The 53,498-nt window shown below is 67.9% G+C and carries 53 protein-coding genes and 1 tRNA gene (2 of these 54 running past the window's edge); 20 read left to right on the top strand and 34 right to left on the bottom strand.

All coding sequences use genetic code 11. The features are described 5' to 3' along the window. The 4 genes from ACS5PK_RS17965 to ACS5PK_RS17950 all read left to right on the top strand — a co-directional run. Positions 1-792 carry the 3' portion of a S1/P1 nuclease gene (locus ACS5PK_RS17965; protein WP_439441630.1) on the top strand. The gene continues 285 nt to the left of window position 1, outside the view, so only the last 792 of its 1,077 coding nucleotides appear in the window; its start codon lies beyond the left edge, outside the window; it ends in the stop codon at positions 790-792. A gap of 97 nt (positions 793-889) precedes the next feature. Further along, on the top strand, positions 890-3,463 hold the full coding sequence (locus ACS5PK_RS17960; protein ID WP_439441629.1) for a PAS domain S-box protein: 2,574 nt from the start codon (positions 890-892) through the stop codon (positions 3,461-3,463). Positions 3,464-3,589: 126 nt separating this feature from the next. Beyond that, positions 3,590-4,036 carry a hypothetical protein gene (locus ACS5PK_RS17955; protein WP_439441628.1) on the top strand — a complete coding sequence of 149 codons (447 nt, stop codon included), beginning with the start codon at positions 3,590-3,592 and terminating at the stop codon, positions 4,034-4,036. After that, positions 4,033-4,938, top strand: a complete 906-nt coding sequence (locus ACS5PK_RS17950; protein ID WP_439441627.1) for a DUF2145 domain-containing protein — start codon at positions 4,033-4,035, stop codon at positions 4,936-4,938. The genes ACS5PK_RS17955 and ACS5PK_RS17950 overlap by 4 nt, the downstream gene beginning before the upstream one ends. On the opposite strand, the gene ACS5PK_RS17945 is transcribed toward ACS5PK_RS17950, so the two are convergent. Beyond that, entirely contained in the window at positions 4,935-5,408 is a 474-nt protein-coding gene (locus tag ACS5PK_RS17945) for a hypothetical protein (RefSeq protein ID WP_439441626.1), read from the bottom strand. The genes ACS5PK_RS17950 and ACS5PK_RS17945 overlap by 4 nt on opposite strands. Before the next feature lie 21 nt (positions 5,409-5,429). On the opposite strand from ACS5PK_RS17945, the gene ACS5PK_RS17940 reads away from it, so the two are divergent. Next, positions 5,430-5,579 (top strand): DUF3149 domain-containing protein, encoded by a 150-nt coding sequence (locus tag ACS5PK_RS17940; protein WP_439441625.1) that lies wholly within the window; start codon positions 5,430-5,432, stop codon positions 5,577-5,579. 21 nt (positions 5,580-5,600) lie between these two features. Here ACS5PK_RS17940 and ACS5PK_RS17935 read toward each other — a convergent pair whose 3' ends face one another. From ACS5PK_RS17935 to ACS5PK_RS17885, 11 genes are all read right to left on the bottom strand, one after another. After that, positions 5,601-6,086: a group I truncated hemoglobin gene (locus tag ACS5PK_RS17935; protein WP_439441624.1), complete on the bottom strand. Its 486-nt coding sequence runs from the start codon at positions 6,084-6,086 to the stop codon at positions 5,601-5,603. Between the two features lie 63 nt (positions 6,087-6,149). Beyond that, complete coding sequence (locus ACS5PK_RS17930) at positions 6,150-7,088, bottom strand: DUF3034 family protein (protein ID WP_439441623.1); 939 nt, start codon at positions 7,086-7,088, stop codon at positions 6,150-6,152. Between the two features lie 37 nt (positions 7,089-7,125). Further along, entirely contained in the window at positions 7,126-7,575 is a 450-nt protein-coding gene (locus ACS5PK_RS17925) for a lactoylglutathione lyase (protein WP_439441622.1), read from the bottom strand. Between the two features lie 317 nt (positions 7,576-7,892). Continuing rightward, a complete protein-coding gene (locus tag ACS5PK_RS17920) occupies positions 7,893-9,173 on the bottom strand; it encodes an MFS transporter (RefSeq protein ID WP_439441621.1) in 1,281 nt (426 codons plus the stop codon). A gap of 10 nt (positions 9,174-9,183) precedes the next feature. Continuing rightward, positions 9,184-10,476 (bottom strand): ATP-grasp domain-containing protein, encoded by a 1,293-nt coding sequence (locus ACS5PK_RS17915; RefSeq protein WP_439441620.1) that lies wholly within the window; start codon positions 10,474-10,476, stop codon positions 9,184-9,186. Positions 10,477-10,544: 68 nt separating this feature from the next. Next, on the bottom strand, positions 10,545-11,177 hold the full coding sequence (locus tag ACS5PK_RS17910; RefSeq protein ID WP_439441619.1) for a CDP-alcohol phosphatidyltransferase family protein: 633 nt from the start codon (positions 11,175-11,177) through the stop codon (positions 10,545-10,547). Beyond that, a complete protein-coding gene (locus ACS5PK_RS17905; RefSeq protein ID WP_439441618.1) occupies positions 11,174-12,403 on the bottom strand; it encodes a pyridoxal phosphate-dependent aminotransferase in 1,230 nt (409 codons plus the stop codon). The genes ACS5PK_RS17910 and ACS5PK_RS17905 overlap by 4 nt, the downstream gene beginning before the upstream one ends. A 46-nt stretch (positions 12,404-12,449) precedes the next feature. Beyond that, positions 12,450-13,166, bottom strand: a complete 717-nt coding sequence (locus ACS5PK_RS17900; RefSeq protein WP_439441617.1) for an NTP transferase domain-containing protein — start codon at positions 13,164-13,166, stop codon at positions 12,450-12,452. 95 nt (positions 13,167-13,261) lie between these two features. Then, positions 13,262-14,620, bottom strand: a complete 1,359-nt coding sequence (locus ACS5PK_RS17895; RefSeq protein ID WP_439441616.1) for a hypothetical protein — start codon at positions 14,618-14,620, stop codon at positions 13,262-13,264. Positions 14,621-15,506: 886 nt separating this feature from the next. Then, a complete protein-coding gene (locus ACS5PK_RS17890; protein ID WP_439441615.1) occupies positions 15,507-16,712 on the bottom strand; it encodes an acyltransferase family protein in 1,206 nt (401 codons plus the stop codon). Positions 16,713-16,889: 177 nt separating this feature from the next. After that, positions 16,890-17,147 (bottom strand): hypothetical protein, encoded by a 258-nt coding sequence (locus ACS5PK_RS17885; protein ID WP_439441614.1) that lies wholly within the window; start codon positions 17,145-17,147, stop codon positions 16,890-16,892. Between the two features lie 199 nt (positions 17,148-17,346). On the opposite strand from ACS5PK_RS17885, the gene ACS5PK_RS17880 reads away from it, so the two are divergent. After that, on the top strand, positions 17,347-19,308 hold the full coding sequence (locus ACS5PK_RS17880; protein ID WP_439441613.1) for an SPFH domain-containing protein: 1,962 nt from the start codon (positions 17,347-17,349) through the stop codon (positions 19,306-19,308). On the opposite strand, the gene ACS5PK_RS17875 is transcribed toward ACS5PK_RS17880, so the two are convergent. Both ACS5PK_RS17875 and ACS5PK_RS17870 read right to left on the bottom strand, forming a co-directional pair. Next, positions 19,293-20,033 carry a LytR/AlgR family response regulator transcription factor gene (locus tag ACS5PK_RS17875; RefSeq protein ID WP_439441612.1) on the bottom strand — a complete coding sequence of 247 codons (741 nt, stop codon included), beginning with the start codon at positions 20,031-20,033 and terminating at the stop codon, positions 19,293-19,295. The two genes, ACS5PK_RS17880 and ACS5PK_RS17875, sit on opposite strands and share 16 nt — an antisense overlap. After that, a complete protein-coding gene (locus ACS5PK_RS17870) occupies positions 20,030-21,109 on the bottom strand; it encodes a sensor histidine kinase (RefSeq protein WP_439441611.1) in 1,080 nt (359 codons plus the stop codon). Before ACS5PK_RS17870 ends, ACS5PK_RS17875 begins: the two co-directional genes overlap by 4 nt. A gap of 130 nt (positions 21,110-21,239) precedes the next feature. Here ACS5PK_RS17870 and ACS5PK_RS17865 point away from each other — a divergent pair, with 130 nt between their 5' ends. After that, positions 21,240-22,238, top strand: a complete 999-nt coding sequence (locus ACS5PK_RS17865) for a 2-dehydropantoate 2-reductase (protein WP_439441610.1) — start codon at positions 21,240-21,242, stop codon at positions 22,236-22,238. Positions 22,239-22,241: 3 nt separating this feature from the next. Here ACS5PK_RS17865 and ACS5PK_RS17860 read toward each other — a convergent pair whose 3' ends face one another. The 13 genes from ACS5PK_RS17860 to ACS5PK_RS17800 form a co-directional block, all read right to left on the bottom strand. Continuing rightward, a complete protein-coding gene (locus ACS5PK_RS17860; RefSeq protein WP_439441609.1) occupies positions 22,242-22,598 on the bottom strand; it encodes a DUF192 domain-containing protein in 357 nt (118 codons plus the stop codon). After that, on the bottom strand, positions 22,599-23,465 hold the full coding sequence (locus tag ACS5PK_RS17855) for a type II secretion system F family protein (RefSeq protein WP_439441608.1): 867 nt from the start codon (positions 23,463-23,465) through the stop codon (positions 22,599-22,601). A 3-nt stretch (positions 23,466-23,468) separates the two neighbouring features. Then, the gene (locus ACS5PK_RS17850; protein ID WP_439441607.1) at positions 23,469-24,311 is read right to left on the bottom strand and encodes a type II secretion system F family protein; all 843 of its coding nucleotides are present in this window, start codon (positions 24,309-24,311) and stop codon (positions 23,469-23,471) included. Then, entirely contained in the window at positions 24,308-26,053 is a 1,746-nt protein-coding gene (locus ACS5PK_RS17845; protein WP_439441606.1) for an ATPase, T2SS/T4P/T4SS family, read from the bottom strand. The genes ACS5PK_RS17850 and ACS5PK_RS17845 overlap by 4 nt, the downstream gene beginning before the upstream one ends. Then, positions 26,053-27,573, bottom strand: a complete 1,521-nt coding sequence (locus ACS5PK_RS17840; protein WP_439441605.1) for a type II and III secretion system protein family protein — start codon at positions 27,571-27,573, stop codon at positions 26,053-26,055. The genes ACS5PK_RS17845 and ACS5PK_RS17840 overlap by 1 nt, the downstream gene beginning before the upstream one ends. Before the next feature lie 8 nt (positions 27,574-27,581). Continuing rightward, positions 27,582-28,466 (bottom strand): Flp pilus assembly protein CpaB, encoded by an 885-nt coding sequence (gene cpaB / locus ACS5PK_RS17835; protein WP_439441604.1) that lies wholly within the window; start codon positions 28,464-28,466, stop codon positions 27,582-27,584. 2 nt (positions 28,467-28,468) lie between these two features. Then, positions 28,469-28,660, bottom strand: a complete 192-nt coding sequence (locus ACS5PK_RS17830; RefSeq protein WP_439441603.1) for a hypothetical protein — start codon at positions 28,658-28,660, stop codon at positions 28,469-28,471. Next, a complete protein-coding gene (locus ACS5PK_RS17825) occupies positions 28,657-29,358 on the bottom strand; it encodes a hypothetical protein (protein ID WP_439441602.1) in 702 nt (233 codons plus the stop codon). Before ACS5PK_RS17825 ends, ACS5PK_RS17830 begins: the two co-directional genes overlap by 4 nt. Continuing rightward, positions 29,355-30,143: a TadE/TadG family type IV pilus assembly protein gene (locus tag ACS5PK_RS17820; RefSeq protein WP_439441601.1), complete on the bottom strand. Its 789-nt coding sequence runs from the start codon at positions 30,141-30,143 to the stop codon at positions 29,355-29,357. The genes ACS5PK_RS17825 and ACS5PK_RS17820 overlap by 4 nt, the downstream gene beginning before the upstream one ends. Beyond that, positions 30,140-31,012 carry a hypothetical protein gene (locus ACS5PK_RS17815; RefSeq protein ID WP_439441600.1) on the bottom strand — a complete coding sequence of 291 codons (873 nt, stop codon included), beginning with the start codon at positions 31,010-31,012 and terminating at the stop codon, positions 30,140-30,142. The genes ACS5PK_RS17820 and ACS5PK_RS17815 overlap by 4 nt, the downstream gene beginning before the upstream one ends. Beyond that, positions 31,009-32,496, bottom strand: a complete 1,488-nt coding sequence (locus ACS5PK_RS17810; protein WP_439441599.1) for a pilus assembly protein TadG-related protein — start codon at positions 32,494-32,496, stop codon at positions 31,009-31,011. Before ACS5PK_RS17810 ends, ACS5PK_RS17815 begins: the two co-directional genes overlap by 4 nt. Positions 32,497-32,556: 60 nt before the next feature. Further along, the gene (locus ACS5PK_RS17805; protein ID WP_439441598.1) at positions 32,557-33,402 is read right to left on the bottom strand and encodes an OmpA family protein; all 846 of its coding nucleotides are present in this window, start codon (positions 33,400-33,402) and stop codon (positions 32,557-32,559) included. 122 nt (positions 33,403-33,524) lie between these two features. After that, a complete protein-coding gene (locus ACS5PK_RS17800; protein WP_439441597.1) occupies positions 33,525-33,821 on the bottom strand; it encodes a Flp family type IVb pilin in 297 nt (98 codons plus the stop codon). 378 nt (positions 33,822-34,199) lie between these two features. Between ACS5PK_RS17800 and ACS5PK_RS17795 the strand changes: the two genes are divergently transcribed. The 4 genes from ACS5PK_RS17795 to ACS5PK_RS17780 all read left to right on the top strand — a co-directional run bounded on the left by ACS5PK_RS17795 (position 34,200) and on the right by ACS5PK_RS17780 (position 37,423). After that, positions 34,200-34,907: a TadE family protein gene (locus ACS5PK_RS17795; RefSeq protein WP_439441596.1), complete on the top strand. Its 708-nt coding sequence runs from the start codon at positions 34,200-34,202 to the stop codon at positions 34,905-34,907. A gap of 33 nt (positions 34,908-34,940) precedes the next feature. Next, positions 34,941-35,309 carry a hypothetical protein gene (locus ACS5PK_RS17790; protein WP_439441595.1) on the top strand — a complete coding sequence of 123 codons (369 nt, stop codon included), beginning with the start codon at positions 34,941-34,943 and terminating at the stop codon, positions 35,307-35,309. After that, positions 35,290-35,727: a hypothetical protein gene (locus ACS5PK_RS17785; RefSeq protein WP_439441594.1), complete on the top strand. Its 438-nt coding sequence runs from the start codon at positions 35,290-35,292 to the stop codon at positions 35,725-35,727. Before ACS5PK_RS17790 ends, ACS5PK_RS17785 begins: the two co-directional genes overlap by 20 nt. Positions 35,728-36,205: 478 nt before the next feature. Continuing rightward, a complete protein-coding gene (locus ACS5PK_RS17780) occupies positions 36,206-37,423 on the top strand; it encodes a M24 family metallopeptidase (RefSeq protein ID WP_439441593.1) in 1,218 nt (405 codons plus the stop codon). Between the two features lie 7 nt (positions 37,424-37,430). Here the strand turns inward: ACS5PK_RS17780 and ACS5PK_RS17775 are convergent, their stop codons facing one another. The 3 genes from ACS5PK_RS17775 to ACS5PK_RS17765 form a co-directional block, all read right to left on the bottom strand. Further along, positions 37,431-37,601, bottom strand: coding sequence for a hypothetical protein (locus ACS5PK_RS17775; RefSeq protein WP_439441592.1), 171 nt, complete (start codon positions 37,599-37,601; stop codon positions 37,431-37,433). A gap of 40 nt (positions 37,602-37,641) precedes the next feature. Next, a complete protein-coding gene (locus ACS5PK_RS17770; RefSeq protein WP_439441591.1) occupies positions 37,642-37,779 on the bottom strand; it encodes a hypothetical protein in 138 nt (45 codons plus the stop codon). Positions 37,780-37,858: 79 nt separating this feature from the next. Beyond that, complete coding sequence (locus ACS5PK_RS17765) at positions 37,859-38,350, bottom strand: Lrp/AsnC family transcriptional regulator (RefSeq protein ID WP_439441590.1); 492 nt, start codon at positions 38,348-38,350, stop codon at positions 37,859-37,861. A 158-nt stretch (positions 38,351-38,508) separates the two neighbouring features. Here ACS5PK_RS17765 and ACS5PK_RS17760 point away from each other — a divergent pair, with 158 nt between their 5' ends. From ACS5PK_RS17760 to ACS5PK_RS17740, 5 genes are all read left to right on the top strand, one after another. Continuing rightward, positions 38,509-39,600: a saccharopine dehydrogenase C-terminal domain-containing protein gene (locus ACS5PK_RS17760; RefSeq protein ID WP_439441589.1), complete on the top strand. Its 1,092-nt coding sequence runs from the start codon at positions 38,509-38,511 to the stop codon at positions 39,598-39,600. Positions 39,601-39,864: 264 nt separating this feature from the next. Then, a complete protein-coding gene (amaB, locus tag ACS5PK_RS17755; protein ID WP_439441588.1) occupies positions 39,865-41,376 on the top strand; it encodes an L-piperidine-6-carboxylate dehydrogenase in 1,512 nt (503 codons plus the stop codon). 274 nt (positions 41,377-41,650) lie between these two features. After that, positions 41,651-42,670: a DUF1338 domain-containing protein gene (locus tag ACS5PK_RS17750; protein ID WP_439441670.1), complete on the top strand. Its 1,020-nt coding sequence runs from the start codon at positions 41,651-41,653 to the stop codon at positions 42,668-42,670. Continuing rightward, the gene (locus tag ACS5PK_RS17745; RefSeq protein WP_439441587.1) at positions 42,664-44,070 is read left to right on the top strand and encodes an FAD-binding oxidoreductase; all 1,407 of its coding nucleotides are present in this window, start codon (positions 42,664-42,666) and stop codon (positions 44,068-44,070) included. The genes ACS5PK_RS17750 and ACS5PK_RS17745 overlap by 7 nt, the downstream gene beginning before the upstream one ends. A gap of 118 nt (positions 44,071-44,188) precedes the next feature. Further along, positions 44,189-44,273, top strand: a tRNA-Leu gene (locus tag ACS5PK_RS17740). A gap of 201 nt (positions 44,274-44,474) precedes the next feature. Here the strand turns inward: ACS5PK_RS17740 and ACS5PK_RS17735 are convergent. Then, a complete protein-coding gene (locus ACS5PK_RS17735) occupies positions 44,475-46,598 on the bottom strand; it encodes a putative bifunctional diguanylate cyclase/phosphodiesterase (RefSeq protein WP_439441586.1) in 2,124 nt (707 codons plus the stop codon). A gap of 329 nt (positions 46,599-46,927) precedes the next feature. Between ACS5PK_RS17735 and ACS5PK_RS17730 the strand changes: the two genes are divergently transcribed. The 3 genes from ACS5PK_RS17730 to ACS5PK_RS17720 are packed head-to-tail and all read left to right on the top strand — an operon-like array spanning position 46,928 to position 50,031. Continuing rightward, positions 46,928-48,112 carry an efflux RND transporter periplasmic adaptor subunit gene (locus ACS5PK_RS17730; protein WP_439441585.1) on the top strand — a complete coding sequence of 395 codons (1,185 nt, stop codon included), beginning with the start codon at positions 46,928-46,930 and terminating at the stop codon, positions 48,110-48,112. Between the two features lies 1 nt (position 48,113). Next, the gene (locus ACS5PK_RS17725) at positions 48,114-49,346 is read left to right on the top strand and encodes an ABC transporter permease (protein WP_439441584.1); all 1,233 of its coding nucleotides are present in this window, start codon (positions 48,114-48,116) and stop codon (positions 49,344-49,346) included. Next, positions 49,339-50,031: an ABC transporter ATP-binding protein gene (locus tag ACS5PK_RS17720; protein WP_439441583.1), complete on the top strand. Its 693-nt coding sequence runs from the start codon at positions 49,339-49,341 to the stop codon at positions 50,029-50,031. The genes ACS5PK_RS17725 and ACS5PK_RS17720 overlap by 8 nt, the downstream gene beginning before the upstream one ends. On the opposite strand, the gene ACS5PK_RS17715 is transcribed toward ACS5PK_RS17720, so the two are convergent. Beyond that, positions 50,032-50,232, bottom strand: coding sequence for a hypothetical protein (locus ACS5PK_RS17715; protein ID WP_439441582.1), 201 nt, complete (start codon positions 50,230-50,232; stop codon positions 50,032-50,034). A gap of 271 nt (positions 50,233-50,503) precedes the next feature. Between ACS5PK_RS17715 and ACS5PK_RS17710 the strand changes: the two genes are divergently transcribed. Then, positions 50,504-52,525, top strand: coding sequence for a M13 family metallopeptidase (locus tag ACS5PK_RS17710; RefSeq protein ID WP_439441581.1), 2,022 nt, complete (start codon positions 50,504-50,506; stop codon positions 52,523-52,525). Between the two features lie 155 nt (positions 52,526-52,680). Here ACS5PK_RS17710 and ACS5PK_RS17705 read toward each other — a convergent pair whose 3' ends face one another. Beyond that, positions 52,681-52,902: a hypothetical protein gene (locus ACS5PK_RS17705; RefSeq protein WP_439441580.1), complete on the bottom strand. Its 222-nt coding sequence runs from the start codon at positions 52,900-52,902 to the stop codon at positions 52,681-52,683. Between the two features lie 119 nt (positions 52,903-53,021). Then, positions 53,022-53,498, bottom strand: the 3' portion of a protein-coding gene (locus ACS5PK_RS17700; RefSeq protein ID WP_439441579.1) for an alpha/beta fold hydrolase. The gene runs 345 nt beyond the window's last position; 477 of the gene's 822 nt are visible here — the last part of the coding sequence; its start codon lies beyond the right edge, outside the window; the stop codon is at positions 53,022-53,024.

Here is a 53,498-nt window from a genome sequence, read left to right as displayed (position 1 = left end):
TACCCCGAGTGCGCGCCGTTCGAGAACAAGCCGGAGGAAGAGGCCCTCATGCGCGACTACGTGAAGCGCAACAACGAGGCCTGCGGACCCCAGCCCGGCGATGAGAGCTGCCACAAGCAGTACCACTACACCAACCCGGCCCTGGAGCGCGGTCGCTACAAGGCAGGCTCCGTGGGCACCAGCGATCACGACATCGTCGCCGCCCTGGACGCCGCCCGCCTGCGCCTGGCCGGCAGCACCGTGCCGGGGCCCTTCGCCCTCCAGACCGAGCGCGAGGCCCTGGCCCTGCTGGTCCATGACCTGGGCGATGTGCACCAGCCCCTGCACGTGGGCTCGGTCTACCTGGACGAGAAAGGGCAGCGACGGGATCCTGATGTCCAGGGTGATGATCCGCAGGCCCGCACCATTGGCGGCAATGCCCTGGCCGTGATGGGCCCCAACGGGCCGGCGGGCAATCTCCATGCCTACTGGGACAACGCGCCGGGCAAGCTCAACCCAGAGCAGTTGGCGGCCCTGCCGGCTGCAGCCCGCCAGGTGCCGGCCATGGCCTCGCCCCCCGCCTTGTGGCCTGCCCAATGGGCCAGCGAAACCATGAACGAAGCCGAGGCAGCCTACGCCGGCCTGCGGTTCGGTGAGCGCCAGTCCAGCCTGCGCGGCTCGCGCTGGGTCGTGACCCTGCCGGCGGACTACGAGGCGCGCAGCCAAGTGCTGGTCCGCCAGCAACTGGCGCGCGCCGGTGCCCGTCTGGCCCAGCTGCTGCAGACGATCTGGCCCGAGGCCGCCAAGCCCTGACGCGGCCGCTCCGGCCGTGAACCGTGCACGCCCCTTGGCCGCGGGGGAGGGGCGGGAGCACTTTCAAGTCCGCCGTGGCATGACCGATGATCGGACCATGATGCCTGCCCCCCTTCGAGCGGACGAGGACCGCGCCCTGGCCGCCCTGCGGGCCCTGCAGGTGCTGGACAGCCCGCCCGAGCCGGAGTTCGACGCCCTGGTCCGCACGGCCTCCCTGGTCTGCGGAGTGCCGGTGTCGCTGATCAGCCTGGTGGATGAACGGCGCCAATGGTTCAAGGCACAGGTCGGCCTGCCCGGCACGAGCGAAGCCCCCCGCGAGATGGCCTTTTGCGCCCATGCCGTGCTGGGCGATGCGGTCTTCGAGGTGCCCGACGCCCGCCTGGATTCGCGCTTCGCCGAGAACCCGCTGGTGCTGGCCTCCCCCCACATCCGCTTCTATGCCGGTGCCCCGCTGAAGCTCAGCGGCGGCGAGCAGGTGGGTACGCTGTGCGTGATCGACCGCGAGCCGCGGCAGCTGGATGCGAGACAGCGAGAGATCCTGCAGCAGCTCGCGCTGGCGGCCAGCCAGATGCTGGAAGGGCGTCGCGCCCTGCGCATCGAGCGCCATGCCCTGGCCGAGGCGGCCCGTGCGGCAGCCCTGTTGCAGCACAGCGCCGATGCCATCCTGAGCATCGACGGGCAAGGCATCATCCGGCGGGCCAACGCCGCAGCCGAACGGCTCTTCGGCGCGGCCCCGCTGCAGTTGCTGGGGCGCCCGCATGCGGCCCTGGTGCCCGAATCCTTGCGGGCCCGCGAGCACAACAATCGCCAGGCGCTGGATGCCGGCGAGGCCCTGAGCCACGAGAGCGAACGGCTGCGCCTGGACGGGCAGCGTCTGCTGGTGTCCGTCACCCTGGTGGCCGAGACCCGCCTGGCCGGCGAGGAGTCCGGCGTCACCGAGTTCATCCGCGACATCACCGCGCGCGAGGAGGCGGCCCAGGCCCTGGCGCTCAGCGCCGAGCGCTTCCGCAGCCTCAGCGATTGCGTGCCGGTGGGCGTCTTCCAGGTGGACCGCGGCGGGCAGTCGGGCTACACCAACGAGCAGTGGCGCCAGATCTACCAGATCGCTCCGTCCCAGGTGAGCCATGAGACCTGGCTGTCGCGCGTCCACCCGGAGGACCGCGAGCGGGTGCGCCTGGCCTCGCAGCGCAGCCAGGGGGGCAAAGTGCCTTTTGACGAGACCTATCGCGTGGTCTGGCCCGGCGGGGAGGTCCGCCATGTGCGCAGCCGTGCCCAGGAGCTTCAAAGCCTGCGAGGCGATCCCCTGGGCTTCGTGGGCATGGTGGAGGACATCACCGAGCGGCGGGCCTTCGAGGCTCAGCTGGTGCAGACCCGCGATCAGGCGCGGGCTGCCGCGCAGGAGGCGCTGGAGAACGCCCGCCTGCTGCGCAACATCGCCGATGCCGTGCCCGGCCTGGTCGCCTACTGGCGCCGCGACCTCAGCTGCCGCTTCGCCAGCCGCTCCTTCGAGGACTGGTACGGCCGCAGCCGCGAAGACATGCTGCAGCTGAGCATGCCCGAGGTCCTGGGGGCCGAGGCTTTCGAACGCTCCAAGCCCTACATCGAGGGCGTGCTTGCGGGCCAGACTCAGACCTTCGAACGCAGCATACGCCGGCCCGACGGCCGCCTGGGTCACACCCTGGTCCACTACGTGCCTGACACCGACGCCCGCGGCGAGGTGCGTGGCATCTTCGCGGTGGGCAGCGACGTCAGCACCCTCAAGACTGCGCAGCGCGAGCTTCAGCTGGCGGCCTCGGTGTTCAGTGCCACGGTGGATGCCGTCATGGTGACGGACGCCCAGGGCCTCATCCTCTCGGTCAATCCGGCCTTCACCGCGATCACCGGTTTCGAGTCCGCCGACGTGCTGGGGCGCTCTGCCGACGTGCTGGGACGGGACGATCCCGTGCTGGAGTCGCAGGCCCGTGAGGCCGTGCGCGCCCAGGGCCACTGGCAGGGCGAGTTGTGGCGGCGCCGCAAGAGCGGCGAGGCCTTTCTGCAGTGGCTGGACCTGAGCCTGATCCCGGACGAGGCCAGCTCAGGGGCTGAGGAGCGCCTGCTGCACGTGTTCAGCGACGGCACGGAGCGTCGCCGCCGTGACGAGCGCCTGCAGCACCTGGCCTTCCACGACGCGCTGACCGGCCTGGCCAACCGCAGCCTGCTGACGGAGCGTCTGAGCCGGCTGTTGGGGCAGACCCACCGTGAACGCCGCGAGCTGGCCCTCATGTACATGGACCTGGACGGCTTCAAGGCCGTCAACGACAGCGTGGGCCATGCCCAGGGCGATGCCCTGCTGCGCCAGGTCGCCGCGCGCATGAGTACCCTGGTGCGGGACACCGACACCCTGGCCCGCCTGGGCGGCGACGAATTCGTGCTGCTGCTGGACCAGGCGGCCGGACCGCAGGAGCTGGAACAGGTGGCGGGCCGCCTCATTGAGTCGGTGAGCCAGCCCCTGGTGCTGGCGGGGCAGAGCGTGGTGGTGGGCGTGTCTGTGGGCATCGCCCGCTTTCCACAGCATGGCCGCACGGTCGAGAGCCTGATGCGGGCGGCCGACCTGGCCATGTATGCCGCCAAGGCGGCGGGGCGCAACCGCTGGCAGTTCGCCAGCGAGGAGACCCCGCTCGAAGCATCCTGAACCGGCAGGCGCTATGCTGGCCGCAGCATGTCGCACCAGCGGCCCCCGCCCCCGCCCGCTGCCCGGCGCAGCGTCGGGCTGGGGCCTCGGCGACGCCGTACACATTTCTCATCTCTGACCATGTCCATGTCGCGCCAACTCCTTGCCGTCCTGACCCTGGCCTGCCTGTCCGCCCAAGCGCCCCTGGCCTGGGCGGACAGCAGCTCGGTGTCCTCGGCCTCCGGCAGCGCCTCGCAGTCGCTGGGCAGCGTGTCCGACTCCATCCAGGGCTCCAGCAACAGCTCCACCGGACGCCGCGTGGCCGCGGGCGAGTACCGGGTGGTCGAGATCGCGGCCCAGGAAGACCGCCCAGATCTGGAGCGCCTGCAGCTGGAAGGCGAGGGCGGCCGCTTCACCCTGCTTCTGCCTGCCGCGGTGCGCGAGCGCGCGATGCTGAGCCGGGGGGATCTCATTGCGGTGAGCCGTCCCGCCTACGGCCTGGCCTTCGCTCGTGTGGGGGCTGACCAGCCCTTCTTCCTGGCCTTGGACGAGGGCTGGCGCCACGAGTTCCAGCGCCGTGCCGTGATGCTGTGAGCCGGGCCAGGCGTGGCCTGCTGGGCTTGCTGACGCTGGTGGTGGCGCTGTTGCTGCCGCTGGCGAGCCAGGCCGGCACGCAGCTGCTGTGCAGCCGCGAGCGCGAGGCCAGCGTGGCCGAGCAGGCACGGGCCCTGCGCTTCAGTGCTGTCCTGCGCGAGCTGATGGAGGCTGGTGGGCAAGACCTGGCCCTGGTCGCGCGCGACGGCCTGGACCTGCGCCGCTGGGGGCAGCGCTACTCGCATGCCGGTCTGGCCTTGCGCGACAACCCGGCCGGCCCCTGGGCCGTGCGCCAGCTCTATTTCGACTGCGACAGCGGTCGCCCGCGCCTGTTCGACCAGGGACTGGCCGCCTTCGTGCGGGGCAGTCAGCGACCCGAGCAGGGCTTCGTGGCCGTCCTGCTGCTACCGCCCGAGGCCAGCGAGACGCTGCGTGCCCTGGCCCTGGACAATGGCCGCGCCCTGGGGCTGGTGAATCCGGCCTACAGTGCCAATGCCTATGTATTTGGCCTTCGCTTCCAGAACTGCAACCAGTGGCTGGCCGAGCTGCTGGCCGCAGCCTGGGGTGAGGCGCAGGACCGGGCCCAGGCCCAGGCCTGGCTGCGCGAGCAGGGCTATGGCGGTACGGTGCTGCAGCTTCCCGGGCGGCCTTGGCTGTGGCTGGCGGCTTTCAGCCCCTGGCTGCACCTGGCCGAGCATCCGGAGGAGGACCTCGCGGCGGCCCGGCTGCGCATCAGCCTGCCCCAGGGCTTGATGGACTGGCTGCAGCAGCGCTTCCCCGCTGCACGCCGGGTCGATGTCTGTGAGGCGCCCGAGGGACTGATCCAGCGAGAGGGAGGCTTCGACCCGCAGGCCGCCTGCGTGCTGCAGCCCGGGGACCGTCTGCGGGCGACCGGGGACTAGCGCGGCCGTCGCAGCATCCGCAGCTTCCAGCCCTCCCGCTCGTCCTCGTCCGGCGTCATCAGGGCGTCACCCGCCCGGCGCGGGCCGACACGGCCGTTGACCTCGATGCTGACGATGATGCGGCACAGATGGCTGCGCCCCGAGTGGAACTCGCAACGCACGGCTTCCAGCTCGACGATGCGCACCAGGTACTGGCGCGCCTTCTTCGCACCCAGCTCCTCGATGATCTCGGCGTTGTTCGCCTCCACGTGGCGGCGGTAGGCCCGGCTGACCTCGGACAGGCTGGGGACGGGCACCGGGCGCCGCTCCCAGGGCTCGGCCAGCGTCGGCGCTGCCGAGGCTGCCAGCAGGAGCGCGACCAGCGGCTTGAGCCAGCGCAGAGTCGCCCCCACCACCTTGCCGCCGGGCGCCGCTGGTTTGCGCCAGGGCAAGGACAGGCCGGCTAGGCGAGCCTTCAATGAGGGTTCCATCAACGACTTCCGGATTCCGCCATGAAAGCATTCGAGCTGCTGTTCACCAGCGACGTGGGCCTGATGAGCCTGACCGTGCTGACCATCACCCTGGGCATGGGCGCTTTCTACCTGCGCTACTTCCTCAAGCACATGAAGGACGACAGCGCCGCCGCCCAACGCTCGCATTGAGACGCCTGTCACGCCCGCCCCTCAGCGGGTGACGATGTCCCGGTGCATGGGAGCCAGCAGGGCCAGCAGACGCCCCTGCGTGGCAAAGGGCACGCCGGCCGCATCCAGCGCGTCCTGCAGGTCCTCGACCAGGGCGTTGAAGTGGGCCTGGCTCAGGCCCATGGCTTCATGGGCATTCTTCATGGTTTCGCCCTCGTAGCGGCAAGGGCCGCCCGTCACCGCGCACAGCTGATCCACCAGCTGGGTGTGCAGGAACTTGAGGTTGGTGTCCTTGAAGAAGTCCTTGATGCGCGGGTCCTGCGTGGCTCGCTGCAGCAGGCCGTCGACCACGGCCTCCAGTCCAGGCCTGGCGCCTAGCTGCGTGTAGAGCTTGTCGTCGGCACGGGCGGGCTGGGCCCAGGCCTGCGCGGCCATCAGTGTGCCGACCCATGTGCAGAGCAGTGCGCTGATCAGTGCCCGCCAGGGGCTGCGCGAGCGGGACCGGGCGAGCGAGGCAGGGGCGTTCATCGGCAGCTTCCTTGGTGAGGTCTGTGCAGCGGCTGGCATGGCGTCGGTGCTTCGGCGGATCATTCAGTAGGCCAGTTGCGCCGAGACATAGAGCCCGGTCTGCCTGCGCGGCACGATGCCGGGCACGACGGCCCCCAGGTCCACGTAGGCGGCGGTCAGCGAGAACTGCTTGCTCGGCGTCCAGGCGATGAACAGATCTTTCCAGTCCTGCTCGGCCAAGCCCTGGCCCAGGGCGGAGGGATTGAGCTTGTCCGGCTTGGCTCGGTACTCGACACCCACGGCCAGCCGGCGATTGATGAGATAGGCCATGGACAGTTCCGGCCGCAGGCTGAAGCGGCTGCTTGCCTCCCCGCCAAAGCCCAGCAGTCCGTTCTGGTTGGCCCGCGTGGCCCGCAGCGTCAGGTTCAGCAAGGTGCTCTGGCGCAGCAGCAGCTTGGTGGCGCTGAGGTAGAGCTCGGTGTCGTTCGCCCGCGCGCCCAGGCTGGCCAGTGTGGGGGCGAGGCCCCCTGCGTGACTGCGCTTGTGCTCGAGGCCCAGGCTCAGCTGGGGCATCCAGCGGTCGCTGTCGAGGATGGCATCGCCGGCCAGGCGCCATTTGGCTCCGAAGATGTCCTGCTTCAGATGCAGCCCCGGCAGACCCAGGGCCGTGCCGGCAGGACCGGTGCTGAAGTCCTGGCGCGCGATGGAAAGCTCGAAGCGGTCATGCAGGCCAAGCGCGGCGCCATAGGCCGTCAGCCCGTAGTCCTGCGTATGGACCCGCGTGAGGAAGGCCGTGGCGCCGATCTCGCCGGGGCTGGCATAGCTGCCGATCAGGGCCCAGGGGGTCAGGCCGCCGCCGGCCGCACCATCGATGCTGCTGACACCCCCCGTGAGCAGCAGCTTGCCCTGCGCCCACGCCGAGCCGGCTGGCGCCAGGGCAGCCATCATGACCAGCAGGAGGGCGGGCCCGGCCGCCAGGGCGGTGGAAGCGATGGAAGACGGGCGGTGGGTAAGGGCCGGCATGACGCTCCTTCGACGCTGCTGCGCCGGCCCCGGTGCATCACCAGCTGCCGGTGTTGGGCATGGATGCCCAGGGCTCCGCGGGAGCCAGGGCGGGTCCATTCTGCAGCAACTCGATGGAGATGTTGTCGGGCGAGCGCACGAAGGCCATGCGTCCATCCCTGGGTGGGCGGGAAATCGTCACGCCATGCTCGGCCAGTCGCTGGCAGGCGGCGTAGATGTCGTCCACGGCAAAGGCCAGATGTCCGAAATTGCGGCCACCGGTGTAGGTCTCGGCCGTGCCATCGGGAGCAGGCCAGTTGTAGGTCAGCTCGACCTGGGGCTGAAAGGGGCCGTCGGCGTTACCGGGGGCGGCCAGGTAGACCAGGGTAAAGCGGCCGGCCTCGTGCTCGGTGCGGCGCACCTCGCGAAGGCCCAGGGCATCGCGGTAGAACTTCAGGGACTGGTCCAGGTCGTTGACGCGGACCATGGTGTGCAGGTAAGTGAGCATGTGTGGTTTCCTGGGGGCTGGTGCAAGACAGGCCGGGGCGCGGCGATGTTCGGGCGGGCCGTTGCCGCGAGAGGCGAAGGGCCTCAGGCCTGGGCGCGATTGTCCCGCGGACCCAGGCCGGCCGCTCGGGGCAGGGCATGCTCAATCCACCGACTGCGGTGCACCCGCAGCGGGCGCTGGCTTGGCTTTCGGATCCGCGGGGCTGGACCGCTTGCGCTCACAGGGCGACCCGTTCGCTGCACCGCCATCGCCGACGCGGGGCTGAGTGCAGGCTTCTTGCGCGCACCGGGCCCCTGCACCGGGGGGCAGCCCCGGGGTCATGCCCCGGATTCAGCCCCAGGTTCAGCCCCAGGTTCACAGGCCTGCTGCCGGGGCGAACGAAGCATCGCCAGCAGCAGGATGCACAGGCCGGCCGCGGCCGCCAGCCCTATCGTTGCCCGCGTACCCAGTCCCTGCGCCAGCAGGCCGCCGGCCAGTGCGGCAGGCGGCATGACGCCCCAGGTCATGAAGCGGAAGCCAGCGGTCACTCGGCCGAGCAGCTGCTGCGGGGTCAGGGTCTGGCGTTGGCTGATGATGCAGACCACGCCCACCGATGAGCCCGCCGCGGAGACCAGCAGCAAGGCCCCCATGGCCCCGACCGCCGCAGCGCCCTTGCCGTGTACCAGCGTCAGTGCCAGGGAGCCCAGGCCATAGACCATCGCGCCGAGGAAGATCGCCCGCTTCGCACCTGCTCGCGCGGCGACCTCCCCTGCCACCAGCGAGCCCAGCATCCCGCCCAGGCCCTGGGCTGCGAGCACCAGGCCGATGTCGGCGGGCGAGAAGCCCAGGGTCTGGCTCATATGCACCAGCACCTGCGGGGTGGCGCCGCTGGCCAGCGCATTCCACACCATGCCGGTCAAGACCAAGGACCTGAGCTCGGGGCGGCCCAGCAAGGCCTTCATGCCGGCCCGGATGGCCGCAAAGCCGCCGCCCTTGCCGGGCTCCTGCGCCCCGGGGGCCAGCGGCGGCAGGGTGGCCAGCACGCCCGCTCCGCAGAGGAAGAGCATGCCATTGCAGGCGAGCGCACCGGCCAGCGTCCCGAACTTGAGAAGAAGGCCCGCCGCGGCCGGGCCGATCATCTCCGCTGCGCCAGCGATGGCAGCCAGGGTGCCGTTACCTCGGGCGATGCGCGAGGGCGGCAGGAGTGCCGGCACGAAGGTCCAGTACGCGACCTCGAAATAGACATTGGCCGAACCGATGAGGAACATGGCGACGGCAAAAGTCATGATGCCGAGCCCGTTCAGCTGCTCGGCGGCCAGCACGCCTGCAATGAGCGCTGCACGTGCCAGGTTGCAAACGAGCAGGATGCGCCGACGCTCCCAGCGGTCGGCCGCCAGTCCGGCGACCAGGCTGAAGAAGATGAAGGGCAGCCGGTCGCAGGCGGTGAGCATCCCCACCTGCAGCGGTGTGGCGTGCAGCGCCGTGACGGCGATCAGCGGCAGCAGCACCAGGGAGAGTGCCGATCCCAGCTGGGTCGCCACGTCGCCCACGCAGAAGCGCAGGAAGCCGCCCCGGATCGAGGCCTCGTCAGCGGCTGCGGTGGAGGGGGCCTCCGACATGCCGCCGCCCTCAGCCGAAGTACTTGGCGGTCTCGAAGCCGATGAGGGGGTCGATCTCACCCAGGAAACGATGGGCCTTGAGCGCCACTGCCTGCGGATCGCTGTCCTGGATGATGACGTGGCCCATGATGCTGAGATTGCCCTCGTAGCGCATCACCTCGCGGCCGGCTGCGATGTTGAGGGTGTTGAAGCCGATGTCGTACGCGGCCAGCAGCTTGTCCAAGGACTCCCTGGTGAAGTCCGTGCGCACCACGCCACCATGGCGTGCCGCCACGGCCAGCGTGATGGCCGCACCGCTGAAGCCGGTGTCGTCCAGGGTGACGGGCTCGCCCAGGTGCAGCCGGATGAGGTGCTCGAAGGGGTCCTTGTCGGTCAGCATCCGGTACATGATGGGCGAGACGCTCCCCATCATCCGGGCATTGATCTCCACGAGCACGGGGCCCTCGGGGGTCATCAGCAGCTCCACGTGGTAAAGGCCCACGCGTATGCCCACGGCATCGAACACCTGCTGCAGATAGCTGCTCATCTGCTCACAGGCGGCGCGTGGCAGGCCGGACGGCATCACGGCCGCGAGTTCCAGCAGGTCGTAGTAGTGGGCCCGGTAGCGCGAGGTCGTTGCGTAGGCCATCAGCCGGCCCTCCCTCACGATGACCTCGGCGGACTGCAAGGTACCGACCACGTACTCCTCGACGATGTACTCATGCGCGACCACGCGGTCTATGTCCGAGGAGCGCGCGCGGCTGTCGTGGAGTTCCCGCACATAGGCCTCGTAGTCCGCTTGCGTCTTGCAGATGGCCGAGTACTGCTTGGCAAAGCCGCGAATCGGCTTGACGACGAAGGGCAGGCGCACGGAGCGCGGGCCTTCAGGCAGTTCGTCCTCGCGGAGCACCTCGAACTTCGGCGACCGCAATCCCGCAGCCTGCAGCCGGGCGCGCAGGCGGTCCTTGAAGACGGCGTTGCCCAAGGCCTCGGGGCTCGGGTACAGGGTGCCAAAGTGGGCCGAGGCCACGGCGGCAGGCATGATGCCGGTTTCAGTGGTGCTGATGATGGCATCGATGGGGGCTGTCGCGGCCAGGCCTTCGAGCGCCGGGATCAGATGCTCCGCTTCAAAGGTGCGGACCAGGAGCTCGTGGTCCACGTGATGCATATGGGCTGCCAGCTTGGCCGGGTCCTTGAGCATCAGGTCGATGAAGCTGGTCGCATGGGTGGGACGGACCAGCGTGACCTGGTGTCCCAGGCGCTTGGCCGTCTGGAAGGCCAGCAGACCGGTGGAAGTGCTGTCGATGAAGACGATGTGTGCCATGGAGATCTTTCGATGAAGGGGGCCGTGGAGCGGCCTGTGGGTCTGGTCGGCTGGCGCCGGCCGGACTGTCAAGGCGCCAGCACGATCCGGCAGAGCGCGAGAGTGGCCGCGTAGACGCCGCACAGCCCCGCCACGCAAGCGGCTGTCCCGGGCAGGCGCAGGGGAATGCAGGCCACCTGCAGGAGGGCCAGCACTGCCACCAAGGCCAGCAGGACAGGCACGCCGAAGGCGCCGGCCTGTGACAGCAGGATCAGATTCACGATGGCGAATCCGGCATAGGTGGTGGGGAGGCCGAGGTAGTTGCGGCCGCCACCATCCGTAGACACATTGAAATGGGCCAGGCGCACGGCCCCGAACAGCACCAAGGCCGCGCCGACGCCTGTGGAGGCCAGGCCGGGGGCCAGGGTCATCAGCATGACGGCCGGCACCACGTCGAAGTTCAGCAGGTCGGCCAGCGTGTCGAACTGAAGGCCGAATTGCCGGCGTGCACGGTGATCGGCGAAGAAGCGGCGCGCCAGCCAGCCATCCAGATGGTCAAGAATCGCGGCCAGGAAGACGAGGGCGACGCTCTGGTCGACATGCCGGGCAAAGGCCTCGTGCAGGGCCAGGATCCCGACGACCACATTGATCCCCGTGACCGCATTGGCCCCGTCAAGGTAGCGTCCCAGGAGGAACAGCTCGCGACGCGTGGTCTTGCTCATTGGTGGCTCCCTGGCTGGGCGAGTCGGCGCAGCGCTTCGTCGAAGCTGGTGTCGTCGGAGCACAGCACCATGCGCAAATGGTTGGCCACTTGATCGCCATACACGATCCCGGGCACGGTGGCGAGCCGGACGGCATGCAATAGGTGGTGGGCCACGCGCTCACCGACGGTGGCGCCGGGCGTGCCGGGCGCGCAGCGGGTCTGCAGGCCCGACACGTCCGGGAACAGGAACATTCCTCCCATGGGCATGCGGTTCCAGTGGAAGCCCGCCTCCGTCGTCAGCACTTCCATGGCCCGTCGGACGCGCTCGGCGATGCGGGCCCGCTGGCTGTCCAGCCAGCCATCCAGGGCGCTGTACTCCAGGACTCTCGCGGCAATCTGCTCGTACTGCCTGTTGACGCCCAGCAGCAGGTAGTCGTGGGCCTTGCAGGCCTGCTCGATCACTGCCGGCCGGCCGATCAGCCAGCCGATGCGCAGCCCCGGCATGCCGAACTTCTTGGAGAAGCTGTTCACCAGCAGCGTCCGCTCCCCCAGGGGATCGAAGGCTCGCGCGGGGAAATGCCGGCGCCCATAGGCCATGGAGTCATAGACCTCGTCGTGTATGAGCCAGGCATTGGCGCCGGCCACGGCATCCAGCAGCAGCGGCCACTCGGCGCTGTCAAGCACGTAGCCGGTCGGATTCTCGGGCGAGTTGATGACCAGGGCGCGTGCGCCCGCCAGTGACTTGCGCAGGCCGCTGTCGGCCTCAGCCAGGCTGCGGTACTCCTGCTCGGCGGGCGGGCGGCTGAAGCGAATGGGGCGGCGGCCCAGCGTGCGCAGTGCGCGGTCGTAGAGCATGTAGGACGGGTCGGAGACCGCGACTCCGTCGCCCGGAGTGGTGCAGGCCAGGAGCGCCAGTGACAGCGCCTCGACGCCGCCATGGGTCACCAGAATCTCACGCTCGGGGTCGATTTCCAGGCCATCACGCCGCCGGTACCAGTCGGCGATGGCCACCCGCAGGCGCAGCGCCCCGCGGGTGGTTTCATAGGATTTGACTGAGGCAAGAAAGGCTGCGAGCGACAGGTCTTCCTCGGCAATGGATGGGAGCAGGCCCTCGGGCGGGCCAAAGGCCGGTTCGCCGATGCTGAGGTTGACCACGGACGGATCGGCCTTGGCTGCCTGGGAAATCCCCTTGGATGCATAGGGGCCCATCTCCACCAGTGAGGCGTTGAGCGGAGGGCTCGTCATCTGGACTGCGGCGCTTGAGTGATGCATGGCATGCCCCGGTTGGCGATCAGGCGGTCACGATGGCGTCAGCCAGGCGTGCGGCGCGCTCGAGGTCGGGGGCGCGGTCAACTTCAACCCAGGGCAGCCCCGCGGCATCGACACAGGCGGTCTCGAAGCGATCGAAGGCGCGCTGGAACACCTGGTACAGCTGCATCGGGCCCGTGTGGTCGAGCTGCTTCAGCTCGCTCACGACCCAGGCACGCGCGGCGTCTCCCAGCTTCATGAAGCACAGCAGCTCGCCGAGGTCCCCGGGCATGCGCTCCAGACACCCGTGCTCGGCGAAGCGCAGGCGAACGGGCCTGCCCTCGTGGCCTTCCACCATGGTGTCTACGCAGGGGCTTGAACAGCTCGAATCCAGCGCGACGCAGATCTCTGCCGGACTTTGGGCCACCCGCCGCAGCACGGAGGGTGGCACCAGCAGATCGCCTTCGAAGTAGACGACTGGTCCGTGCTGGGCTGACAAGCCCAGCACGGCGCTCCGGTCCAGGTTGTGGCTGGCGTAGTTCGGGTTGTAGACCAGGTCCACCCGCTGGCGCCCCAGGCGCTGCAGCAGGAGTCGGGCCAGCTCCGGGGCCCCATGTCCGAGCACAAAGGACCCATCGCCCAATCCGGCGGCCTCCAGCAGATCCAGCTGGTAGTCGAGCATGCGGCGCTTGCCGACCGGCAGTGTGGCTTTGTGGCTGACTTCAGTCAGCGGTGAAAGACGGCTGCTGACACCAGCCATGAGGCATACAAGACGCATAGAGGGCTCTGGCCTTGAAGTGAATAGTGGATGGGATGGGGGCAAGGGAAGACGGAAGGCCGGCGGTGACCGAGGGTTCAGCAGGCCGCCCGCTGAAGCGCCGCGCACCAGCTGGCGCCTTGCGCGTGATTGACCACGACGGGGCCGCCGCTGAACCAGTCCTCGCGCAGGAAGGTGCCTGTGTAGAGGCCATCGAACACCAAAGGCCCCATGCAGATCATTCGGCGGCCCTCGCCTGCCCAGTGCGGCAAGTTGTAGGTCCACAGTCGCTCGATCAGGGTCTGGACGACCCAGGATTCGCGGCTGGCGAGGGCGGACTCCAGCGCCTGGCGCCAGGACTGCTCATCCAGCTTGCGGCCGAAGACGACGCCATTGCCGCACAAGCCAAGGCCTGGCTTGAGCACCAGCGACGCTCGCTCCTCGAGACACTGCGCCAGGATCTCTGGGCGCAGCACCTGGGTGCGCGGGACGTGCGCAGCGATCAATGCCCGCTCATCCGCGCTGAAGCTCGTGGCGTGCCGTGGGTCGGTGAGCAGAGCGAGATTGGCCTTGTTGTCATACAGGGCACATGAGGGTGGGGCGCTGATCAGGTCAATCAGTCCCCGCTCTTCGGCGTCGACCAGGCCGTCGATGAGGGCGGGGTCATGCGAGTGCATCAGTTGCTCCGCATACACATGATCGGAGTACACAAGGTCGATACGCCGGCCCTTGGCAAACACGCCCTCCGAGCGAATCACGACATCCCCGGGCTTGCCGGTGATGACGTCGAAGCCCGCACGCTGCGCCGTCGCGATGAAGTCCGGCCGCGCCCAGTTGTCATCCGGATCCTCCTTGGGGTCTGCGATCAGCTCCAGCATCACCCGATGACCCGGCACCCCCACTGTGGCGGCGCTCGCCATGAGCTTGGCAAAATGCGCCGCCATGTCCGGGGCTTCGACCTGGATGCCGTCGGCCTGCAGGCGCTGGCCCAGGGCGTCATTGCGGAATTCGGCCAGGTAGCGATCGCAGATGCCCAGGCCGCCGAGCGAGGGAGTGACGTTCATTTCGACGAGCTGAAAGCCGTCGTGGGTGAGCAAGGCGTCGGGTCTGGCAAACAGACGGGCCCTTTCCAGCAGCCGGGGCTTGCAGTACCGCGACAGCGCTGCCACGCGCTCCTCCGGCAGGCCCTGTGCGGCCAGCAGCTGGGTGGCGTCGCCATCGAACAGGCGATCCGGCAGTGAGTAGACGATCTTCAGCAGGGTGGCGCAGCGCTGTCCGATCTCGTCCACGATGCCGGGCCGGAACAGCGGGGGCGGGAAGGAGGCGCGCCACTCGGCCGGATGCAGGGCCTTCAGCCGCTCATCGAAACGCTGGGCACTCAGGAGGGGCGAACTGCCAGGCTCCTCGTGGTAGCGGGCATACAACGAAAGCGCGTGCTCATCCAGAAAATTTTGCATGGGAGAAGGCTGCGGCCGGAGATGGGAGGCGGGTGCTTGCGGCTTGCCCGCTTCGTCAAAACACGGATCAGTGCGAATAAATGGTTGAATGCCTTGATCAAAAAGTCCTGCCGGGGAATTGCATCACCAGGCGCAGTTGGGCAAGGCCGAGGCCTGCATCGCTGCCGCCCCAGGGGGCCAAGCTGGTCCACAGTCTGGACATCCCTGCGGCGCTCTCAGCGCATGGACGGACCCGAACCAAGCCGCGCCCACGGAGTGCTCCGAATGATCAGGGCCCTGGCGCCTGCGACTGCTGGGCCTGCCGATACGACACATGCTTGGAGCTTTGGATGCCGCCCGATGGGGCCGCCCCGTGTCCTCGCAGCGTGCCGGAGCGGTCGGACGATTGCAGATCTCTGAGGATGCTGTCGCGTCCGATGCAGGTTGCTGTGTCGCGTGGCCGCCAAGCCGGACGGGTTGCTCATGCCGGGCCGGGTGGCAGCCCTGTCAATGGGTCATGACGCTGGTGATCGTCCCACTGGGGATGTGTTTGTCCCCACCTCCGCCATATGACAAGCCCTCCGCCGGCATGTGCTGCCTTTGTTTCATTCTTACCCTCCTGCTGGAGCCCGTGCACCATACATGAAGTCTGGCTGAAATGGACCTGTCAAATAATGCAGGTATAGGAGGCGCTTTTTCGCAGGCAGCTGTGCAGCCCCCACTGCTGCCTTTGCTGGGCTGTGCGGTCCCCGGACGCTCTCTGGCAAGGCGGGTGCAGGCGCATGGGCAGGAAGGTGCGCCTGTGCGCAGGGCTGGCCTGCCGGCGATCCGGATTGGGTGGGCGGTGGTGCTCTGTCGCGCAGCGGTCGTGCGCTCGGGCGGGGCTCTGGGCCGTGTCGACGTTGCCTCAGCGAGCGGGGATGGCGCCGGGAACCCTTGCTGCCGGGTTCGCCCTCACTGCTCGCGACGAGGGCGCGGCGATACCCAGCAGGCGTCGCAGCCCGGGCACGGGCCGTGCCAGAAGGTAGACGACGACGCAGGCCAGGGCGGTGAGCGTGATCAGGAGCAGGGCCTCGATGCTGTCTGGCAGATGCAGCGGCTCCAGCAGGGCCGTCAGACCCACGATCACGCTCTGGTGCAGCACATAGGCGCAGAAGATGGCCGCGCCCAGGCCGGCACGCCAGGGGTGCTCGCGATCCAGGTGGTGCCGGGCCAGGCCCAGCATCGCCAGCAATGCGCTGCCCTGCATCAGGCCGTACAGCACGCGCTGTGTGTACAGCACGGCCGCGGGCAGCTCGCGGTGCTCGTAGTAGCCGAGGTAGGCGATGAAACCGGCCCAGCCCAGCAGGAAAGCGGCGAGAGCCGGCCAGCGCAGGCGCTCGGCCCAGGTCCACAGCGCCGGGGCCTGCGAGGCAGCCATCCAGCCCACCAGGAAGAGCCACAGCGAGGCGAGGTGGTTGCTCCAGTCCCAGGTGAAGTTGTGCGTGGTGGGAAAGAGGCTCAGCAGGCAGCGCGCGGCCATCAGCGGCAGGCACAGCCCCAGCAGCCACAGCGCCGCGCGCCGGCCCAGCAGACCGTTCTGCAAGACCTGACCCCAGCGCGCCAGTGGCCCGGCCAGGGCGGCGGCCAGCAGGCAGTAGCTCCACAGGTAGGGCAGGAACCACAGATGGTTCCAGGTGGGCAGGTCCAGGCATTTGTTGCCCTCGCAGAAGCCGTGGTAGGCCTGGAAGTAGAGGCCGAGGAAGTCCAGGTAGCTGCCCGCATAGCCTACTTTCTGCACCACCTCCAGATAGGGCTGGATGGGCACGACCACCGCCATGCCAAAGAGCAGGGGCCACAGCAGGCGGCTGCTGCGTTCACGTACGAAGCGGCTGCGGCTCTGCAGCTTGCCCATCAGCTGGCTGGCGGCCACCCCGCCGATCAGGAAGAGCAGGCCCATGCGCCAGGGGTTGCTCAGCAGCATGAAAGGCTCCACCGCGGAATGGATCTCCGGGTTCTTTACATGCCAGCCCCAGCTCACGTAGTACATGCCCACGTGATAGGGAATGAGCAGAGCGAAGGCGGCGATGCGCAGCCAGTCGATGAAGAGGAGGCGGGTGGGTGGCGTGTTCATGCGCGCATGGTGAGGGGGCCGGCCCGCCGCTCCCCGGCCCCTGGGGCGAGGCGCCGCATCGCTGGGGCGAAATGCTGGCGAGCGACCCGCGTCAGCGCATCCTGCCGCTGCGCAGTTCGCCGCCGGTGCCGCGCTGGGACAGGAGAAACCACCAGATGCTGCCCGCTTGCCGGGCGCTCAGCTGCCTCGTGGCCGCCTGCCGTCCACGTCGTCGGCCGCACGCCAGGCGCGGACGTCACCCACGTTCAGCGGATGCAGTGGGGCATCCAGCGCCTCTGTGGTCTGGCCATTGGTGCCGGGCGAAGGGCCAGGGCCTGGTCCGGTGGTGATGCTCCCGCCGCCACCGCAGCCACCTCGGCCGCCCACGCAGCCGTAGAGGGCGAGCATGAACAGCAGGGCTCCAGTCGGCGCCAGGCGCATGCCGTGTTTCTTCATCAAGCGGCCTCCTCGTGCGGCGCTGGGCCGCCTCCCTCCCTTTGTGTTCGGCGTCGAGCCGAGTGACCCGCCGGATCCTCGTCCAGAGGGCTGACCACAGGCCGCTCCCATATGCGTTCCTGACGAGCGTGGCGGGACAAACAGGCCCTGGCGTCGCAGGCCGAGGGCCTGCCGCCAGGAAAAGAAGGAGGAGGAATCCATGTCCTGGTTTGATTCGTACGGCTCCGTGCTGCTGTCCCTGCTGCTGGGTTTCGGCGGCGTTGGTGTCCTTGTGCTGCTGCTCTATGCCGCCGGCATCGTGCGCTACATCCCCAATGACCGCGTCGGCGTGGTCGAGAAGCTCTGGAGCGCCAAGGGCTCTGTGCAGGCAGGCCTGCTGGCGTTGGAAGGCGAAGCGGGCCTGCAGCCGGCGCTGCGTCGCGGCGGTTTCCACTTCTTCACGCCATTCCAGTACCGGGTGCACATCCATCCCATGGTCTCGGTGACGCAGGGCAAGATCGGCTACGTCTTCGCCCGTGACGGCCAGGACCTGCCCGCGGGTCAGACCCTGGCCAGCAATGCCGCGGTTGACGACTTCCTGGATGTGCGCAGCTTTCTTCAGAACGGTGGCCAGAAGGGGCCGCAGCGCAAGGTGCTGCGCGAGGGCACCCATGTGATCAACCCGGCGCTGTTCGTCGTGATGACCGAGGAGGGGACCTACGCGCTCAACATGGACGCGCACGAACGCAGCTACTACGAACGCATGCGCGGTCTGCTGGAGGAGCGCAAGGCCTTCTCACCCGTGGTGATCAAGGAGAAGAGCGGCAGCCATGACTCCGACCAACTGGCCGTGGTGACCGTGCAGGACGGCCCCGCGCTCTCGCGCGACGAGCTGCTGGCGCCTGACGTGGGCGACGCCCACAACAGCTTCCAGGAGCCCGAGCGCTTCCTGGGTGCCGGTGGACGGCGTGGCCGCCAGGAGCGGGTGCTGGTGGAGGGGACCTACTACATCAACCGCCTTTTCGCGACGGTGGAGTTCATCAGCAAGACCATCATCCCGGTGGGCTTCGTGGGCGTGGTCGTGTCCTACACCGGCGCAAGGGGCGAGGATGTCTCGGGCAGCGAGTACAGCCATGGCGAGCTGGTCAATGCCGGCTGCCGTGGCGTCTGGCGCGAGCCCCTGATGCCCGGCAAGTACGCCTTCAACACCTATGCCGGCAAGATCGAGCTGGTGCCCACCACCAACTTCGTGCTGATGTGGAAGAGCGGGGAGAGCGGCTCCAGCTTCGACTCCAACCTGCGCGAGATCACGCTGATCACCAAGGATGCCTTCGAGCCGCAGCTGCCACTGTCCGTCGTCGTGCACATCGACTATCGCAAGGCACCCATGGTGGTGCAGCGCTTCGGCAATGTGAAGCAACTGGTGGAGCAGACCCTGGACCCCATGGTGTCGAGCTACTTCAAGAACGTTTCGCAGACGCACACCTTCATCGAGCTGATCCAGTCACGCTCGGAGCTGCAGACCAATGCCTCTCGGGACATGCGCGAGCGCTTCCTGGCCTATTCGCTGGAGTTCCAGGAGGTGCTGATCGGCACGCCGCGCCCGCAGCCCGGGGACCACAAGATCGAGGCCATCATGGCCCAGCTGCGTGATCGCCAGATCGCCCGCGAGCAGGTCGAGACCTTCGCGCAGAAGGAGATCGCAGCCAACAAGCAGCGCGAGCTCAACGAGGCCGAGAAGCGCGCCGAGAAGCAGGCCGAGCTGACGGCCTCGCTGGTGGACATCTCCATCAAGGAGAACCAGGGCGCGGCTGCCGTGAAGGCCGCCGAGAAGCGCCGCCAGGAGATCGAGGCCCTGGCCCAGGGCGAGCGCTACCGCCAGGAGGCCGAGGGCCAGGGCCGCGCCGCCGCCATCCGCAGCGTGGGCGAGGCCGAGGGCTCGGCCATCCGAGCCCGCTCCGAGGCGCTGGAAGGCGAGGGCGCCGACAAGCAGCTGATGCAGACCGTGATGCTGCGCCTGGCCGAGGCCTTCGAGACGGCCCGCGTGCCCCTGGTGCCGCAGATCCAGCTGGGGGGCGGGGCGGAGGGGGGCAATGCCTTCTCCACCCTGCTGGGCCTGATGACGGCGCTCAAGGCGCGCGAGCTCGAGAGCGGGCCTGCCGCCGCTCAGCCGCGCAGCTGATCGCGGTAGTTGCGGGAGACCCGCAGCTGCTGGCCCCCCCGCAGGGTCAGCAGGGCCTCACCATGCGGCAGGGCCTCCAGGCTCTCGATGTGGGCCGGGTTGACCGCATGGCTGCGGTGGATGCGCAGGAGCTGGCCCGCCACCGCCGGATGCTCAAGGAAGGCGCTGAGGGTGCGCCGTTCCAGGTAGCTGTGGGGCGGGGCGTGCAGCTCGATGTAGTTGTCCGCCGCCGACACCCACTGCAGCTCGGCCAGGGGCAGCTTGATCAGGCGACCCTGGCGTTGAACCAGCCAGTGGCCGGTGGCTGGTTGCAGCTGCTGCAGTGCCGCGATCAGGCCGCCGCGCGCACTGGCGGCCGCGGGCTGGGCGGGGTGGAGCCGGCCCTGCAGTCGCTGCAGGGCCGTGGCCAGGCGCTCGGGGCTGCAGGGCTTCAGGAGGTAGTCCACCGCATGCAGCTCAAAGGCCTGCACGGCGTGCTGGTCGAAGGCCGTGCAGAAGATCACCGGCAGCCGCTCCGGCAGCTGCAGGGCCAGGTCCAGGCCACTCTGGCCGGGCATCTGGATGTCCAGGATCAGGGCCTGGATGTCGGGGTGACGGCGCAACTGCTCCAGGGCCTCCTCGCCATCGCTGGCCTCGCCCACCCATTGCACTTGCGCATGCTCGGCCAGCAGGCGGCGCAGGCGGGCACGCGCGGGCGGCTCGTCGTCGACGATCAGCAGCTTCATGCCTGGCCCTCCCGTCGGGGCAGCTGCAGACGCAGCAGGGTGCCGCCCTGGTCTGGGCCTATCCAGAGCTGCGCTGCCTCGCCATAGGCCATGCGCAGGCGCTCGCGCAGATTGCTCAGGCCCAGGCCACCGGCGCGCGCTACCTGCTCGGCGCTGACGCCGCTGTTGCGGATCTGGACCTGCAGGCCGTCCTGCCGGAGCTGCGCATGCAGCGAGACCTCGACGGCACCGCGGCTCAGGGCCACATCGTGCTTGACGGCGTTCTCCACCGGGTTGAGCAGCAGCAGCGCGGGCAGCTCCCAGGCCTCGGCGCCCGGCTCAAGCTCAATGTGCACCTGCAGGCGTTCCCCGAAGCGGGCCTGCATGAGCGCCAGATAGGGCTGGACCAGGGCCATCTCCTCGGCCAGGGTCTGCCAGCCGCGCTGCTGCGCCGAGAGCGAGGCGCGCAGCAGGTCCGAGAGCTGGCACAGCAGGCGATCGGCGCGGTTCACGTCCTCGTGCATCACCGAGGCGATCAGGTTCAGGCTGTTGAAGAGGAAATGCGGCTGCAGTTGCTCGGCCAGCCGGGCCAGTTGGGCCTGGGCCAGCTCGGTGCGCATGCGGGCCATCTCCAGGGCTGTCCGCTGGCCGCGCAGATGCACCCAGAGGGCGTGGCACAGCAGCACGTTGGAGACGTAGAAGACCAGGTCCTTGGCCGCCTCGTAGCCCAGCACCTGCCAGGCGTTGCCGGGGTCGTAGCTGACTGGCGTCAGCGCATAGACCGCGAAGCGCAGGCCGAACATGCCCACGACGTGCAGCAGGGTGTAGGCCGCATAGCCCAGTGCATGCCGCCCGAGCAGGACGCCCATGCCGCGGCCCAGGCTGGCGCGATGCCAGCGAAAGATGGGCGGCAGCAGGAGGGCCACGACCAGCACCGAGCTGAATTCCCACAGAAAGGGCTCCCAGGGATGCTGTCTGCCGTTGCGCAGGTAGTGCTGCAGCTCGGCCAGCGCGAAGAAGGTGGCGACGCCGGCCAGCAGGCCGGCGTAGATCCACCAGAAGCGGCGGGGCAGCAGAAGGGCATCGGACTCGGGCATGGGCTCTCACGATAGCAGCGTGCCAGGTCTTGCCAAGGCGGTTCATCCCAGGAGGCGGCCGTTCCGCCCCAGGGCCTGCGGGGCAGGCCGCGCGTAGACTGCGCGCAGTATTGCAGCAGTAGGACGAGAGATGAAGAAGATCTGCATTGTGGGCATGGGTGCCATCGGCGGCTGGGTGGCGGGGCATCTGGGCCATCGCCTGGGCAGCGAGGTGGCGCTCAGCGCCGTGGCACGGGGCGCCACGCTGGCAGCCCTGCGCGCGCAGGGCCTGCGCATGGACACCGTGATCGACGGCAGCCTGCAGCGCCTGACCGTGCCGGTGAACGCCGTCGAGCGCCCGGAGGACCTGGATCCGCAGGACCTGGTCGTGCTGGCCGTCAAGGGCCCGGCGCTGGCCGAGGTGGCGCCCCTGGTGCAGCGACTGCTGGGGCCCGAGACCCGTGTGCTGGTGGCCATGAACGGCGTGCCCTGGTGGTTCTTCCAGCAGCTGGAAGGACCCTGTCAGGGCCTGCAGCTGCAGTCGGTGGACCCGGCGGGTCGAGTCGCGCGCATGATTCCTGTGGACCGCGTGATCGGCTCCGTCGTGCATGCCAGCTGTGCCACGCCCGAGCCCGGCCTCGTGAATCACGTGATGGGCATGGGCCTGATCCTGGGAGACCCGGCCGGTGGTGAACCGGCCCACATCCAGGCGCTGGCAGCGCTGTTCCAGCGTGCGGGCTTCAATGCCACGGTGTCCCCGCGCATCCAGAAGGACATCTGGTACAAGCTCTGGGGCAATATGACCATGAACCCCATCTCGGCCCTGACCGGGGCGACCTGCGATCGCATCCTTGATGACGAGCTGGTACGGGGCTTCGTGAGCGCCGTGATGAAGGAGGCCTCGGCCATCGGTGATGCCATCGGCTGCCCCGTGGGCCAGACGCCTGAGCAGCGCCATGAGGTCACGCGCAAGCTGGGCGCCTTCAAGACGTCCATGCTTCAGGACGTCGAGGCGGGCCGGAAGATTGAACTCGACGCGCTGGTGACCGTGGTGCGCGAGATCGGACAGCACATGGGCCAGGCCACGCCCAGCATCGATGCCATGCTGGGCCTGACGCGGCTGATGGCCCAGACCCGTGGGCTGCTGTGACGCTCAGACGGGCTGAGCCTGCAGGCGCAGCCCCGGTTTGAGTCCCAGCTCCTCGATGAGCCCGCTGCGCAGCTCCAGGGCAACATGGGCGCCCGGGCAGGCGCTCATGCGCCAGGGCCGCAGCGCCCGGACGCACTTGAGGATGCTGCCCTGCCTGTCCAGGTAGACCACGTCCAGCGATTGCCGCATGCCCAGCATGTGCACGCTGTTGCAGGGGGCGATCCACAGGCCGGCCGGCGCGTCCTGCAAAGGTCCGTGGAACAGCAGGCCCCGTGCGCGTTCCCACCAGCGCAAGGCCAGGCCGATGCGCACGTGGGTGGGCAGGCCCTGCAGGTGCAGGCGGGCTTCAGGCCAGCGCATTCAGATGCCCGACTGCATGAACTTCATGACGATGGGGAAGCCCAGGACGATGAAGGTGCAGGGAAAGATGAACATGATCAGCGGGCCCAGCATCTTCACAGGTGCCTCCATGGCCAGCTTCTCGGCACGCAGGAATCGTTCGGTGCGGCGCTGGTCGCTCTGGGCGCGCAGGATGGGGCCCAGGCTGGAGCCCATCAGCTCGCCCTGGATCAGCGCACTGACCAGGCTGGAGATCGGGGCGTAGTCCAGGCGGTCTGCCATGGCGCGCAGTGCCTCGACACGGGGCTTGCCGCCGCGGATCTCGCGCAGCACGCGGTTGACTTCCACCATCAGGGGCCCGGGCGGGCATCGGTCCACGGCCTTCTGCAGGGCACCGGTCAGGTTGAGGCCGGATTCGACCGACAGCGTCACGATGTCCAGGAAGAAAGGCAGGGCCTTGAGCAGGGCGAGATTGCGGATCTTGGTGTGGTCACGCAGCCAGATGTCGGGGTAGTGAAAGCCCAGCAAGCCTCCAATCACCGCGCCCATCATTCCTCCGCCCTTGCCGGCCAGGATGATGCCGATGCCCGCAAATGCCAGCGTGGCGAGCCACTTGCCGGCGTAGAACTGGTGCGGTGTCAGGGCGTAGTCCTGGCCTGCTCGCCTCAGCTTGGCCTGGCAGGACTGTATCCGTGCCTCGCTCAGGACGAAGCCGAAGCTGTTGGCCAGGATGTTGATCACCGGCCAGACAAGCTGGAAGCCGCGTGGGGGCTTGTCCCGGTACTGCGTGTTGGCGCCGCCCAGCTCGGCATAGAGCCGGTACAGCGCGTAGCACAGCAGCAAGGTGGCGAGGCCGGAGAAGGCAGCGAAAAGGTAGACCAGGGACATGGCTCAGACGTCGATGGTGACGATTTTCTTGATGAAGAAGGCGCCCATCAGCAGAAAGACGAAGATCACGCTCATGGTGCCCCAACCGTAGATGGTGGTGAACAGCGGCGTCATGGCGCGCGGGTCCATGGCATAGAGCACGCTGGCCAGCAGCACTGGCAGCAGGCCCACCACGATGCCCTGCAGCTTGCCCTGCGAGGTCAGTGCCCGGATCTTGCCCTCCATCACCGCCTTGGCACGCAGTGTCGAAGCCAGGCGCTCGAGGATCTCCGACAGGTTGCCTCCGACCTCCTTGGCAATGGTCAATGCCGAGACAAAGAGGTCGATGTCCTCCTGCTTCAGGCGTTGCGAGAGGCCGCGAAGGGAGTCCTCCAGCGCCAGGCCCAGGCGCTGTTCACGCAGCAGTACCGAGAACTCCTGGGACAAGGGCGCGGGTGACTCCTTCACCACGAGGTCCAGCGCGATCTGCAGGCTGGCGCCCGCGCGCATGGCCCCGGCCATCATGGTCAGTCCATCGGGCAACTGCTCCACCAGCAGCGCCATGCGCCGCCTGCGCATGATCACCCAGCTCAGCCTCGGCAGGATGGCGCCGACCAGCGCCCCCAGGACCGCCAGCACTGGCGATCCCGTGAAGACCCACAGCAGCAGGGGCAGCAGAACAAACAAGGCGAGGTTCAGCTTGAACAGCGATCCCGGGTCGATGAAGACGAACATGTCCTCCAGCGACACCTTGGCCGTCTCGGTGAAGCGCTCCTGCCAGCCGAGCAGGGCGCTGCGCAGCAGCATCAGCAGCGCCGCAGTCGCGCAAAAAAGCATCAGGCCGATCAGGACCAGAGAGCCCGTCATGAGCGCGCTCCCCGCAGCTCAGGTGGGCACTCGTCGAAGATGTCCATGCGCAGCGGAATGCCGATCGCCGCCAGCTCCTCGTAGAACTCGGGAACGAAGCCCCGGCCGGTGAAGTAGCCTTGCGTCTTGCCGCGGGCATCGCGGCCGGTCTGAACGAAGGCGAAGATCTCCTGCAGCTGGATCTTCCCGCTCTCCACGCCCGTGACCTCAGTGATGCTGGTGACCTTGCGCGTGCCGCAGGCGAAGCGCGTCTGCTGCACGACGATCTGCACCGCCGAGGCGATCTGCTCGCGGATGGCTGTCACAGGCAGGTCCATGCCTGCCATCAGCACCATGACCTCCAGGCGCGCCAGCATGTCGCGCGGGCTGTTGGCGTGGGCGGTGGTCAGCGAGCCGTCGTGGCCGGTGTTCATGGCCTGCAGCATGTCCAGGGCCTCGCCGCCCCGGCATTCGCCGACCACGATGCGGTCCGGCCGCATCCGCAGCGAGTTCTTCACCAGGTCGCGGATGGCCACCAGGCCCTTGCCTTCGATATTGGCCGGGCGCGCCTCCAGTGACACCACATTGGCGTGATGCAGCTGCAGTTCGGCCGCGTCCTCGATGGTGACGATGCGGTCACCTTCGGGGATGAAGTTGGACATGATGTTCAGCAAGGTCGTCTTGCCTGAACCCGTGCCGCCGGAGATCAGCATGTTGCGGTGGTGCTCCACGCAGACCTTCAGGAACTCGATCATCTCCGGGCTGGCCGAGCCGAAGCGCAGCAGGTCGTCCGCATTGAGCTTGCGCTTGGAGAACTTCCGGATCGTGATGGACGGACCCTTGAGCGCCAGCGGCGGAATCACGGCATTCACCCGCGAACCGTCCTTCAGGCGGGCATCGACCATGGGCGAGCTTTCGTCGATGCGCCGGCCGATGGGGGCCACGATGCGCTCGATGATGCCTTGCACCGCGCGATCGCTGGTGAAGGCCACAGGCCAGCGCGTCAGCTGGCCGCCTTGCTCGACGAAGACTTCATCGGCCTTGTTCACCATGATTTCGGTGATGGTCGGGTCGGCCAGCAGGGGCTCCAGGGGGCCCAGCCCGATGGCCTCGTCGCGCACCTGTTCCAGCAGCTGGCGCCGGTCGATGGTGGCGGGCAGCTCCTTGCCCAGCTTCTCGATCTGCTCGGAGATGAGCCTCTCGGTGAGTTCCTGCAGCTCCGTATCGCTCATGCGATGGGTGTCGGTGCGGCGCAGGTCGAAGGCCTCCAGCAGGCGCTCGTGCAGCAGCCGGCGGTACTTGAAGCTGACGTCCGTTGACTCGCCCGTCTGTGGTGCCGGAGGGACTGCAGCGGGTGGCGCGATGGGTGCGGCGACCACCGCAGGCGCAGGCAAACCCGCCGAGGCCGGCGGCGACTCCGCAGGCGCCTGGGGCGCCCTGACGGGCGCGGCGCTGGGCGGTTCGGCAGGCTGTGCGCCCGCGCGGGCCCAGTGCGCACGCAGCGTGTGGCCGCCGATGCGCAAGGGGGAGCCGGCAGGCACGGGCATGGTGTCACCGACACGCTGCTCGCCCAGCCAGGTGCCGAAGCTGGAGTCCAGGTCCCGCACATACACCCGTTCATTGGACACGAAGAGTTCGGCATGCCTGCGGCTGACTTTCCAGCCGGAGAGCACGAGGTCGCAGTCGCCGTCCTTGCCAACGATGCAGCGCGTGCCCGTCATCTGCTGGGGCCCGTCACGGCCTTCGATCTGGATGTGCAGCATCAGCGACGCTCCTGACCCGGCTCGGGGGCGGTGAGGGAGGGCTCCGGCTTGAGCTTGTCCTTGACGCGTTCGTTCACCAGCTCGGCCATGCCGGCAGCCTTCTCGACGCCGGCACGGGTGAGGGCGGAGTCTGGCGTGATGATGCGCGGCGTGGCAATCACGATCAGCTCGGTCTGCTCCGTGGTGTGCTCGCGAGACTTGAACAGATTGCTGATGATGGGGATGCGGCCGAGGCCGGGCACGGCGTCGCTGCTGCGCTCGGTGCGCTGGCGCAGCAGACCTGAGATCACCAGCGGTTCGGCTTCCTTCATCGCCACCTGGGTGTCCGTCCGGTTGGTGGAGAAGGCGATGAAACCGGCGTTGGAATTGCGGGCGTCGGGCTCGCTCACCTCCACCATCAGGCCAGAGTCGATGTTGCCGTGGCCGTCTGCCTGGGGCTTGAACTCGATACGGACGCCGTACTGCTTGTAGATCACGCCCACGGCACCATTGCCCTGGGCCACGGGGATGGGGATCTCGCCGCCAGCCAGGAAGTTGGCTTCGCCGCCGCTGCGGCAGCTCAGGCGCGGCTCTGCGAGCGTCCAGGCCTCACCGCGTGTCTCGAGGAAGCGCAGCGCACTGGTGATCTGCGTGGCCATGCCGAGGTAGCTGTAGATCGGGTTGCTGGTGTTGACGGCGGGGAAGCCGTTCGTGGCGTCAGGGCGCCAGGGGGTGTTGCTGTAGATCAGCGCGTTGGTGGCGAACGTGGGGCCTGCGGCGGCGCTGGCCCACTTGATGCCCAGTTGGTCCAGGGCCCGCTTCTTCACCTCGATCACACGCAGGTCGATCTGCACCATGCGTTCGAGCTGCAGGGGATCGGCGTCCACCGGCCGGTCCGGCACCAGGTTGAGGATCTGCGGGAAGTTGGCCCCCAGGCGCTTGATGCGCTGCGCGACCAGGTTGTCCTGGTAGCGCCCCTCGATCACGACACGTTCCCCCACCACGCGTGCCGACAGGCCGGGCGTCTCCTTGAGCAGGCCCTGCAGCTCGTCCAGCACGCGGCTGGGGCGCGAGGCCAGTACCTCGATCTCGTAGCTCAGCTGGCGGCCGTTCTTCAGCCAGACATGCATGGTGGTGCGGCCTGCCTGCTCGGCGATGAGCACGATCTCGCGGTCGTCCACCACCGTGGCCTTGAGCAGGGCGCCGTTGCCGATGGCAATGCGCACCACGCCGGGCAGGGTGATGGTGGAGACATCGCCCACGGCAAGGGTGCGGGTAGGGCCGGCTTCGATGGCGACGGGGCCTGGGGCGGGCTTGGCGGTGCCGCGGGCCGGCTTGGCCGTCTCTATCACCGCCGACTGCACGGCCGCGGGATTGACCGTGCCGCGTCCGGCACCGGGGCCGGCGGCAGGCGCTTCGCCGGCAGGGTCGGCTTGGGCAGAGGCGCAGAGGGTCAGGCAGGCCAGCAGGACGAGCGGTCGTGCCAGGCCAAAAGTGGGATTCGAGGACATGGGAGAAATGGACTTGGATGCGGTGGACATGGCAGCGATCAGGGCTTGACGGGGGTGGGCGCCGGGGTGGGGGCTGCGCCACTCAGGGCCAGGCGGCTGAGCTGCGTCTGGATGTCTGCCGGGCCGCCGCTGCCGCCGACCAGGTACTCGATGCCCTGCCGCTCACCATTGGCGCGACGCACGCGGCCGGTCAGCAACACGGTGGGGTCCATGGCGCCGCTGGGGTTGGCTGCCTTGTCGTCCGGGTGGCGCAGCAGGGCGGTGAGCCGGCCAGCCTGCTTGGCGACGATGATGCGCTGGGCATCCTGGGGCGACAGTTCCATGGTGATGGTCGAGAAGCTGCGCTCCTTGCCGTTCTCGTCGCGACGGGTCTGGTTCTGGTCTGTGGCCAGGATCTCCAGGTTGGACAGCAAGGGTTGGGTCACGTCCACGGACTCGGCCCCCTTGGCGGTGTAGAGCAGGTCGATGCGGTCGCCGGGGCGCAGCATGCCGGAGACGGAGTTGACGGTATCCACCTCGAAGGTCAGGGCGCGCTTGCCCACGCCCAGAGTGGACGAGAACACCTTGTTTCCGTTGCCTTCGGTGTGAACGGGCAGGAGGACGTCGCCGCGCTTGAGGCCCACGATCAATCGCTGCGTTTCGTAGTTCTCGAAGTCGGCGGGCTTGACCGCGTCGGCATTGAGGTACTCGCTGGGCACCTTGCGGACGGCGAAGGAATCGGACACCACGGGCTCGCCACGCTGCACGTCGCGTCGAGCCACCACGACCGAGACCATGTCCTTGCCCGCATTGGCCTGCTCGTCCAGCTCCTTCATCCTTTGCTGCAGGGCGGCTCCGCCCAGGTAGGCCGCGCCGCCACCCAGGATGAGGGCCGCACCGAGGAGCAGCCAGTTGCTGTTGATTTTTTTCAGGGGGAAGGCCATGGTCAGGGCAAGGAAAGGAAATAGCTGAGGTTCTTGTAGAAGACGCGGACCGCTTCGGCCAGGAATTGCGCGGCCGTCTTGCCGTCGAACTCGATGACGAACAGGGCCATGACGAGCGCGCTGCCGGCGATGGCGTACTCCAGCGTGGCCTGGCCTCTTTGCCGGCGGGAACCAAACAGTGTGGACATGCTCATGTCGGCGAGTCGATGAAGTTGAGAGTGAGATGGCTGCTCATGGCGCCGTCGGCCTGCATCAGCACGATGTCGACCGCAAGGCCCTTGGCGTCATAGGCGGCGAGCCAGTGGCGTGCGCCGTCCTTGCGCTGAACCTGGTCGGTCACGACGGTCCAGCCCTTGGCGCGGGCATGGGCCAGCATGCGCTGACGCGTGATCTCGAACCCGTCGGGGCACTGGGCCGTCACCAGGCGGCTTCGGCGAGGGCCGTCGCGTGTCTCGGTGACCTGGTTGACCTGCGTGCGCAGTGCGGAAGGCATTTCCGCCGGCATGAAGTCGCGGCGGACGTCTCGCCACTGCGCCTGGCTCAGCAGCCCGCGACTGCCGCTGCCGTCCGCCTGGACTTGCAGGACAAGGTGCAGGCGCTCGGTATGAAGCGACAGGGTCTGCCACGCGCCTTGTCGGCCGGTCTGTACGCTGCCCAGGCGCTTCCATTGGCTCTCGTAGTGGGTCAGGACTTGCTGGACGGACAGTTCGGAGCGGAGCTGCTGGGCCTGCATGGGGACGCCATTGACCACGGCAGCGACCAGCGTCCACTGGGCTTGGGTGCGCGGCGGCAGGGGGCCGTCCTCCCAGGACGCGCCATGTGCCGCCAGGCACACGGCCAGCAGCAGGCCCGCCAGGGCGCGCGGGCGGGAGTGCGGATGACGCGGGTTCATCGGCACCTGTCCCGCTGGGTATCGCCTTCCAGTCGATGGGGGGCCACCACGTTGGCCTTGATGCAACCGAACTCCGGCTTGTGCGAGCTGCCTTCCAGCAGAGACACTACCAGGGAGACGGCGGTTCGGACCGCCGACGGGATGTAGCGCACCGGCACCAGCGGCGAGACCGTGGCCACCGTCTCGCCGGTGCCTCCGCTGCCCATCATGTCGCCGGCCGCTGCCGTCGCGGCTCCGATCTTCAGGTCTGCCGGCTTGTCCTCGGCCTGGTTCAGTCGGTTCAGCAAGGTGAGCTCGACCTGCGCGCGATGGCCCGGTGCGTAGTCTTTGCCCATGAACTCGGTGACCTTGTCCAGGCCGCTGTTCAGCCCCTTGCTGTTGAGGGCGTGAGTGGTCCATCCGACTGTGACCTTGGACGGATCCTTGAGCAGCGCCTGGCCGCCTAGATCACTCCAGAAGGCGGGCAACTGCTTCGCGTCCTTCGCACTGGCGACGGTGTCGTCAGACCGGATGGCCCCGTCGTTGAGGGCCTTGGGGGCCAGAAACATGCGCGCGCGCGTCTGATCTGCCAGCACGGCATCGGAGAGCCTGGCGGTGCTGGGCTCCAGGGCACGCTGGAACGCGGCATAGCGGCTGGCCTGGGTGGCGCGTTGCTGCATGTCGGCGTAGCGGCCCAGGTAGTTGATGGCCAGGAAGATGGGCACCATGGCGATCAGCGCGACCAGGAACTCGGTCGTTGACTGCCCTTGCTGGGCTCGTGCGATGTGGTGGTGGCGATGCCTCACTTGACGTCTCCCAGATTGACCCAGCGCGGCTGCGCGAGAAAGCTCTCCGCACCCGCCTTGCTGAAGCGCTCCGCGGCAATGCGTCCGCCCTTCTCGAAGGTGGTCAGTCGTGCGTCCACGATGGCGGCGACGGCGCCAACCGCCTTGGAGAGGCGGGTGCCGGCGCGCGTCGTGTCGTCCAGATGGTGAGCCAGCGGCACGCTGCGGCGCGAGCCCTGATAGCTGGTGAAGGGGTAGACGGGCATGTCTGCCCATTGGCAGCCGCCTTCCCCCTTGTCCTTGAGAGGCTCGCCGACCAGGAGGGCCATGGTGTGGCTGTCCCAGATGCAGGACTGCCCCATGCCGGCGTCGTGTCGCGGAGCCTTGGCCTGGGCCGCCGCCGTGGCCGGACGCACGGTGGCCATGGGCTTGCAGGCCGGCACTTCGCTGCGTTCTTCGGTCAGGGGGCTGGGGCGGCCGGGGCCGTCCGGCCCCAGCAGTCCGCTGTGCCCGTACATCCGCCAGCTGCAGGTCTTATCGATCTCTACGCGGTAGCGGCGCGCGATGCGCAGCTTGCAGCCCTGCGAGGCGTCGGGCATGACCTCGCTCATGGTCTCGTAGACCGCGGCCATCTGTCCGTCCAGCAGCCGTTCCTCTTCGCGCAGCTTGAAGGCTGCGAGGAGGTGTTCTGGCGGCAGGCCAGCGCGGCTGAGGGGCAGGCCGAGCTTCAGCTGGCAGGCTTCCAGGGCCACGGCGATGTTCTGCTGGTACGCCGCGGGGTCGGGGTGGCCGGTGGTGACGATGCGCAGACTGGGTGCGGTCTCTGCAGCCCAGCCTGTGCCTGCCGCCATCAGCAGCCAGGCCGCGTGGAGGAGACGGTATGCGCTCATTTCGTCTGGCCTCCGGGCGTGTAGACCACGTAGTCGGGGGTCAGGCCGACGGCCGCCAGCAGGGCCGTCTTCTGGCCAGGGCTGAGATCGCTCAGTCGAGCCTGCCAGTACGGGCTGTAGAGTGACCCATACTCTTTCGCGCCATCGTCGCGCCACAGGGGGCTCGCCGTGAAGTCATTCGCGAGGCCTCGCTGCGGGCGCTCGAACGCCACGCGAGCCTTGGCAAAGGCCGTGTTGCGCGAGGAGGCCTGGCGCTCCGGCGTTTCGGGCGAGCCCAGGGGGCCGCCGCTGCCTTTGTTGATGCGCATGGTGGTCGTCGTGAAGTCGTGGCTGCCGGGGCGGCCCACGGCCACCAGGAAGTCGAACCCCAGCGTTGCGCGGGCATCCTTGGTCTTGTCGGCAATGTCGAACTGCTCGGGAACGCCGCTCCAGTTGTCGTGCGTGCTGCCACTCGAGTAAGCCCACGACTGCGCGAGTCGCCTGGGCGCCCAGACGTTGCCTCGGCTGCCGCTGTCATCGGCATTGGCGCGCCCCCACCCGATCGGCAGGTACTTGCTCCTCCAGCCGAAGAGGCGCCGCCAGCGGTTTTCAAGCTCCAGCGTGTCCTGGGTCTCCCAGCGGTCGAAGCCCACCAGGCGCGTACCGCCTTCCTTGTGCAGGCCTATGGTGGTCACGGGGCTGGTGGGCAGGCGCCAGTTGACCAGCGAGGAGCCGGGGCGGCTGGTGGTGAAGGCGTCGCGGGAATCCAGGAGGATCTGCCGGGCGTCCGTACGCTCGTCGCGGGTGTACTGCTTGGTGAATCCGAGCCAGGCCTTCTCGTTCAAGGCGAAGGTGACACCGCGGATGCCGGCGTCGTCGATGACCTGCACGCCGTCGTCCTTGCGGCCGCCGAAGTCGCTCCGGTTGGCCGCGGCCATGTTCTTGGCGGCATTCTCGGCAACGAGGCCGCCGCCGAGCTGGAGTGCCCGGTGCGCGACGCTCATCGCCTTCTTGGCCGCCTCGAGCAGGGAGATCATGAGGGGCGTGACTTCCTTCTCCAGCACGTCATGCCCCTCGTCCGCGAAGCTGGCTGCCTCGTGGAGGCCGCGGGCCAGGCCGGCCAGCGGGGGGAAGAAGACACTGGCCACGTCCACCACATAGCCGATGTTGTCGGTCGTGCGGGCCACGTACTGAGTCCAGCTCTCCAGGCTCAGCATCTGCACCATGAACACCTCGTTGGCGATGACTGCCCGGTTGGTGTAGGCCATGAGATTGAGCAGGCGCGCCTGCGCGGTCGCGCCGGCCAGTGCTGCGGCGTCGGCCGCGTTGACGGTGCGCTCCTTGCCCACCACGGTTTGCGAGGTATTGAACAGCGCGAACATGACGGCCGCGCTGGCCGCCAGCATGCCCAGCATCCAGATCATGGCCTGGCCGCGCTGGGGCTTCGCCCCGGTCGGCCGGCGGTGTTCGGGCAAAGCGCTGCCCTGGCCACGCGTGGTGGCCATCTCGCAAACCATGGCTACTCCCTCGTTCTCGTTCAGGGGCGGGCTTGTGCCGCCACTGCTTTACTTCATCTTGACCAGCTCAACCCGGCGGTTCTTGCCGCGGCCTTCCTCGGTCCGGTTGTCAGCGATGGGGTACTCCTGCCCATGGCCGACAGCCTTGAGTCGCTTGGCATCGATGCCCTGGGCGACCACCGCCTTCATCACCGCCTCGGCGCGCGCCTGGGAGAGTCGCTTGTTGTCGGCGGCCTGGCCGACGTTGTCCGTGTGGCCCTCCACCGAGAGGCGCAGCGCCGGCTGGCTCTTGAGCAGCGCGGCAATCTCCTTCACGGTGGCTTCACCCTCCGGCTTGACCGTTGCCTTGGCGGTGTCGAACTCGATGTAGAGCGCGACGCTGCCGGTGGTGTCGAGTGACTGGCCCATCTGGGACGCGGTGATCGTCGCCGTGACTTCATGGCTTGCCTCTTCGACCACCAGCATCTCGAAATGGCGACCATAGTTGTGGCGGATGACGATCCAGTCCGCGCCCTGCTGGTTGGCTCGCGGGATGCGGAAGACATTGGGCCCGCCCCGGCTGCCTGCATCGATCTGGACCCCGCCGGCCTTCTTCGCGACAGCCGCATATTCCTTGTTGATGACCCGATCTTCCAGCTCGTCCTGGGGGCTGATGGCACGCACCTTGTAGATCGTGCTCTTGCCCTCCAGCTTCAGGTAGCCGAACTTGCCGGGTGCGATGGAACCGCAGAGCTTGGTGCTGCACTCGATGTACACCTCGTGCTGCGCGAAGTTCTTGACCTCGGGGGCGTCGTCAAAGCGGTAGCCCCGGATGGGACTGACGTCGAGGGCAAGCGCTGCGGGGCTTGCAGTCAGCGCAAGCGCGGCACAGGCAATGGCAAGGCGGAGATTCATGGTCAGTAGAAGGCTGAAGAGAGGTCCGAAGTGTAGGTCTCACGGCCCGGCATCGATGGGGCAACGGGCAGCGGGCGGCCGCATCGGCGGCCCCGCCGCCGCTGCCCATCGCGCCCCGGACATCAGTCCTTCTTCAGCTCGTTGTCCTTGGTGAAGTCGTTGAGGTTCTTGACGTTCTCGACCTTGTCCTTTTCCTTCTCGGTCTTCTTCTTCGCCTTTTCGTTCCAGGTCACGGCGTTGCCGTTGTCGCCCGCCAGGCCGGCTGCCATGGCGCCCGTCTGCTTCTTCACCACATCACCGAACAGGCTGTAGACGCCGATGGCCGCCACGGCGATCAGCGCCACGATGATGATGTATTCGGTCATGCCCTGACCGCGGATCTTGGACTTGTTCAGGGCGCGTTGTTGCATGTGCAGCATGAGTTCCTCACTTGGGTGTGTAAAGGGCGAGCCTCCTCCTGAGGCCCGGTCTGGACGCGAGACTCAGTGGCCGCCGCATCACAGGTCGGCACCATATTCGATCCCTGTTACGCCGCACCACCCCCTAAAGGCTGGTCGTTTGTAAGTCAAGGTAAGGCGTCTGTTGCATTGTTAAAAATGCACGGAATTCGTTGACGATGAAGGCGGCGGCGGCCAGACTCGCGCCGCTCGAATTCGTCGAGGCAGCACGCCCTGGCCCGTCGCAGGGCCCAATCCATGGGGCTTTCCGGCCATGCGGCCGTTCGCTGCGGTGCATTCAAAGACCTCCGTGCACGCGCTGCGGAGGTTTCAACAGATTTCAAGCGGAGGAGGCGCGAGATGCGCGTCAGGCATCGTCGTGGCGGGTCGCCAAGAGGCCTGGGCCTGGTGGAGTTCGTGATCGTGCTGCCCGTGGCCATCGTCTTCGTGTTGGGCATGGTGCAGGCCGGTTTCATCTACATGGCGAAGCTGCAGGTCAACCATGCAACCTTCCAGGCGGCACGCCTGGGGTCCCTGCACAACGCAGACGAGGGCGTCATGAAAACGGCCCTGCTGCGCTCCCTGAGCCCCTTCTATCAGAACAACTTCGAGACGAATGACAGCGTGCGCCTGGCCAAGGCGAAAGTGGGCACAGAACTTGACCAGGTCCTGCATCCCGTGAAGCTGGAGCGTTTGAATCCGTCGGCGCAGTCCTTCGATGACTTTGGGGTCAGGGATCCCAAGACCGGCAAGACCTATATCCCGAATGACAACCTGGAATGGCGGCTCGACAGCGTCCGACCCGGCTCTGGGCAGCGACTCCGCGACGCCAACATCCTGAAGATTCGGGTGGTGTATGGCTATGAGCTGAAGGTGCCCTTGATGGCCGGGGTGCTGAGCCGCGTGATGTGCAGCGGCAAGTCGGGGGTGGACGCCTTTGCCGATGTCGGCGTGCTCGAGTCCATGTATCTCAAGGCGTCAGATGAATGTATTCGTTACTACCTGCGGGGCCGCCTGCCCATTGAGAGCTTCGCCCTCGTGGAGATGCAGTCGCGTGCCGAGCGCTGAGTCCGTTGATTGAGAAATGAAGAGGGAGTCCTGATGAAATCGATGTGGTGTGTCGCCGCCTTGCTGGCGCTGGGCGGCTGTGGCGGTGGCGGCAATGAGTCTGGCCCCGCGGATTCGATCGAAGTGTCCATGAGCACCGTGGCCGTGACGAGGTCGGACGGTGGCTGCTACATCGGTGAGGGCCCGCAGGTGCATGTTTTTGGCGGTACGCCGCCCTACCGTGTTCGCAACCCCTTGCCAACAGGCCTGGCGCTCTCTCGATCGGTGGTCCCGGCCAGCGGCGACGCGTTCCAGATCAACTTCGTGGGTGGCGTCTGCATGACCGGCATGGTGGTGACCGTGGAAGACGATATGGGGCGACTGGCCCGAGTGACTGTCAACAATGGCAGCAACGGCGGCTGATGCCCGCGGGCTGCTGCGGGTCCTGATCGGGTTGGCCGCACTGGCCTGCGCGATGGCCTCGCAGGCGGGCGGTGTCATCCTGGAGCGAGCGGATACGACCCCCAGTGCGGCCTGCCGCCAGGGCGGCGTGGAGTGGCTGGGCGCCGGTGGCAAGGCCTGCCCGGTGGCTGTGCGTACCCACGGCGGCGAAGCCGGGGCGGCACCGGGCGCCGCGGCGCCCCGATCCGCAAACGCGGCGTCGTCCCGCAGCGCCGATGGCGAGCGGCGCCAGATCCTTCAGCAGGAGCTCAACCAGGAGCGCGCGCGTCTGGCCGCGCTGCAGCTGGCGGGCCGTGAGCCGGGTGCGCCTGAAGCCCTGCAGCGAGCGCGGCAGGATGTCATGGCGCTGGAGCGGGAGCTGGCGCGCCTGGCGCCTTGACCGTCCACCCGAGCCTTGCCGCCGGATGAATCCCCCCGACGATTCTTGGCGCGGCCCTCGATGGAGCCCATCAGTCTGGGCTTGTTGCGTCGCAGGGTGACGATCTTCTTCGCTACCGGAGGCGTGTCTCCGCCGTGGCTGTTGCCGCAGGCGGCGCAGACCGTGATCTCGTCCATGGCCTGGGCCTTGTCCGAGCTGCTGGCTTGTCCATCGGCGGGGGCACCTCCAGCGCCTGGCGCGGCCTCCAGCTCAGCAGGAGCGGCAGGGGCAGAAGGCGGGTGCTTAGCGCACGGCGCCATGGCCAGGAGCTTCACTGGAAAAGGCGCCGGATGGACGCCGACTCAAGATAGGGCCGGAAACACGGCCCGGCCTGTCGCTCGCGCCGAGGGAAATTGCAAGCAACGGTGACAGGCCTGAGTGTCCGCTTTCGCAAGAGATGGTATTCTGCAAATATATTTAACAAGGAGCGGGTGAGCCCATGAAGGCAATCGGTGTTGGTGGTCAGTCTCAGGCGCAGGCATTGGCGGGCCTGGCCTGCATGACCGAGGGCGTGCAGCCCATTGCGGCCGAGGAGTACCAGGCTCGCCTGCGCAAGCTGCGGGGTTTGATGCAGGAGGCAGGCGTGGCGGCGGTCTACCTGCATGCCGGCACCAACCTGCGCTATTTCAGCGGCCTGGTCTGGCCGCCCAGCGAGCGTCTTGTGGGAGCGCTGGTGCTGTCCGAAGGGCCGTTGCAATACCTGGCCCCCGCCTTTGAGGAGGGCACCCTGCGCGACTACTGCCTGTTGCCTGGCGAGATGCATCTCTGGCAGGAGCACGAGAGTCCCTGTGAGTTGCTGGCACGGGTGCTGCGCGAAATGGGTGTGGGCAGCGGCGAGCGGGTTGGCTTGTCAGAGGACTGCCCCTTCTTTGTGTCCGACGGCCTGCGCCAGGCGGCGCCGACGCTGGAGTGGGTCAACGCACGTCCGCTGACGGCGGCCTGCCGCATGCGCAAGTCAGCGGCCGAGCTGGCCCTGATGCAGCGAGCCCATGACATGACCCTGGTGGTGCAGCGCGCCGCGGCCAGCATCCTGCACGAGGGCATCTCCACCACCGAGGTGGCGGCCTTCATCGACGAGGCGCACCGCCGCGTCGGCGCCAATGGCTCCTACTTCAAGATCGTGCTCTTTGGCGTGGCCTCGTCCTTTCCGCATGGCGTGAAGGAGCCGCAGCAACTGCGTGAGGGCGATATGGTGTTGATTGACACCGGCTGTCTGGTCGAGGGCTATATGTCCGACATCACCCGCAGCTATGTGTTCGGCACGCCCACGGCGCGGCAGCGCGAGATCTGGAACCTGGAGCAGGCCGCGCAGGCCGCGGCCTTCGAGGCCGCGCAGTTGGGCCGCCCCTGCCAGGAGGTGGACCGCGCCGCGCGCCGCGTGCTGGAGGCCGCGGGCCTGGGCCCCGGCTACCGCCTGCCCGGCCTGCCGCACCGCACGGGGCACGGCTGCGGCTTGGACATCCACGAGTGGCCCTATATGGTCGAGGGCGAGCTGACGCCGCTGGACGTGGGCATGTGCTTCAGCAACGAGCCCATGATCGTCTGCCCCGGCGAATTCGGCGTGCGCCATGAGGACCACATGTACATGTCGGCCCAGGGCCCTCGCTGGTTCACGCCGCCGATGAAGTCCCTGGAGGATCCCTTCGACCTTGCCTGAGGTGGGCTCAGGCCGGCCGGTGAACGGCGGGCGCCTGGACGATGTCTGCGTCCCCCTCCAGCTGCCTCAGCATGGAGAAGCCGGCGACGGCCAGCGCCGTCAGCAAGGCCCAGAGCAGCAGGGATCGCCAGGCGGCAGGGCGGGCTTGGGCGACGATGGGAAGCGGGCGGTAAGGCATCGCGGAACTCCTGGGCGAAGAATGCGTCGGGACAGGACCGTCAGGCCATGGGCAGGGCGTGCTGCAGGCCCCACAGCAGCGCCGGGTAGGCCACGCCCCAAACCAGGGCAATGAGGGCCAGGGCCTTGAGGGCGGTGCTCAGGCGGTGTCCGCGATGGGGCGTGGTCTGCAGCTTCATGGTGCACTCCGCAAAAATGAGGGCTGATGTTGCGCAAAACGTGCAAGCCGCGTGCCAGGTTGACGGCCCGCCGCGGCGATCAGCCCCCGGCGCTGCGGTCCACGCGCAGGGCCAGCACGACCGAGGTGGTGGTCTTGATCACGCCCTCGATCTCGCCAATCTCGTCCAGCAGGGCGTCCAGGCGCATGGTGGTGTCAGCGCGCAGCAGGGCCATGTAGTCGAACTCGCCGCTGACCGAGGCCAGCTGGCGCAGCTCCGGCAGGCGCGTCAGGCGCTTGATCACCTCGCGCTGGGCCTTGGGCTGCACGCTGATGCCCACATAGGCCTGCACGCCGCGGTCCAAGGCCTCCGAGCCCAGCTTGACGGTGTAGCCCACCACCACGCCTTCTGACTCCAGCCGCGCCAGCCGTGCCACTACCGTTGTGCGCGCGATGCCCAGCTTGCGCGCGAGGTTGGCCGTGCTCTCCCGGGCATTGGCCTGCAGCAGGGTGATGAGCTCGCGGTCAAGCTGGTCGCGCGGGGCGGCAAAGGTGCTGGCGGCGGCGGTGGCGGGCGGCTGACGAGGGCTCATGCGCGTGACTCCTGGGAAACCCTTGATTCTTGCTTTTCGTCAATACAGATTGACGAATCGACGAAAGCATAGCCGTTAATGACGATCTCATGCTTTCTTTCGTCAATTGCTCTTCCTAGACTGCGGGCCATCGCACCTGATTCCTAGAGGAGACCTCCATGAAGATCGCACTGCTCGGCGCCGGCCATATCGGCGAAACCATCGCGCGCCTGCTGCGCAACTCCGGCCACTATGACGTGACCGTCTTCGACAAGAACGAGAAGGCGCTGGCCGCCCTGTCCGAAGAGGGCATCAAGGTGCAGGCCGTGCAGGAGATCGGCCCCGGTGCCGCCGCCATGGTGCGTGGCTTCGACGCCATCGTGAACGCGCTGCCCTACCACCTGGCCATCCCCGCCGCCCACATGGCGCTGGAAGCCGGCTGCCACTACTTCGACCTGACCGAGGACGTGGCCGCCACCAAGGAGATCATGCGCATCGCCGAAGGCTCGCGCACCGCCTTCATGCCCCAGTGCGGCCTGGCCCCCGGCTTCATCGGCATCGTGGCCCATCACCTGGCCAAGGGCTTTGACACCCTGCAGGACGTGAAGATGCGCGTCGGCGCGCTGCCCGCCTTCCCGACCAATGCGCTGAAGTACAACCTGACCTGGTCGGTGGACGGCCTGATCAACGAGTACTGCCACCCCTGCGAGTGCATCCACGACGGCAGCAAGATCGACGCCCTGCCGCTGGAAGGCCTGGAGCACTTCTCTCTGGACGGCACCGAGTACGAGGCCTTCAACACCTCGGGCGGCCTGGGCACCCTGTGCGAGACCCTGGCCGGCAAGGTCCAGAACCTCGACTACAAGACCGTGCGCTACCCCGGCCACCGCGACCTGATGCAGTTCCTGCTGGACGACCTCCAGCTGAAGAACGACCAGGAAAAGCTCAAGGACATCATGCGCAAGAGCATGCCCGCCACCATGCAGGACGTGGTGCTGGTCTTCGTGACCGTCTCGGGCATGAAGCAGGGCCGCCTGGTGCAGGAAGTCTTCGCTCGCAAGATCTTTGCCGAGCGTGACGGCGCCCGCCCGCTGTCCGCCATCCAGATCACGACCGCCGCCGGCATCTGCGCCGCCGTGGACCTGTTCCGTCAGGGCAAGCTGCCGCAGAAGGGCTTCGTGCCGCAGGAGGCCGTCGAGCTGCCGGCCTTCCTGGCCAACGAGTTCGGTAAGGCCTATCAGCAGTCGCGTCAGGTCGAGAGTATTGGTTGATGGGCTCCCCCCTACCGGCTTCGCCGGCCTTGCTGGCCGCGCCAGGCCAGAGGCCTGGTTCTTCGGCAGGCACAAACGGCATGCCGTTTGTGTCCGGCCTCAGCCCCTCAGGGGGCGCAGCCGCAGGCCCGGCAAAGCCGGATCCTCGGCTGCCGCGCGGCCCGGTTGGGGCATGCCCACAATGGCTGGCTGAACCTACCGAATTGACACAGAGCCCCGGCCACATTCGCGTGTCGCCGGGGTCTTGCATTGGAGAATGACGGAATGAACATCACCGATCTGCTGAACGCCTGTGGCGTTCCCGCCGCTGCCTACACGGGCGGCACCCTGTCTGTCCGTTCGCCCATCGATGGCGCCTTGCTGGGCGCCGTGCACGAGGCTTCCGCCGAGGACATGCGCGCCGCCGTCGAGCGCGCGCATGCGGCCTTCCTCGAGTGGCGCACCGTGCCCGCGCCCAAGCGCGGCGAGCTGGTGCGCTTCTTTGGCGAGGAACTGCGCACCCACAAGATCGATCTGGCCCGCCTGGTCTCGATCGAGGCCGGCAAGGTGGCCAGCGAAGGCGAGGGCGAAGTGCAGGAGATGATCGACATCTGCGACTTCGCCGTCGGCCTCTCGCGCCAGCTGCATGGCCTGACCATCGCCAGCGAACGCCCCGGCCACCGCATGATGGAGCAGTACATGCCACTGGGCGTGGTGGGCATCATCTCGGCCTTCAATTTCCCCGTGGCCGTGTGGGCCTGGAACTCGGCCCTGGCCCTGGTCTGCGGTGACACCTGCCTGTGGAAGCCCTCCGAGAAGACCCCGCTGACGGCCCTGGCCACGCAGGCCCTGTTCGAGAAGGCAGTCGCCCGCTACGTGGCGGCCGGCCACCCGGCTCCGGCCCATCTGTCGCAGTTGCTCAACGGCGCCGCCGCCGTCGGCGAGGCCATGGTCGACCACCCCAAGGTGGCCCTCGTGTCCGCCACTGGCTCGACCCGCATGGGCCGTGCCGTGGGTCCGCGCGTGGCCGCCCGCTTCGGGCGCTGCCTGCTGGAGCTGGGCGGCAACAACGCCATCATCGTGAGCCCCAGCGCCGATCTGGAACTGGCGGTGCGCGGCATCCTCTTCGGTGCCTACGGCACGGCCGGCCAGCGCTGCACCACCACCCGCCGCGTGATTGCCCATGAAAGCATCCATGACGAGCTGGTGGCCCGCCTGGACAAGGCACGATCCCAGCTGCGCATCGGCAACCCGCTGGAAGCCGGCACCCTGATCGGCCCGCTGATCGACAAGGCCAGCTTCGACGCCATGCAGGCGGCCCTGGCCGCGGCCCGCGAGCAGGGCGGCCAGATCAGCGGCGGCGAGCGCGCGCTGGCTGAGCAGCTTCCCAATGCCTGGTACGCCGTGCCGGCCCTGGTCCGCATGCCGGCCCAGACCGAGATCGTGCGCCACGAGACCTTCGCCCCCATCCTGTACACCCTGAAGTACAAGACCCTGGACGAAGCCATCGCCCTGCAGAACGACGTGCCGCAAGGCCTGTCCTCGGCCATCTTCACGAACGACATCCGTGAGGCCGAGCTGTTCGTGTCGGCCTCGGGCTCGGACTGCGGCATCGCCAACGTCAACATCGGCACCTCGGGTGCTGAGATCGGCGGCGCCTTCGGTGGTGAGAAGGAAACCGGCGGCGGCCGCGAGTCGGGCTCCGATGCCTGGAAGGCCTATATGCGCCGCACCACCAACACGGTGAACTACTCGCGCGAGCTGCCTCTCGCGCAAGGCGTACGGTTTGATGTCTGACCCCCTACCGGCTTCGTCGGCCTCCTGTCCGGGGGGCTGAGCCCGGGTTGGGTGGGTCCGGTCGACCTACCCAGCCCGGCGAGAAGTCGGACCTGCCGGTCCGACGCGGCCTGCAAGGCCATCCGTAGGACCGGCGAAGCCGGGTCCCCGGGCGCTGTTGGGGTCAGTGGGCTGCTGCGCCACCGTGTGAATTCCCTTGAGGCTGTCTCGGCCGTTTTGCGTACGGCCTGGGCGGAGCCTTGCCTGAATTGATTGTTTTGGAGTGCTGGAGATGATGGATACGGCCCTGTTTCGCCTGCTGGCGAGTGCGGTGGGGGAGAACGCCGCGCGGGAGACCTTCGCGCAACTGGAGGTCGCGCCGGCGCTGTTGAAGCCGGCGGGTGAGACGGTGTCGCGTGCCGAGATGGCGCAGGCCCTGAACATGGCCCTGTTCCGCGACGTGACCCTTCGTGTACCCGCGGCCGCCGCCTATGTGGCGGACCAGCAGCGGGCCGGCCAGAAGCTGGTGTTCGACCACGGCGCCCTGCGCACGGTGGCCTGGCCCTGCGGCGCGCTGCCGCCCGGCGAGGCGGCCATCACCCGCGTGCTGCGCCCCCTGGGCTTTGAGCTGGCCTCCCCCTATCCGCTGCCCAAGCTGAAGATGACGGGCCGCGCCTGGTGTCATGCCGACCATCCCGAAGACATCGCCCAGTTCTTCGTCTCTGAGCTGCATCCCGAGCTCTTCTCCAAGGGCTTCCAGGCCGCGGTGACCCGCGTGCTCTCGACCTCGCGCGACCCGCTGCAACCGTCCGACATGGCCCTGCTGGAGCAGTTGGCACGCGACCGCTGCCTGCCCTGGCCCGCGGCGCTGCAGTTGCTGCCGGCCATGATCCGCTGCTTTGACCGTCAGCACGGCCTCTTTCCGCTGGAGGACTACCAGGCTCTGCTGTTGGAGTCCGCCGAGATGGCCTGGATCGCCACCGAGGGCAATGCCTTCAACCATGCCACGGATCGGGTGCCTGACCTCAACGCCCTGGCCGCCACGCAGAAGGCGCTGGGCCGGCCCATCAAGGATCGCATCGAGGTCTCGGCCTCGGGCCGCGTGCTGCAGACGGCCTTCCGCGCCGCCCAGGTGCGCCGCGAGTTCCTCAGCGAAGGCCGTGTGGTGGGCATGGAGGTGCCAGGCTCCTTCTATGAATTCATCCAGCGCGGTCGTGATGGGGGCCAACTGGACCTGCGCTTCGATGCAGCCAATGCCACCGGCATCTTCAAGATGACGGCCGGCGCCGCTCACGATGAGGCGCTGGCGTGCTGAGCGCCGACTTCCTGAGCGCCGCCGCGGCGATCTGCGGTGGGGGTCAGGTCTTGCCTGGCTCGGACATTGAGCCGCGCTATCTCGAGCCTGCGCGTTATGCGCCGGGCCGGGCCGCTGGGCTGCTGCGGCCCGGCAGCGAGCAGGAGGCCGCCAGGCTGCTGCCACTGTGCGCAGCCCACGGCCTGCGCGTGGTCCCGCAAGGCGCCCACACGGGCCTCGTGCGGGCTGGCACGCCGGACGACGCGCAGCACGAGGTGCTGCTATCGACCGAGCGCCTGCGCGAGGTGTTCGAGTTCGATGCCTGGGACCGTACCTTGCGTGTCTCGGCCGGCTTTCGCCTGTCGGAGATCAACGAGCGGCTGGCTAGGCATGGACTCATGCTGCCCATCGACCTCAGCGCCGATCCCAGCGTGGGCGGCATGGTCTCGCACAACACGGGCGGCACGCGCATGCTGCGCTACGGCGACGTGCGCGCCAACATCCTGGCCTTGCGCGTGGCGCTGGCAGACGGTCAGATCGTGCAGCTGGGCCAGGGCCTGCAGAAGGACAACGCCCAACTGGCCCTGCACCAGCTCTTCATCGGAGCCTCCGGGGCGCTGGGCTTGGTGCTGGACGCGACCTTCCGCTTGGCTGCCGTGCCGCGCCAGCAGGCGGTCGCGATGATCGCGCCACGCAGCCTGGACGATGTGTTCCCGCTTTACCAGCGGGTAATGGCGCGCTATCCGGGCCTGGTCTCGGCCTTCGAGGCGATCTCGCGCGAGGCCTTCTCGGCAGCCCTGGCCGGCCCGGACCAGGCCCAGCGCTGGTTCGGCGGGCAGTTGCCTGACTACGCACTGCTGCTGGAGCTGTCCAGCGAGCTGGACGCCGAAACGCTGGATCTCCAGGCCCTGCTGCAGCAACTGCTGGAGGACGAGTTTGGCGAGGCCGTGGTCGATGCCGTGCTGGGCGCAGACGCTGACTGCTGGCATCTGCGCCACCACATCAGCGACGGGCTGCGGCGCCAGGGCAAGGTCATTGGCTTTGACTTGTCCTTCCCGCGGCGACAGTTCATGGCCTTCCGCGAGGCCGGCAAGTCCTGGCTCGCCACGCATTTCCCGGCGGCCCGCCTGGCTGACTTCGGGCATCTGGGTGACGGCGGCCTGCACTTCAACCTGGTCTGGCCCCGCGAGCTGCCGCTGGACGAGGCTGGGCTGCGGGATGGAATCTACGGGCTGGTGCGTGCACACGGCGGCAGCATCAGCGCCGAGCACGGCGTGGGGCCGCAGTTGCAGCAGGCTTATTGGCGGCATACCGACGCGGCCGTGCAGCGCATCGGCGGGCAACTGCAGTCCGCGTTGGACCCGCAGGGTCTGCTCGCACACACGCGCTGGGGGCAGGCGCAAGGCGCGCAAGAGGCCTGAGGCCGCCGCCCGACCGGAGGTGCCCCGCTGATTTCAAAAAAATTCGGAAATTTGCTGGTAATCCAGAAAACCGGTGCTATAGTAGCGGTCTTCGCTGCTTAGACAGCAATGAAGCAAAGCCCAGGTGGCGGAATTGGTAGACGCACTAGTTTCAGGTACTAGCGGGTAACTCCGTGGAGGTTCGAGTCCTCTCCTGGGCACCAAACAAAAAGGCCAGCACGCAAGTGCTGGCCTTTGCGTTTTCATGGGTCCTATTTGTGTCGACCTTTGTTGTCGGCGCCCCTTGCTTGTCGGCATCGCCATTTCCAGGCGATCCTGCCCCCGCGGCCCGAGTCGATGGCAGTCTTGCCCGCATGGCCACGCGGCGGCGCGGGCCTCGCTCTGGTCATCTGGCTCAACCGGGGTCAAGTCGTGCTTCGCCGTTGCTGGCGAAGCACGGCCTCCAGGGCCTCGGCTGGCATGGGTCGAGCGAAGAAGAACCCTTGACCCATGTCGCAGCCAATGCTGGCCAGCAGATCACGCTGGTGGGCGGTTTCCACGCCCTCGGCCACCACGCTCATGCCCAGCTCATGGGCCATGGTGATGATGGCCTTGCAAAGGGCCAGGGCCTTGCTCCCGGGTTCGAGCTCGTGCACGAAGGCGCGGTCGATCTTGATGCAGTCGATCTCGTAATGCTGCAGATAGGACAGTGAAGAGTAGCCCGTGCCGAAGTCGTCCAGCGCGACGCTGAGGCCAGCGCGCCGCAGCGCCATCAGCTGCTGGCTGGCGCTGTCGCCGCCTTCCAGCAGCAGGCCCTCGGTGATTTCCAGTGACACGGCGTCGCCAGGCAGGCCGGCTTCGACGATCTGGCGCAGCCAGCGTGTGTGCATGCCGGCCTCGCTGTGGAACTGGACCGGCGACTTGTTGACGCTGACCTGGAAGTGCTCGTCAATCTCGGCCCGCCAGTGCTGCACGTCCCGCACAGCCTGCCGGAACACCCACTCGCCGATCTCCAGGATCAGCCCGCTGCTCTCGGCAATCGGGATGAACTCGGCCGGCGAGACCGGGCCGCGCTCGACGTGATGCCATCGCACCAGCGCCTCCGCCTTGCAGACATGGCCTCGTCGAAGGTCCACGATGGGCTGATAGACCACCTGCAGGCTTTCCGCGGCCAGCGCGTCGCGCAGGTCGTTGCCCAGTCGCATGCGGTTCTGGGCGGCGCGCTGCAGCGCCGGGGTGAAGTAGGCATAGCGGTTGCGCCCCGCATCCTTGGCCACGTACAGCGCCTGGTCTGCATGCTTGAACAGCGCCTCGATGTGATCACCATCGTCCGGAAACAGGCTGATGCCCACGCTGGCCGAGACAAAGGCGCGCTCGCCTTCGAGCCGAAAAGGGCTGGCCACGCGCTCGATCAGCAACTGCACGATGGCCTCGATCTCGCCATGGCCTCCGACCGGGCTCAGCAGCACGGTGAACTCGTCGCCGCCCATGCGCGCCACCACGTCGGCCGGCCTCAGGCTGTCGCGGATGCGTTGCGCCGCCTGTTGCAGCAGCAGGTCACCCTTGCCATGGCCCAGGGTGTCGTTGACCTCCTTGAAGTGATCGAGGTCAATGAAGAGCACCGCCAGCTGCGTCCGGTGCTCGCGGGCCCGGCGTATCTCTCGCTCCAGGCGGTCACGCAGCATGCGGCGATTGGGCAAGCCTGTGAGTGCGTCGAAGTTGGCCTGCTGCCAGATCAGCACCTCGGCTTCCTTGCGCGCCGTGATGTCCGTGTGCGTGCCCACCATGCGCAGCGGCCGCCCCAGCTCGTCGCGGGCAATGACCATGCCGCGGCTCAGCACCCATTTCCAGCTACCGTCCTTGCACCGCACGCGGTGCTCGTTGACATAGGCCGGCGTGCGGCCATCGAAATGCTCCTGGCGGTCCCGTTCCATGCCGGGCACGTCGTCGGGATGGGTCAGCCTGTCAAAGGCGTCGGGCCGCTCGGCGATCTCCTCGGGGTCGTAGCCGTACATCTGCAGATAGCGCGGCGAGAAAGTCTCGATGTCTTCGTCGATGCGCCAGTCCCACACGCCGTCCCCGGTGCTCTCCAGGGCCAGCTTCCAGACGGCGTCCGTTTCACGGAGCAGCGTCTCGCTGCGCTTGCGGGCGTCGATGTCGACGAAGGAACCCATCCAGCCCTGCAGGCTGCCATCGGCGTCCAGCAGGGGACGGGCCAGGCACAGGTGCCAGCGCAACTCGCCTTGCGCATTGCGCAGGCGCAGGTCGACACTGATCGCCTGCCTTGTCGGCCAGGCCTGGGCCAGGGTGGCCAGTTCCTCCGCGGGCATGAAGCTGCGCCAGCCCTGGGCCACCAACTCGCGCTCTGGCAGGCCCACATAGGCCAGCAAGGGCGCGCTGCAGGCACTGAGCTGGCCTTGCGCATGTGCCAGCCACACCAGTTCCGGCAGTTGGTCCAGCCATTGCCGGGCGAGCGCTGGCAGCTTGACGCTCGCGGCCCCTGCCGGCGTCGGCGTTGCGTGGCTTGATGACTCGCGCGGGCTTTGCAAGTGAGTCCCTCCTCAACAGCGCGGGGCGTCAGGCCCCCGCCTCATGTGTGGCCTGCCAACTGTAAGTGCTTGCTCCGCGTCCGCGCAGCGCCTGCTTTGCGTGGAGTTCGGCTGCGCCTTGCTGGCAGTGCCATTGGTGGGTCGCGCAGAAGCGCCGCGCGGCCTTTTCGGGCCATGATGCCCGAAGCTGTGCGCCTTGCTGCATTTCTTTACGACGGGGCGCTCAAGGGCTTGAGCTTTGTCAAGCCATTCGCGGCCTGCTTGTTTCGACAATGGTCATATCAACCTTCGAACGGAAGTGCACGCACATGCGCTGGAGTTGGAAATTCTTGCTGCCCCTGGGCGCCCTGGCCCTGCTGGCACTGGCCTGGGGCTGGCGTCACTGGGATGGTCCGGCGGTGCGGTGGCAGCAGATGCAGCCGCGTGATCTGGTGCGAACGGTGGTTGCCAGTGCTCGGGTGCAGGCGCCTCATCGCGTGGAGCTGGGCGCGCAGCTGACGGGCACGGTACGGCAGGTGCTGGTGGAGGAAGGGCAGGCGGTGGAGGCCGGGCAGTTGCTGCTGAGCCTCGAATCGAGCGAGGCCCTGGCCAACTGGCAGGCAGCCGAGCTGGCCGTCCAGCAGGCCGAGGCCAGGTTGAGGCTGCTGCAGGAGGTGCAGGCGCCGGCGGCCCGTGAGTCCGAACGCCAGGCGCAGGCCAATCTGGCCCAGATCCGGGCCCAGCATGCGCGTCAGGCAGATCTGTTCCGCCAGGGCTTCATCGGGCAGGCCGCCCTGGACGAAGCCAGCCGTGCACTTCAGGTGGCCGAAGCCCAGGCCCGCGCGGCCATGCTGCAGCGGCAGTCCGGCGACCCCCAGGGCGCGGACCTGGCCCTGGTCCGCAGCACCTTGGCACAGGCCCGGGCCAGCGCCTTGGCGGCCAAGGCTCGGCTGGACTACATGAGCCTCAAGGCGCCGGTGGCTGGCGTCATCGTCAATCGCAGTGTGGAGCCCGGCCAGGTCGTGCAGGCCGGCAAGGTGCTGCTGCTGCTGGCACCGGGCGGTGCCAGCGAGCTGGTGGCCCAGATCGACGAGCGCAATCTGGGCCTGTTGAAGGTCGGTCAGGCGGCGCAGGCTTCGGCGGACGCCTATGCAGAGCAGCGTTTCGAGGCGCGCGTCAGCGAGATCAGCCCGGGCGTGGATGCACAGCGAGGCTCGGTGGAGATCAAGCTGGCCGTGCCCAAGCCGCCGGCCTATCTGCGCCAGGACATGACGGTCTCCGTGGAAATCGAAGTCGCCCGTCGCAGCCTGGCGCTGAGCCTGCCGCTGGAGGCCGTGCTGCAGGCCGATTCAAGCCAACCCTGGGTCTGGGTCCTGGACACCGACGACCGGCTGCAGCGCCGCGAGCTGCGTCTGGGCCTGCGGGCCGGGGGCCTGGTGGAGGTGCAGCAAGGGCTGAAGGCGGGCGAGCGCGTGCTGCTGGCGCCGGATCAGCGCTGGCAGCCCGGTCAGCATCTCCGCGGCGCGGGGGCCTAGCATGGCCTTGGCGCGCTGGCAGCCCTTTGAGTGGATCGTCGCGGCTCGCTTCCTGCGCGAGGGCCGGATGCAGAGCCTCTTCATCATCGTCGGCGTCTCCATCGGCGTGGCGGTGATCGTCTTCATGTCCGCCCTGCTGGCGGGCTTGCAGGCCAATCTGGTGCGACGCGTGCTGACCGCCCAGCCTCACGTGCAGCTGCTGCCCCCCAAAGAGCAGGTGCGGGTGCTGCATGCTGAGGGCTCTGCCGCCTTCGCCACCACGACCCAGGCACCCCTGCAGCGCCTCAAGTCCATCGACCAGTGGCAGTCCCTGCTGCTGCAGCTGCGGGCCATGGCGGAGGTGAAGGTGGTGTCGCCCACGGTCAGCGGCTCGACCCTGATCCAGCGGGGCGACACCAGCCGCTCTCTGAGCCTCAATGGCGTGGAGCTGGAGCACTATGACCGCATCGTCAGCCTCAGTGACAAGATCGTGAAGGGCCGCGCCCGCCTGGGCGCCACGGACATCCTCATCGGCATTGAGCTGGCCAATGACCTGGGGCTCGCCGTGGGCGACAAGCTGCGGGTGAGCGCCGCCAGCGGCGCGGCCAACACCTTCGAGATCGCCGGCATCCTGGACCTGGGCAACAAGGGTGCCAACCAGCGCACCGGCTTTGTTTCCCTTCACAGCGCCCAGAGCCTGCTGGGCTACGCCGGCGGCGTGACCAGCATCGACCTCACCGTGCGCGACGTCTATGCCGCCGAGCGCGTGGCGCAGCGCATTGCCGCCATGGCGCCGGTGCAGGCGGACAGCTGGATCAAGACCAATGCGCAGTTCTTCAGCGCCGTGCAGTCGCAGAGCACGGCCAACACGGCCATCCGCTTCTTCGTGGGCTTGTCGGTGGCCTTCGGCATTGCCAGCGTGCTGGTGGTGTCGGTGGTGCAGCGCTCCAAGGAGATCGGCATCCTGCGCGCCATGGGCATCTCGCGGGGTCAGGTCATGCGCGTGTTCCTGCTGCAGGGCGGCCTGCTGGGGCTGGGCGGGGCGCTGATAGGCTGCGTCGTGGGGTCCCTGGCCCTGAAGCTCTGGCTCGGCTACGCCAAGACGCCGGACGGAACGCCAATGTTCACGATCACCTTTGATCCCAACCTCTACCTGCTGGCCCTGGGCCTGGCCACATTGACCGGCCTGCTGGCCGCCCTGGCGCCGGCCTTGCGTGCGGCCCGCCTCGACCCTGTGGTGGCCATCCGTGGATGATTCACTGACGCCCGTCGTGGAGCTGCGCCAGGTGCGCAAGTCCTTCAATGTGGGACAGCCCACCGAGGTTGAGGTGCTGCACGGCATCGACCTGCGCCTGATGCCAGGGCAGTTTTCCGCCGTCATGGGGCCGTCTGGCTCAGGCAAAAGCACCCTGCTCAATATCGTCGGCCTGCTGGACCGCCCCACCCAGGGCCAGTTGCTGATCCAGGGCCAGGAGACGACCTCCATGGACGACGCTGCGCTGACCCGCCTGCGTGGCCACACCATCGGCTTCGTCTTTCAGTACCACCACCTGATCGGCGCCTTCAGCGCTCTGGAGAACGTGATGCTGCCCATGGTGGGGCTCAAGGGCTTTCCAGATGCCTTGACCGAGGAACGCGCCCTGCGCCTTCTGGACAGCGTGGGCCTGAGTCCCTGGAAGGACACGCCGGCGGCGCGCCTGTCCGGTGGGCAGCAGCAGCGCGTGGCTGTGGCGCGGGCCCTGGCCATGCAGCCTGCCCTGCTGCTGGCAGACGAACCCACGGGCAATCTCGACAGCAAGAGCGCCGATGCCGTGTTCGAGCTGCTGCGTCAGGTCAACCGGGATCACGGCACGGCGGTGCTCTTCGTCACCCACAACCCGGATCTCGCCCGCCGCTGTGACACCACGCTGATGGTGGTGGACGGCATGATGCCTGGCTGATCAGCCGCGCCAGCCCAGCAGGCGCGCCGGCAGGTAGAACAGGGCCTGGATCAGGGCCAGGCCGCCGCCGACGGCAAAGCCCAGAATCCGAAACGGCAGCAGCAGCAGCCAGATCACGGGCCACAGCAACAGCGCCAGCAGTGCCAGCGGCCAGCAGACCAGGGCCAGCAGCAGCCACAGCAGCAAGGTGGGGAAGGACATGGCCAGTGCCTTGTTCGAAAGGGGATCGGTGCCCGCATGGTGCGGCCGATGCCGGGGCGCCGCACAGTGTCGAAGGCCATGCCGGCGAGCCCTCTGTCGGGGCTGACCCGACCCGCGCCTGCGGGGTGGCGGGCCCTTGGCTAGGGCTTTCACGGGTGGCTGACTTTTGGGCAGGTGCACCGCAGCACGTATGCTTTCGCCCTTTCGTCCATCCCTAAGACCTACAACAATCCCCGAGCGTCAGGAGCGCGGAGGGGTCGAGAGAGAGTCCATGAAGTCGACCTTCAAACTGGGCGCGCTGGCGCTGATGATCCAACTGGCCGGAGCCGCCTTTGCCGCCCCCCACAACCACGGCCTAGACCTGCCCAACTACGACCCCGCCGTGCGGGCACAGGACGATCTGTTTCTGGCCGCCAATGGCGGCTGGCTGGGGCGCACCGAGATTCCGGCTGACAAGTCCTCCTTCGGCACTTTCGTGCAGTTGCGCGACATGTCGGATGCCCGCGTGCGCGCCATTGTCGAGGAGCTGGCCAAGGGCAAGCAGGCGGCTGGCAGCAATGAGTTCAAGATCGGCACCTACTACGCGACCTTCATCGACACGGCGGCCATTGATCGCGCCGGCTTCAAACCCGTGCAGCCGCATCTGAAGGCCATTGACGGCCTGAAGTCCGTCGCTGACCTGACCCGCTGGATCGGCCAGGTGCAGGGTGAGGTGGCTACGCCCTTCGCCATGTATGTGGACGCAGACGCCAAGAAGCCCCAGGAAAATCGCCTGACCCTGTTCCAGGCCGGCCTGGGGCTGCCCGACCGCGACTACTACCTGCTGAAGGACGACGCCCGCATGGGTGAGGCCCGCAAGGCCTATCAGGCCTATCTGCGACAGTTGGTCGGCTTCGCGGGTGAGAAGAACACTGCCGCGGCTGCCCAGCGCGTCTACGCCCTGGAGGAGAAGATTGCCCAGCTGCACTGGAGCACCGTCGAGAACCGAGATCCGGTCAAGACCTACAACCCGGTCAGCCTGGTCGACCTGGCCCAGCAGGCGCCGCAGCTGGACTGGGCCGCCCTGTTCCAGGCCGCCGGCCTGCCCAAGCTGGACACCGTGTCCCTCATGCAGCCCAGCGCCGTGCAGGGCATTGCCAGGCTGCTGGCCGACGTGCCGCTGGCCGACTGGAAGCTCTACCTGAAGACCCGCACCCTGGACAGCTATGCCGGCGTGCTGCCCAAGGCCCTGCGCGAGGCCTCCTTTGCCTTCCATGGCCAGGCCCTGTCCGGGCAGAAGGCTGAGCTGCCGCGCTGGCAGAAGGGTGTGGCCGAGGTCAATGTCGCCCTGGGTGAGGCCATCGGCCAGATTTATGTGGCACGTCATTTCCCGCCCGAGGCCAAGGCCCGCATGGAGAAGCTGGTCGCCAATCTGCTGGCTGCCTACAAGGACTCCATCGACGGCCTGAGCTGGATGTCGCCGGCCACCAAGGTGCAGGCGCAGGACAAGCTGTCCAAGTACATGACCAAGATCGGCTACCCCGAGGCCTGGCGTGATTACAGCCACCTGGTCGTGAAGGCTGGCGACGCACTGGGCAACAACCAGCGCGCAGGCCGCGCCGAATGGCTGCGCATGGCCGCCAAGGCCGACAAGCCGGTGGACCGCAAGGAATGGGGCATGACGCCGCAGACGGTCAACGCCTACTACAACCCCTCGCAGAATGAGATCGTGTTTCCGGCCGCCATCCTGCAGCCGCCCTTCTTCGACATGAACGCCGACGATGCCGTGAACTACGGCGCCATCGGTGCCGTGATCGGCCACGAGATCAGCCATGGTTTCGATGACCAGGGCAGCCAGTTCGACGGCGATGGCGTGCTTCGCAACTGGTGGACGCCGGAAGACCGCAAGGCCTTCGACAGCATCACCGCCAAGTTGGTCTCGCAGTACAACGGCTATGAGCCCATCCCCGGCAAGCATGTGAACGGCCAACTGACCCTGGGCGAGAACATTGCGGACCTCTCCGGCCTGCAGATCGCCTTCAAGGCCTACCAACGCTCCCTGGGCGGTCAGGCCGCGCCCAGCATTGGCGGCTACAGCGGCGAGCAGCGTTTCTTCCTGGGGTGGTCGCAGTCCTGGCGTGTGAAGGCCCGCGAGCAGCGTCTGCTGCAGCTGCTGGTCATCGACCCGCACTCGCCTGGCGAGTACCGCGCCAACGGCGCGGCCGTCAACCATGACGGTTTCCACCAGGCCTTTGGCACCAAGCAGGGCGACAAGATGTTCAAGCCCAGCGAAGAGCGCATCCGCATCTGGTAAGCCTGCCTGCGCCGTGTCGCGCCACAAGGGCCGCCGCAAGGCGGCCTTTTTCATGAGCCGAAAAAAAGCCCGGTTTCAGCCGGGCGCAGTGGAGGACCTGGAAAGTTCGTGCGATGGCGGACGTCGCTCGCCGAAGAGGGAGGCGGCCGGCCGCCTCAGGCCTGCCGGCCTGCCTGGTGCGTGGTGTGCCCCTGGGCCAGGCTCAGCGAGGGCAGTTGCATGGCCGGTGCACCCAGGCAGGGCTGACCACCGGTGGCGTCGGCCTGGGCCAGCGTCAGGGACGCGGCACTGGCAACGGCGAGAAGGGCGGTGAGCAGGGTCTTGGTGGCGGCTTTCATGGCATTCCTCTCGGGCATCTCGGTGGTGGCGGGCCTCATGGCTTTGTCGATGTGAGGAGTGTGCGCGCCGGCTGTCCGGTCTTCCAGGGGGCTGCGACGAATCGCCGTCGTGGCGACGTGAACGGTTGCTGGCCGCGACCGAAGTCGGGCGCCGCAGTTCAGGCCAGGCTGGCGAGCCAGTCCTGCATGTGCGTGATCAGCCGCTCGGGCTGGTCCTTGTGCGGGCTGTGGCCGCAGTCGGGCAGCGCGAGCAGCCGGGTATCCGCATGCAGCTCGGCGATGGTCTCGATCTGGCGCAGGCTGCCGTACTCGTCATTCACCCCCTGAACCGCGAGCACGGGGCACTGCAGGCGGCCCGCCAGCTCGGCCTCGATGTTCCAGTCCTCGAAGCCGGGGCGCAGCCAGGCGTCGTTCCAGCCATAGAAGGCGGAGTCGGTGTCGGCATGGTGGCGGGCCAGGGCCTTGCGCAGAGAGCCGCCCTGTTCGTAGGCCGTCTTGGCGGCATGCAGGCCCAGCAGGGTGATGGGCTCGACGAACAGGTGCGGTGCCATCGCCACCAGACCCCGCACCTGATGCGGTGCATGGGCCGCGTAGAGCAGGGCCAGGCTGGCGCCGTCACTGTGGCCGAACAGCAG

The sequence above is a fragment of the Roseateles sp. DB2 genome, from assembly GCF_051857535.1.
GTDB lineage: Bacteria > Pseudomonadota > Gammaproteobacteria > Burkholderiales > Burkholderiaceae_C > Roseateles_B.
Note: the sequence above shows the minus strand (reverse complement) of the source record. Positions and strands in the feature narration are given on the sequence as shown.

Bases quoted from the DNA above. Each gene is read 5' to 3' on its own strand.
- ACS5PK_RS17960 (WP_439441629.1), top strand. From the start codon at position 890: ATGATGCCTGCCCCCCTTCGAGCGGACGAGGACCGCGCCCTGGCCGCC.
- ACS5PK_RS17955 (WP_439441628.1), top strand. From the start codon at position 3,590: ATGTCGCGCCAACTCCTTGCCGTCCTGACCCTGGCCTGCCTGTCCGCC.
- ACS5PK_RS17945 (WP_439441626.1), bottom strand. From the start codon at position 5,408: ATGGAACCCTCATTGAAGGCTCGCCTAGCCGGCCTGTCCTTGCCCTGG.
- ACS5PK_RS17940 (WP_439441625.1), top strand. From the start codon at position 5,430: ATGAAAGCATTCGAGCTGCTGTTCACCAGCGACGTGGGCCTGATGAGC.
- ACS5PK_RS17935 (WP_439441624.1), bottom strand. From the start codon at position 6,086: ATGAACGCCCCTGCCTCGCTCGCCCGGTCCCGCTCGCGCAGCCCCTGG.
- ACS5PK_RS17930 (WP_439441623.1), bottom strand. From the start codon at position 7,088: ATGCCGGCCCTTACCCACCGCCCGTCTTCCATCGCTTCCACCGCCCTG.
- ACS5PK_RS17925 (WP_439441622.1), bottom strand. From the start codon at position 7,575: ATGCTCACTTACCTGCACACCATGGTCCGCGTCAACGACCTGGACCAG.
- ACS5PK_RS17920 (WP_439441621.1), bottom strand. From the start codon at position 9,173: ATGTCGGAGGCCCCCTCCACCGCAGCCGCTGACGAGGCCTCGATCCGG.
- ACS5PK_RS17915 (WP_439441620.1), bottom strand. From the start codon at position 10,476: ATGGCACACATCGTCTTCATCGACAGCACTTCCACCGGTCTGCTGGCC.
- ACS5PK_RS17910 (WP_439441619.1), bottom strand. From the start codon at position 11,177: ATGAGCAAGACCACGCGTCGCGAGCTGTTCCTCCTGGGACGCTACCTT.
- ACS5PK_RS17905 (WP_439441618.1), bottom strand. From the start codon at position 12,403: ATGACGAGCCCTCCGCTCAACGCCTCACTGGTGGAGATGGGCCCCTAT.
- ACS5PK_RS17900 (WP_439441617.1), bottom strand. From the start codon at position 13,166: ATGGCTGGTGTCAGCAGCCGTCTTTCACCGCTGACTGAAGTCAGCCAC.
- ACS5PK_RS17895 (WP_439441616.1), bottom strand. From the start codon at position 14,620: ATGCAAAATTTTCTGGATGAGCACGCGCTTTCGTTGTATGCCCGCTAC.
- ACS5PK_RS17890 (WP_439441615.1), bottom strand. From the start codon at position 16,712: ATGAACACGCCACCCACCCGCCTCCTCTTCATCGACTGGCTGCGCATC.
- ACS5PK_RS17885 (WP_439441614.1), bottom strand. From the start codon at position 17,147: ATGAAGAAACACGGCATGCGCCTGGCGCCGACTGGAGCCCTGCTGTTC.
- ACS5PK_RS17880 (WP_439441613.1), top strand. From the start codon at position 17,347: ATGTCCTGGTTTGATTCGTACGGCTCCGTGCTGCTGTCCCTGCTGCTG.
- ACS5PK_RS17875 (WP_439441612.1), bottom strand. From the start codon at position 20,033: ATGAAGCTGCTGATCGTCGACGACGAGCCGCCCGCGCGTGCCCGCCTG.
- ACS5PK_RS17870 (WP_439441611.1), bottom strand. From the start codon at position 21,109: ATGCCCGAGTCCGATGCCCTTCTGCTGCCCCGCCGCTTCTGGTGGATC.
- ACS5PK_RS17865 (WP_439441610.1), top strand. From the start codon at position 21,240: ATGAAGAAGATCTGCATTGTGGGCATGGGTGCCATCGGCGGCTGGGTG.
- ACS5PK_RS17860 (WP_439441609.1), bottom strand. From the start codon at position 22,598: ATGCGCTGGCCTGAAGCCCGCCTGCACCTGCAGGGCCTGCCCACCCAC.
- ACS5PK_RS17855 (WP_439441608.1), bottom strand. From the start codon at position 23,465: ATGTCCCTGGTCTACCTTTTCGCTGCCTTCTCCGGCCTCGCCACCTTG.
- ACS5PK_RS17850 (WP_439441607.1), bottom strand. From the start codon at position 24,311: ATGACGGGCTCTCTGGTCCTGATCGGCCTGATGCTTTTTTGCGCGACT.
- ACS5PK_RS17845 (WP_439441606.1), bottom strand. From the start codon at position 26,053: ATGCTGCACATCCAGATCGAAGGCCGTGACGGGCCCCAGCAGATGACG.
- ACS5PK_RS17840 (WP_439441605.1), bottom strand. From the start codon at position 27,573: ATGTCCACCGCATCCAAGTCCATTTCTCCCATGTCCTCGAATCCCACT.
- cpaB (WP_439441604.1), bottom strand. From the start codon at position 28,466: ATGGCCTTCCCCCTGAAAAAAATCAACAGCAACTGGCTGCTCCTCGGT.
- ACS5PK_RS17830 (WP_439441603.1), bottom strand. From the start codon at position 28,660: ATGAGCATGTCCACACTGTTTGGTTCCCGCCGGCAAAGAGGCCAGGCC.
- ACS5PK_RS17825 (WP_439441602.1), bottom strand. From the start codon at position 29,358: ATGAACCCGCGTCATCCGCACTCCCGCCCGCGCGCCCTGGCGGGCCTG.
- ACS5PK_RS17815 (WP_439441600.1), bottom strand. From the start codon at position 31,012: ATGAGCGCATACCGTCTCCTCCACGCGGCCTGGCTGCTGATGGCGGCA.
- ACS5PK_RS17810 (WP_439441599.1), bottom strand. From the start codon at position 32,496: ATGGCCACCACGCGTGGCCAGGGCAGCGCTTTGCCCGAACACCGCCGG.
- ACS5PK_RS17805 (WP_439441598.1), bottom strand. From the start codon at position 33,402: ATGAATCTCCGCCTTGCCATTGCCTGTGCCGCGCTTGCGCTGACTGCA.
- ACS5PK_RS17800 (WP_439441597.1), bottom strand. From the start codon at position 33,821: ATGCTGCACATGCAACAACGCGCCCTGAACAAGTCCAAGATCCGCGGT.
- ACS5PK_RS17795 (WP_439441596.1), top strand. From the start codon at position 34,200: ATGCGCGTCAGGCATCGTCGTGGCGGGTCGCCAAGAGGCCTGGGCCTG.
- ACS5PK_RS17790 (WP_439441595.1), top strand. From the start codon at position 34,941: ATGAAATCGATGTGGTGTGTCGCCGCCTTGCTGGCGCTGGGCGGCTGT.
- ACS5PK_RS17785 (WP_439441594.1), top strand. From the start codon at position 35,290: ATGGCAGCAACGGCGGCTGATGCCCGCGGGCTGCTGCGGGTCCTGATC.
- ACS5PK_RS17780 (WP_439441593.1), top strand. From the start codon at position 36,206: ATGAAGGCAATCGGTGTTGGTGGTCAGTCTCAGGCGCAGGCATTGGCG.
- ACS5PK_RS17775 (WP_439441592.1), bottom strand. From the start codon at position 37,601: ATGCCTTACCGCCCGCTTCCCATCGTCGCCCAAGCCCGCCCTGCCGCC.
- ACS5PK_RS17770 (WP_439441591.1), bottom strand. From the start codon at position 37,779: ATGAAGCTGCAGACCACGCCCCATCGCGGACACCGCCTGAGCACCGCC.
- ACS5PK_RS17765 (WP_439441590.1), bottom strand. From the start codon at position 38,350: ATGAGCCCTCGTCAGCCGCCCGCCACCGCCGCCGCCAGCACCTTTGCC.
- ACS5PK_RS17760 (WP_439441589.1), top strand. From the start codon at position 38,509: ATGAAGATCGCACTGCTCGGCGCCGGCCATATCGGCGAAACCATCGCG.
- amaB (WP_439441588.1), top strand. From the start codon at position 39,865: ATGAACATCACCGATCTGCTGAACGCCTGTGGCGTTCCCGCCGCTGCC.
- ACS5PK_RS17750 (WP_439441670.1), top strand. From the start codon at position 41,651: ATGGATACGGCCCTGTTTCGCCTGCTGGCGAGTGCGGTGGGGGAGAAC.
- ACS5PK_RS17725 (WP_439441584.1), top strand. From the start codon at position 48,114: ATGGCCTTGGCGCGCTGGCAGCCCTTTGAGTGGATCGTCGCGGCTCGC.
- ACS5PK_RS17715 (WP_439441582.1), bottom strand. From the start codon at position 50,232: ATGTCCTTCCCCACCTTGCTGCTGTGGCTGCTGCTGGCCCTGGTCTGC.
- ACS5PK_RS17710 (WP_439441581.1), top strand. From the start codon at position 50,504: ATGAAGTCGACCTTCAAACTGGGCGCGCTGGCGCTGATGATCCAACTG.
- ACS5PK_RS17705 (WP_439441580.1), bottom strand. From the start codon at position 52,902: ATGAGGCCCGCCACCACCGAGATGCCCGAGAGGAATGCCATGAAAGCC.